The sequence below is a fragment of the Kitasatospora sp. NPDC101801 genome (assembly GCF_044766665.1).
Lineage (GTDB): Bacteria > Actinomycetota > Actinomycetes > Streptomycetales > Streptomycetaceae > Kitasatospora.
The window spans coordinates 1-57,322 of record NZ_JBIWML010000006.1; the positions used below are offsets into that span (position 1 = coordinate 1).

Consider the following 57,322-nt stretch of genomic DNA (forward strand, 5'->3'; position numbering starts at 1 on the left):
GCCCGGTTACATTCCGAACCCGGAAGCTAAGCCTCATAGCGCCGATGGTACTGCAGGGGGGACCCTGTGGGAGAGTAGGACGCCGCCGAACAATCTTTAGTCAGAAAGCCCCTACCCGGGATCGGGTAGGGGCTTTCTGCATTTCAGATACCGGTTTCCCCGTCCAGCGTCTCGCGGATGATGTCCGCATGGCCGGCATGCCGGGCGGTCTCCTCGATCATGTGGAGCATGACCCAGCGCAGGTTGCGACCCGCCATCCTCGGCCAGGCGCACGGGGTCTCCAGGGACATCCCGGCGACGATGTCCCGGTTGAGGGCGACCTGGGTCTCGTAGAAGGAACGCCATGCCGCGACGGTGTCGTCGTCGCCGAGGGCGAAGTCCGCACCTTCCTCCTCGTCCACGGCCGGCCACTCGTCGGGGTGCTGGTGGCCGGCCAGGATGATCTGGAACCAGCGGCGCTCCCAGATGCCGGAGTGCTTCAGCAGACCGAGCAGGGAGAGTGTGCTCGCGGTGGGTACCCGCCGGGCGTCCTCGTCGCTGAGGCCGTCGAGTTTGCGGAGCAGGGAGGCGCGTTGCTTGTCGAGGAAACCGACCAGGGCCTCCCGCTCGGTGTCGGTGCCGACGGCGGCGGGGCGGGGGCTCACCGCAGGTCCAGCTTGAAGCCGACGTGGGAGCCGGTGAAGCCGAGGCGTTCGTAGAAGCGGTGCGCGTCCGTGCGGGTGGCGTCCGAGGTGAGTTGGATGAGTTCGGCGCCGAGGCTCCTGGACTGCTCGACGGCCCACTCGATGAGCACGGTGCCCAGGCCGGTGCCCCGGGCGGAGGCGTCGATCCGGACGGCCTCGATCAGGGTGCGGGTGGCGCCGCGGCGGGAGAGGCCGGGGATCACGGTCAGCTGGAGGGTGCCGACGGTGCGGCCGGCCGACTCGGCGACCACCAGGTGCTGGTGCGGGTCGGCGGCGATCCGGGCGTAGGCCTCCTGGTAGGGGGTCAGGTCGTCGGGGGACTCGCGGGTGGCGCCGAGCGGGTCGTCGGCGAGCATGGCCACGACGGCGGGGAGGTCGGTGGCCTCGGCCGGTCGGATCGTCAGATCGTTCATGATCAGGACGATAAGGCACGACCGTACCCGCACTGTCGGTGCGGGAGGGTACGGTGCGTAGCGCACCGTCACCGACCCGAGGGGGCGCCCTGTGAGTCCGCAGAGCACACAGCCGCCGCAGCGTCAGCTTGCCCAGGTGGAGGGCGTGTTGGAGCGGGTCACGTACGCCAACGAGGAGACCGGTTACACGGTGGCCCGGGTCGACACCGGGCGGGGGGCGAACGACCTGCTGACGGTCGTCGGGGCACTGCTGGGCGCGCAGCCGGGGGAGTCGCTGCGGCTGTTCGGGCGGTGGGGCTCGCACCCGCAGTACGGGCGGCAGTTCATGGTGGAGAACTACACGACGGTGCTGCCGGCCACCGTGCAGGGCATCCAGCGCTACCTGGGCTCGGGGCTGATCAAGGGCATCGGCCCGCGCTTCGCGGAGCGGATCGTCGAGGCGTTCGGGGTGGAGACCCTGGAGGTGATCGAGAACGAGCCGAAGCGCCTGATCGAGGTCCCCGGTCTCGGGCCGAAGCGGACCAAGATGATCGCGGCGGCCTGGGAGGAGCAGAAGTCCATCAAGGAGGTGATGGTCTTCCTGCAGACGGTCGGCGTCTCCACCTCGCTGGCGGTGCGGATCTTCAAGAAGTACGGCGACGCCTCGATCGGCGTGGTGAAGAACGAGCCGTACCGGCTGGCCTCCGACGTGTGGGGCATCGGCTTCCTGACGGCGGACCGGATCGCCCAGGCCGTCGGCATCCCGCACGACAGCCCGGAGCGGGTCAAGGCGGGCCTGCAGTACGCGCTTTCGCAGAGCAGCGACCAGGGGCACTGCTTCCTGCCCGAGGAGCGGCTGATCGCCGACGGGGTGAAGCTGCTCCAGGTCGACGTGGGTCTGGTGATCGACTGCCTGGCCGAGCTGGTGGCGGCTGAGGGCGTGGTGCGCGAGCAGGTGCCGGGTGAGGGCGGGCTGCCGATCACGGCGGTGTACCTGGTGCCGTTCCACCGGGCCGAGGTCTCGCTGTCGAATCAGCTGCTGCGGCTGCTGACCGCCGACGTCGACCGGATGCCCGGCTTCGCGGGGGTGGACTGGGAGGCCGCGCTCGGCTGGCTGGCGACCCGGACGGGAGCCGAACTCGCCCCGGAGCAGCGGGAGTCGGTGAAGCTGGCGCTGACCGAGAAGGTCGCGGTGCTGACCGGCGGCCCGGGCTGCGGCAAGTCGTTCACGGTGAAGTCGATCGTCACGCTGGCGCTGGCGAAGCGGGCCAAGGTGGTGCTGGCGGCACCGACGGGGCGGGCCGCCAAGCGGCTGGCGGAGCTGACGGGGGCTGAGGCGTCCACCGTGCACCGGTTGTTGGAGCTGCGGCCGGGCGGAGAGGCGGCCTACGACCGGGACCGGCCGCTGGACGCCGACCTGGTGGTGGTGGACGAAGCGTCGATGCTCGACCTGATCCTGGCGAACAAGCTGGTGAAGGCGGTCGCACCGGGTGCCCACCTGCTCTTCGTGGGGGACGTCGACCAGTTGCCCTCGGTCGGCGCGGGCGAGGTGCTGAGGGACATGCTGTCGGCCGGCAGCCCGGTCCCGTCGGTGCGGCTGACCAGGATCTTCCGGCAGGCCCAGCAGTCGGGGGTGGTGACCAACGCGCACCGGATCAACGAGGGCCTGCCGCCGATCACCGACGGCCTGCCGGACTTCTTCCTGTTCGCGGAGGAGGACGCGGAGGCGGCCGCCGGTCTGACGGTGGACGTGGTGGCCCGGCGGATCCCGCAGCGGTTCGGCCTGGACGCCCGTCGCGATGTCCAGGTGCTGGCCCCGATGCACCGGGGCCCGGCCGGTGCGGGCGCGCTGAACACGTTGCTCCAGGCGGCGGTGACGCCGGCCAGGGAGGGCCTGCCGGAGCGCCGCTTCGGCGGCCGGACGTTCCGGGTGGGCGACAAGGTCACCCAGATCCGCAACAACTACGAGAAGGGGCAGAACGGGGTCTTCAACGGCACGGTCGGCGTGGTGACCGATCTCAACGTCGACGAGCAGCGGCTCACCGTCCGGACGGACGAGGACGAGGAGGTCCCGTACGACTTCGACGAGCTGGACGAGCTGGCCCACGCCTACGCCGTGACGATCCACCGTTCGCAGGGCAGCGAGTATCCGGCGGTAGTGATTCCGGTCACCACTTCGGCCTGGACGATGCTGCAGCGGAACCTCCTCTACACCGCCGTGACCAGAGCGAAGAAACTGGTGGTGCTGGTCGGCTCACGGAGAGCGATCGCCCAGGCGGTTCGAGCCGTCAGTGCTGGTCGCAGGCACTCCGCACTCGACCACCGACTCGCAATTGGATGATCATCCAAGGGGCTGCCGTACCCAGGGGTTGTCTTGACGTGAAGAGATTTACGGCGGAACCTGGTCTGTGCCGATCTTGTCCGGTTCATACGGGCTGCGGCGAGAGCTTTTGTAGGGCAGGGGCCTTCTCGGCCCACCCCGGGTGCACGGCGGTCCTGCGGATGGGGGATCGTAGAGACAGTCAGGGCACCTTGGAAGAGGATTCATTTCGTCGGTGAGGAAGACGTGAGCGACAACTCGGTAGTACTGCGGTACCAGGACGGCGAGTACGAGTACCCCGTCGTCGAGAGCACTGCGGGCAACGCCGGCTTCGACATCTCGAAGCTGCTCCCGCAGACCGGCCTGGTCACCCTGGACAACGGCTTCGGCAACACCGCCGCCTACAAGTCCGCGATCACTTTCGTGGACGGTGACAACGGCATCCTGCGCTACCGCGGCTACCCGATCGAGCAGCTGGCCGAGAAGGCCAGCTTCATCGAGACCGCGTACCTGCTGATCAACGGCGAGCTTCCGAACGCCGATCAGCTGGCGGTGTTCAGCAACGAGATCACTCAGCACACCCTGCTGCACGAGGACGTCAAGCGCTTCTACCAGGGCTTTCCGCGGGACGCCCACCCGATGGCGATGCTCTCCTCGGTGGTCGGCGCGCTCTCGACGTTCTACCAGGACAGCCACAACCCGTTCGACGCCGGCCAGCGCCACCTGTCGACCGTCCGGCTGCTCGCCAAGCTCCCGACCATCGCCGCGTACGCGTACAAGAAGTCGGTCGGCCAGCCGTTCGTCTACCCGCGCAACGACCTGAGCTACGTCGAGAACTTCCTCCGGATGACCTTCGCCGTCCCCGCCGAGGACTACGAGATCAACCCGGTCATCGTGAACGCGCTGGACAAGCTGCTGATCCTGCACGCGGACCACGAGCAGAACTGCTCGACCTCCACGGTCCGCCTGGTGGGCTCCAGCCACGCCAACCAGTTCGCCTCCATCTCGGCCGGTATCTCGGCGCTCTGGGGCCCGCTGCACGGCGGCGCCAACCAGGCCGTGCTGGAGATGCTGGAGGAGATCCAGAAGTCCGGCGGTGACGTCGACACCTTCATCCGCAAGGTGAAGAACCGCGAGGACGGCGTGAAGCTCATGGGCTTCGGTCACCGCGTCTACAAGGCGTTCGACCCGCGCGCCGCGCAGGTCAAGATCCTCGCGCACGAGGTGCTCGGCCAGCTCGGCAAGTCCGACGAGCTGCTGGAGATCGCGCTCAAGCTGGAGGAGCACGCGCTCAAGGACGACTTCTTCGTCTCGCGCAAGCTCTACCCGAACGTGGACTTCTACACCGGTCTGATCTACCGCGCCATGGGCTTCCCGACCAGCATGTTCACCGTGCTGTTCGCGCTCGGCCGGCTGCCGGGCTGGATCGCCCATTGGCACGAGATGATCAACGACCCGGGCAGCCGCATCGGCCGTCCGCGCCAGATCTACACCGGCGTGGAGATCCGCGACTACGTCGAGCTCGACGCGCGCTGACCCACCCCGTACGCAGCAGGGCCCGACCACCACTGGTGGTCGGGCCCTGCTGCGTCCTGCGCAAGGGTGCGGCGCACGACGCCCGGGGGCGGCCCTGGTTGCCGGGAGCGGCCGCTCAAAGCGCTCCCGGCGGTGTCGCTCCCCGGCGTCGTGCGCGAGACGGCCGAGCGGACTCGGCAGTCGTACCGGGGCCCGCCGGAGCCCCGTCCACGGCGGTCATGGACCGTCGTACTACAAAGGTAAGACGTATTCGGGGGCGCAAAGTTACGTTCGGGGGGTGTGAGTTGGCTCTCTCCACGCTCCGTGCACGAGTGGTGTCAGCGTCATACCACACGATCCCAGCCGGGCGACGTCACCCTCCCCGCAGCCGCCGCAACCCAGCGTGATAGGAATCGTCCCATTCCGGTACGGACCGCCCGCGCACCCTCAGTCGCGGCGGCAAGCCAGGGAGGGAGTGCGCAGATGGCCAGGAACGTCGTAGTCACCGGTGGCGGCACCGGCATCGGGTACGAGGTGGCACGCCGCTTCGCCGAGGCGGGGGAGCGGGTGGTGATCGTCGGCCGTCGGCGGGCGGTCCTGGAGAGAGCCGCCGCCGACCTCGGGCCGAACGTCACCCCACTGGTCTGCGACCTCGCCGACCCCGACGCGGTCGAGGACGCCCTGAGCTCGCTGCCCGCCGAGATCGACGTACTGGTCAACAACGCCGGCAGCCGGGAGACCGTGATCGGGGCCGGACCGCACGCCGTGCTGGCCCGCTGGCGCGGGGACTTCGAGCGCAACGTGCTCACCGTGGTGCTGCTCACCGAGTCGATCCGGGACCGGCTCGCCCAGGGCACCGGCCGGGTGGTGACGGTCAGCTCGATCGCCGCCCTGCGCGGAGCGGGCTCGTACGGGGCCGCCAAGGCCTCGCTGCACGCCTGGAACCACTTCCTGGCCGCCCAGCTCGGCGCCTCCGGCATCACCGCCAACATCGTGGCCCCGGGCACCGTCTCGGGCACCGAGTTCTTCGGGCCCCGGCTGGACGAGGCCGAGGTCTCCCGGCGGGCGGCCCGCACCCTGCTCGGCCGGATCGGCGAGTCGGGCGAGGTGGCGGCGGCGGTCTACTTCCTGGCCTCCGCCGAGGCCGGTTTCATCACCGGCGAGATCCTGCACTGCAACGGCGGCGAACTGCTCGGGCGGTAGCTGGTGGCAGGGTGCTCGGGCATCTACGGTCCAGGGGATCGGGGCTGCACCTTTGGCAGGGTGCTCGGGCATCTACGGTCCAGGGGATCGGGGCTGCACCTTTGGCAGGGTGCTCGGGCATCTACGGTCCAGGGGCTCGGGGCTGCACCTTTGGCAGGGTGCTCGGGCATCTACGGTCCAGGGGCTCGGGGAACTGCGAGGAGATCTGACGTTCGGGTCACTGCGAAAGTGCCTGACCACCTACGCAACGATCACCTTGCAAGGGTCGGCGTCGCAGTTCCCCGAGCCCCTGGACCGTAGCCCCGAAGCACCTGCGAAAAGTTGGCGTCGCCCGCGCGGCGGAGCCGCACAACAGCAGAGCCCCGAGCCGCTCACGCGGCAGCGTTGAAGCGGCGCAGGCGGAGGCTGTTGGTGACCACGAAGACCGAGGAGAAGGCCATCGTGGCCCCCGCGACCACCGGGTTGAGCAGGCCGGCTGCGGCGAGCGGGATCGCGGCGACGTTGTAGGCGAAGGCCCAGAACAGGTTGCCCTTGATGGTGGCGAGGGTGCGGCGGGAGAGCCGGATCGCGTCGGCGGCGGCCCGTAGGTCGCCGCGGACCAGCGTCAGGTCGCTCGCCTCGATCGCGGCGTCGGTGCCGGTCCCCATGGCGAGGCCGAGGTCGGCCTGGGCCAGGGCGGCGGCGTCGTTGACCCCGTCACCGACCATGGCGACCGAGCGGCCCTCGGCCTGCAGCCGCCGGACGGTGGCCACCTTGTCCTCGGGGAGCACCTCGGCGATCACGTCCGCGGCGTCGATGCCGACCTCGGCGGCGACCGCCTCGGCGGCGCTGCGGTTGTCACCGGTGAGCAGCACCGGCCGCAGACCGAGCGCCCGGAGTTCGGCGACGGCCAGGGCCGAGCTGGGCTTGACGGTGTCGGCGACCACCAGGACGGCCCGGGCGGCGCCGTCCCAGCCGACCGAGACGGCGGTGGCGCCGGCGGCCTCGGCCGCGGCCTTCGCCCGGGCCAGGGCGGGCGGCAGGTGCTGGGCCCAGTCGGCGAGCAGCAGCTCGCGTCCGGCGATCACCGCGTGGCCGTCGACCACGCCCTGGACGCCCCGGCCGGGGACGTTCTCGAAGTTCTCGACCGGCGGGAGCTCGCCGAGCCGTTCGGTGGCGGCTGCGGCGACGGCGGCCGCGATCGGGTGCTCGGATGCGTGCTCCAGGGCGCCGGCCAGCCGGAGCACCTCGTTCTCGGTGACCCCGTCGGCGGTGTGTACGGCGGTCAGGGACATCCGACCGGTGGTGACGGTGCCGGTCTTGTCGAGCACGACGGTGTCCACCCTGCGGGTGGTCTCCAGCACCTCGGGGCCCTTGATCAGGATGCCGAGCTGGGCTCCGCGTCCGGTGCCGACCATCAGGGCGGTCGGGGTGGCCAGGCCGAGGGCGCAGGGGCAGGCGATGATCAGCACCGCGACGGCGGCGGTGAACGCCTGGGTCGGGCTGTCACTGACCAGCAGCCAGCTGACCAGGGTGCCGAGCGCGATCAGGATGACCGCGGGGACGAAGACGGCGGAGATCCGGTCGGCCAGCCGCTGGGCGGCGGCCTTGCCGTTCTGCGCCTCCTCGACCAGCTTGGCCATCCGGGCCAGCCGGGTGTCGGCGCCGACCCGGGTGGCCTCGACCACCAGGCGGCCGCCGGCGTTGACGGTGGCCCCGGTGACGGTGTCGCCGACGGTCACCTCGACCGGGACGGCCTCGCCGGTGAGCATCGAGGCGTCCACGGCGGAGCTGCCCTCGACCACGGTGCCGTCGGTGGCGATCTTCTCCCCGGGCCGGACCACGAACCGCATGCCGACCGTGAGCGCGCCGACCGGCAGCCGTACCTCGCGGGCGCCCTGGAGGACGGCGACGTCCTTGGCCCCGAGGTCGAGCAGGGCGTGCAGGGCGGCGCCCGCGCGGCGCTTGGAGCGCGCCTCCAGCCAGCGGCCGAGCAGGATCAGGGTGGTGACGACGGCGGCGGTCTCCAGGTACAGGGTTGACGAGGCGTCACCGCCGCCGACTCCGAGGGTGAAGGCGTGCCGCATGCCGGTCATCCCGGCGTGCCCGAGGAACAGGGCCCAGACGGACCAGCCGAAGGCGGCCAGGGTGCCGAGCGAGACCAGGGTGTCCATGGTGGCCGCGCCGTGCCTGAGGTTGGTCCAGGCGGCGCGGTGGAAGGGCAGGCCGCCGTAGACCACGACCGGGCCGGTGAGCGCGAAGGCGAGCCACTGCCAGTTGTCGAACTGCAGCGCCGGGATCATCGAGAGCAGCACCACGGGCGCCGAGAGCGCGGCGCTGATCAGCAGCCGCTCGCGCAGCGGATCGGGCTGGGCCGGCGGCTCGGCCGAGGTCTCGGCGGTCGCGGGTGGGGCGGGCAGCTCGGCGGTGTAGCCGGTGCGCTCCACGGTGGCGATCAGGTCGGCCACGCTGACCTCGGGCGCGAAGTCGACCTGCGCCTTCTCGGTGGCGTAGTTGACGGTGGCCTCGACGCCGTCCATCCGGTTGAGCTTCTTCTCGATCCGCGCCGCGCAGGAGGCGCAGGTCATGCCGCCGATGGCGAGTTCCACCCGGTCGCGGAGGGCGCCGGGCTCTATGCCTGGGGTGGTGGTGCTCATGGCTCTTCTCTGCTCCTCGGTACGAGCGGGCGGTGCGGGGGCGTACGGGGCCGGGCACGCCTGGGCGGCCCCGTACGGAGTGCTCAGGCCGAGCGGCCGACCAGCTCGTAGCCGGCCTCGTCGACGGCGGCGCGGAGCTGCTCGTCGTTCAGCGGGGTCTGCGAGGAGACGGTCACGGTCCCGGCCTTGGCGTCCGCGGCCACCTCGGTCACGCCGGGCAGGCCGGCCACCTCGGCACTGACCGACTTCTCGCAGTGGCCGCAGCTCATACCGCTGACGGAGTAGGTGACGGTGCTCGACATCGGGGCCTCCGGGGCTTCGTTGCCCCTGGGCAGGGGCTGACTCTGACAACACCATACCCCCCTGGGGTATTCCGTGCGCCAGCGGGTGAGGTGGCGATCGTCACGATCGCCAGCAGAGAGTAACGGTCCGACGACCCAGAGTCCGGCTCGGCGGGCCGGGGCGTGTCACGTCGGGGTGACCGGAAACGCGAGAGCGGGTGGTTCCACGGAATCCCGGGAACCACCCGCTCTCGTCGGACCGTCCGGTCAGCCGGCCGGAGCGGCCGCCCGGCTCCGGCCGATCAGCGACCGGAGCCAGACCAGGCCGCCGAGCGAGACCACGATCAGCCCGAGGGTGTCGTACAGCGTGTAGAGGTGGACCTGCTGGCTGGTCGGGCTCGGCATGTAGCCGAGCTCGAAGACGGCCCGCTGGAAGTCGCTCGCGGTGGTCCGGGCCACCAGCCAGACGGCGATGCCGCCGGTGCTGTCCCAGAGCGCATGCAGCAGCGAGACACCCAGGTAGGTGAGGATCACCGGCGCGTTGAACCGGAAGTGCGTGCCGCGCCGCTCGCGGAACAGCACCCCGCCCATGATCGCGGTCCACAGGATGTGGCCGACCGGGGCCAGGACGCCGCGCAGGATCTCGGTCTCCACCAGGTCCTTGAGCGAGAGGCCGTGGATGCTCAGCACCGCGTTGAAGGCGTAGCCGGCGCTCTCGAACGCCGCGAAGCCCGCGCCGACGGTGGCGCCGAGCACCAGGCCGTGCCGGAGGCCGGCCACCGGGATGCGGCGGGCCACCATGATCAGGGCGGCCAGCTTGACCGCCTCCTCGATCAGGCCGACGCCCACGTACATCCAGACCGAGGGGGAGATCAGGTAGGTCTCCAGCACCGAGGCGCCGAGCACGCCGATGATGCCGCCGATGCCGAAGCAGGCGGCGATCCGCTCGGTGCCCACGTCGACGGCGTAGCGCTCGTACGCCCAGACCACGAAGGTGCCCGGGACCAGGAAGCTGCCGAGCAGCACGATGGTCGGCACCAGGTTGCTGCTGTCGGTGAAGAAGGTGACGACCACGGTCGCCACCCAGAGGGCCAGGCCGATCAGGAACAGCCGGAGCCAGTGGCGGGACTGCTGGGCCGGTGGCGCGGCGGCGGGTGCGGACCGCTGGGGACCGGGCGGAGGGGGAGATGGCGGGGTGTGGCTGCCGTATCCGGACATCGGCGGGGGCCTTCCCTCGATGAGTGGGCGTCACGTTCCCCGTACGGTATGACAAAAGGCGCAATTCGGGTGGCATTCGCCTGGCGGACGCGCGGATGCGAAGACCGATTACTCCGCTATGTTCGGTATGTGTCCCGGTTCACCCGAGCCCAGTCGCCCACGGCCCCCAAGGCCGCGGGGCTCTCGCCCGCCCGGCGGGAGCGCGCGCTGCTCGCCGCCGACCTGCAGGACCTGTCCTGGCGCCGGCGGGCCACCCCGGCCCTGCTGGCCCTGCTGGTGGTGGTGTTCGCGGACCTGGTGACCGGGCGGGAGAGCTACCTGGCCCCGCTGATGGTGGTGGTCCCGTCGATGGCGGCGCTGACCCTGCGGCCGGCGGAACTGCTGGTGGTCTGCACGGTCGGTTTCGGCGCCCTGATCGGGCTGGGGCACTACGACCAGGTGGCCGATCTGAACAACGGTCAGTTCCTGTTCGGCGCGGTGGTCAGCTACCTGATCCTGTCGGTGTTCAGCGCCTGGGTGGCCCGGATCAGGATGCGCAGAGCCGCGGCCTTCGCCGCCGTCTCCTCGGTGGCGGAGGCCGCCCAGCGCGCCCTGCTCCGACCACCCGGCCCGGCGGTCGGGCCGCTCCGGCTGGCCGTCCGGTACGCCTCGGCGGCCGACGCCGCCCGGATCGGCGGCGACCTGTACTCGGTGCTGGAGACCCCGCACGGCACCCGGGTCCTGGTCGGCGACGTCCGGGGCAAGGGGCTCGGTGCGGTGCAGACCGCCGCCGTGGTGCTCGGTGCCTTCCGGGAGGCGGCGTACGACGAGAGCGGGCTGCTCACGGTGGCGGCCCGGGTCGAGGCCAGCGTGGAGCGGCACGTGCCGGACGGTGAGTTCACCACCGCGCTGTTCGCCGAGGTGACCCGCCCCGGCACGGTGGAGCTGCTGCACTTCGGGCACGTCCCGCCGATCATGGTGGCCAGGGACGGGACGGTGCAGGTGCTGGAGGCCAGCGACCCCTGGGTGCCGCTCGGTCTCGGCCGGCTGGCGGCCGGTGAGCCGCAGAGCATGGAGACCGCCTTCGGTCCGGAGGACGTGCTGGTGCTCTGCACCGACGGCGTGATCGAGGCCAGGCACCACCGCAGCGGCGAGTTCTACCCGCTGGCCGAGCGGGTCGGCCCGCTGGTCCGGGAGGCCGCCCGGTCGGCGGCCGAGCTGGAGGTGGCGGTCGGGCGGCTGTACGCCGACCTGCTGGAGCACACCGGCGGCGAGCTGGGGGACGACGCCCTGCTGCTCCTGATCAGCCGGACCGACCTCGAACGGCCCCCGGCCCAGGGTCCCTAGGCCACGTCGGCCAGCGCGCGCAGGATCAGCGCGGCCGAGGTGGCCCCGGGGTCCTGGTGGCCGACGCTGCGCGGGCCCAGGTACGACGCCCGGCCTTTGCGGGCCCGGAGCGGGACGGTGTCCAGCGCGCCCCGTTCGGCGGCGGCCGCCGCGTCGGCGTACGAGCCGGTCAGCCCGAAGGCGGCCAGTGCCGGGGTCCAGGCGTCCACGATGGTCTTGTCGCCCGGGGCGGCGCCGCCCAGCCGCTCGACCGCGGCCAGCCCGGCGGCCAGTGCCGAGCCGAAGTCGCCGCCCTCGGTCAGTGCCGCGCCCATCGCCCGGAATGCCTTCCCGTACAGCGGCCCGGAGGCGCCGCCGACCTTGGAGATCAGCGTGCTGCCCGCCTTGGTCAGCACCGCGCCGGCCGAGTCCAGGCCCTCGATCGCGGGCAGTACGGCGCTGAAGCCCCGGTGCAGGTTCGCGCCGTGGTCGCCGTCGCCGATCGCCGCGTCCAGGTCGGTCAGTTCCTGCTGCCGCCGCTCGACGGCGGCCGCGACGGCCCGCAGCCAGTCCAGGGCGAGGGTGGTGTCCATCCGGGCCTCCGCTCAGGACCAGCGCAGGGCGGGGGTGGCCACCGGGGCGTCCCAGAGCTCGAGCAGTTCCGGGTCGGCCTTGGTGAGGGTCAGTGCGAAGCCGGCCATGTCGAGGCTGGTGACGTAGTTGCCGACCAGGTTGCGGGCGATCCGGATGCCGCGCCCGGCCAGCCGTTCGGCCACCGCGCCGTAGACCACGTACAGCTCGATCAGCGGGGTGCCGCCGAGCCCGGTCAGCAGGGCGATCACCTCGTCCCCGGCGGTGAGGTGGTGGTCGGCCAGGATGGTGTCGACCACCTCGGCGGCCAGTTCGGCGGCCGGGCGCAGCGGCTCGCGGCGGCGGCCCGGTTCGCCGTGGATGCCGACGCCGACCTCGATCTCGTCCGCCGGGAGGTCGAAGCCCGGCTTCCCGGCGGCCGGGACGGTGGCGGCGGTGAGCGCGATGGCGAAGGAGCGGGAGGCGGCGTTGACCCGGTCGCCGAGGGCGGCCACCTCGTCGAGGCCGGCGCCGCGCTCGGCCAGCGCACCGGCGGTCTTCTCGACCAGCACGGTGGCGCCGGTGCCCCGGCGGCCGGCCGTCCAGGTGGAGTCCTCCACCGCGACGTCGTCGTTCACCAGCACGGTGCGGACTTCGATGCCCTCGTCGGCGGCCAGCTCGGCGGCGAGTTCGAAGTTCAGCACGTCACCGGTGTAGTTCTTCACCACGAAGACCACGCCCGCGCCGCTGTGCACCGCCTGCGCGGCGGCCAGCAGCTGGTCCGGTACGGGGGAGGTGAACACCTCGCCCGGGCAGGCCGCGTCGAGCATGCCGGGGCCGACGAAGCCGCCGTGCAGCGGTTCGTGCCCGGAGCCGCCGCCGGAGACCAGCGCGACCTTCGGGACGGCCGGCCGGCCGGACCGGGTGATCACCCGGTTCTCCTGGTCCACGGTCAACTCGGGGTGGGCCGCCGCGAATCCGGCCAGCGCGTCGGCCACCACCGTCTCGGGGGCGTTGATCAGCTTCTTCACGACCGGCTCTCCTCGCGGTGGCGACGGGTGCTGCGGCCGACGTTACGTCAACGGGGGCCGCCCGGCCTCCGGTACGACACGCCAGGACCGAACTGGTCGGGGGTGGACGGCGGATGGCCCTGGGTATGGTCGGGGCATGGGCGCGTACGTGGGCATCGTTCTGGTCTCGCACAGTCCCGGCCTGGCGGCCGGGCTCCGGCACCTGCTGGCCGAACTCGACTCCGGGAACGTCCGGGTGCTGCTCGCGGCGGGCACCGAGGACGGCGCGCTCGGCACCAGCTACGACCTGATCGTGGCGGCCGTCGCGGCGGCCGACTCCGGGGCCGGGGTGGTGGTGCTGGCGGATCTGGGCAGCTCGGTGCTGACCACGCTGGCCGCCCTGGAGGACCACCCGGCGGAGCGGGCCAGGCTGGTGGACGCGCCGTTCGTGGAGGGCGCGGTGGCCGCCCTGGTCACCGCCTCGACCGGGGCCGCGCTGGCCGAGGTGGTGGCGGCGGCCGAGGACGCCAGGGGCTACCGGAAGTTCTGAGCCGGTGTCAGCTCACTTGGCGTCCGCGTAGGAGTCCACCACGGCGGTGCTGAGCGGGAAGCGCACCGGGGTGTCGCCGAACACCAGCCGCCGGGCCTCCTCGCCGGCCTCGGTGACCGCCTCGACCACCTGGTCGGCCAGGTTGACCGGGGTGTGCACCATCACCTCGTCGTGCTGGAAGAAGACCAGGTGCGGCCGGTCCGCCCCGGTGCCCAGGGGCGTCAGCCGGCGGCGCAGCGAGGCCAGCAGGGCGAGCGCCCAGTCCGCTCCGCTGGCCTGGATCACGAAGTTGCGGGTGAACCGGCCGCGCGCCCGGGCCGAACGCCCGCCCGCCTCCCCGGCGGTCTCCGGAGCCTCCGTCAGGTCCAGCCAGTCGGCGGACGGCGGTGGGCAGGTGCGGCCCAGCCGGGAGCGGACGATGCCGCCCTCCTCGCCGGTGCGGGCCGCCGCCTCGACGTAGCCCATCGCGGTCGGGTACCTGCGGCGCAGCGTGGCCAGCAGCGGGCCGATGTCCCCGCTGGTCTGGCCGTACATCGCGCCGAGCAGGCCGAGCTTGGCCTTCTCCCGGTCGCCCTGGAACGCCTGGGCGGCCAGCGCCGCGTACAGGTCGCCCTCGGCCGCCGACCGGGCCAGACCGGTGTCGCCGGAGAGCGCGGCCAGCACCCGGGGCTCCAGCTGGGCCGCGTCCGCCACCACCAGGGCCCAGCCCGGGTCGGCCACCACCGCGCCGCGCAGGATCCGCGGGATCTGCAGCGCCCCGCCGCCCCGGCTGGCCCACCGGCCGGACACCACCCCGCCGACCACGTACTCCGGCCGGAACCGGCCGCCGCGGGCCCAGGCGTCCTGCCACGCCCAGCCGTGCGCGGCGTGGATCCGGGACAGCTCCTTGTAACGGATCATCAGCCGGGCCGCCGGGTGGTCGATCTCGCGCAGCTCCCACACCCGGGTCGAGCCCAGCCGGATGCCCTGGTCGGCGAACGCCTTCAGCACCTGGGCGTGCGAGTCCGGGTTGAACGGGCGGGCACCGAGCGCCTGCTGCAACTCGACGGACAGCTCGGCCAGCAGCTTGGGCTGGGTGCCGGGCACCTGCGGGCGAGGACCGAGCAGGTCGGTCAGCAGCCGGTCGTGCCGGTCCGACCGCCACGGCAGGCCGTCGTACGTGATCTCGGTGGCCAGCAGCGCCCCGGCCGACTCGGCGGCCACCAGCAGCCGGAACAGGCCGGGCTGCTCGACCAGCGCGATCCGGCGCAGCTGCTCGGCGTGCACCGCCACCACCGCCGTCAGCTGGTCGGTGCCGGGAGGCAGTTGCAGCCGGTCCGGCGCGAACAGGCTGTCCTGGTCCTCGCCGCCGGCGGTCTCCGGCAGGTCGGCCGGGACCGGCAGCCCGCGCAGCCGCGCCCACGCGGCGCCGAGCGACCGGGGCTCGCCCCAGGCCCCCTCGTACCCGAGCAGCAACGCCTCCACCAGCCGCAGGTCGTGACACCGGCTCACCCGGAGCGGGAGCAGCGGGGCGTACGCGCTGTCGGCCGCCGCCCAGATCCAGCGGGGCTGCCCGGCCGCCTCCCGCTGCGCCACGGCGGCGGCCAGATCGGCCACCTGCTCCGGCGGCCCGAGCGGCACCCCGTCCTCGCCGAGCGGCTGCAACCGCCCACCCGCCCCGTGCGGAGCGGGCACAACGGCAATCCGTGGCGCCACGGGGCCTCCTCACACAGCGGACACAGGTTCGCCCCGACCGTACCGGCCCCCACCGACACATCCGCGCAGGCACGGGGCTGCACTGTTTGCAGGTGCTCGGGCAGCTACGGTCCAGGGGCTCGGGGCTCTGATGGCCGATGCCCGGAGCGCCCCCTGTCTTCCGGAGTGTGTGCCCGAGTGCCTAGGGTCGGGGTCATGAGCGACAACCCTTTCTTCGAGCCCAGCACCCTGGTGTTCGAGCTCCCGCCCTTCGCCGCCATCCGGGAAGAGCACTACCTGCCCGCCTTCGACCGCGGCATGGCCGACCAGCTCGCCGAGATCGCGGCCATCACCTCCGACCCGGAGCCGCCGACCTTCGACAACACGGTGGTGGCGCTGGAGCGTTCCGGTGCGCTGCTGCGCCGGGTGCGCCTGGTCTTCGACAACCGGAACAGTTCCGACACCACCCCGGGACTGCAGGCGCTGGACGCCGAGCTGAGCCCCCGGCTGGCCGCGCACCAGGACACCATCCTCCTCGACCCGGCGCTGTTCGCCCGGTTCGAGGCGCTGCACCGGGTGCGGGCCGAACTCGGCCTGGACGCCGAGAGCCTGCGGCTGCTGGAGCGGCACCACACCCGTTTCGTCCGGGCCGGGGTCCGGCTGCCGGCCGAGGGGCAGCTGCGGCTGCGGGAGATCAACGGCCGGCTGGCCTCGGCCCAGGCGGCGTTCCGGCAGAACGTGTTCACCGACACCCGGGCCCGGGCCGTGGCGGTGGAGCGTGCCGAGGAGCTGGCCGGCCTGTCGGCCGACGCGGTGGCGGCGGCCGCGGTGAACGGCCGGGCGCTCGGTCGGGACGGCTCGTACGTGCTGAGCCTGAAGAACTTCACCAACCAGTCCGAACTGGCCGAGCTCACCGACCGGGAGCTGCGGGCCCGGCTGTTGGCCGCCTCGGTGGACCGGGCGGTGGAGAGCAACGGTCCGCTGGCGATCGAGCTGGCCGGTCTGCGGGCCGAGCGGGCCGAGTTGCTCGGGTACCCGAGCCACGCGGCGTACGTGGTGGCCGACGAGACGGCCGGGACGGTCGGGGCGGTGGAGGAGCTGTTCGCCCGGCTGATCCCGCCGGCGGTCGCGAACGCGCAGGAGGAGGGCCGGAAGCTGGCGGAGTTCGCCGAACGGGCCGACGGGGTCACCGACTTCGCGGCGCACGACTGGCTGTACTACTCCGAGCGGGTCCGGCAGGCCGAGTACAGCCTGGACGCGGCCGAGCTGCGCCCGTACTTCGAGCTGGAGCGGGTGCTGCACGACGGGGTGTTCTTCGCCGCCGGGCTGGCCTACGGGCTGACCTTCACCGAGCGGGCCGACCTGACGGGGTACCACCCCGACGCCCGGGTCTTCGAGGTGTTCGAGGCGGACGGTTCCTCGCTGGGCCTGTTCCTCGGCGACTTCCACGCCCGGGAGTCGAAGGGCGGCGGGGCCTGGATGAACGAACTCGTCCAGCAGTCCGAGCTGTTGGGGCAGCGGCCGGTGGTGGTGAACAACCTCAACATCGCCCACCCGGCGGCCGGTGAGCCCGCGCTGCTGACCTGGGACGAGGTGCGGACGCTGTTCCACGAGTTCGGGCACGCCCTGCACGGGCTCTTCTCGGCGGTGCGCTACCCGCTGTTCTCGGGCACTGAGGTGCCGCGGGACTTCGTCGAGTTCCCGTCCCAGGTGAACGAGATGTGGATGACCAGGCCCGAGGTGCTGGCCAACTACGCCAAGCACCACCTGACCGGCGAGCCGCTGCCCGCCGAGCTGGTCGAGCGGATGGCTGCGGCCGAGCGGTTCGGGCAGGGCTTCCGGACCGTGGAGTACCTGGCCGCCGCGCTGCTGGACTGGGCCTGGCACACCGTGCCCGCCGGTGAACAGATCGAGGACGCCCGGGAGTTCGAGGTGGCCGCGCTGGCCAAGGCCGGGCTGGGCGACCCGCTGGTGCCGCCGCGCTACCGGACCACCTACTTCAGCCACGTGTTCTCCAACGACTACAGCGCCGGGTACTACGCGTACATCTGGTCCGAGGTGCTGGATGCCGACACGGTGCGCTGGTTCGGGACGAACGGCCGCAGCGTCCGGGAGAGCGGGGAGGTCTTCCGGGCCGAACTGCTCTCCCGGGGCGGCAGCGTGGACGCGCTGGACTGCTTCCGCGCCGTGGTCGGCCGGGACCCGGAGATCGCCCCGCTGCTGACCCGGCGCGGCCTGGCCGGCTGACCGGGCCCGGCCCGACCGGGCCCGGGTTCAGCGGGCGCTGATCCGTACCGTCACGGTGGTGCCGGGGCGGGCCAGCGGCAGCAGGACCCGGGCCACCCCGGCCCGGTCGCCCCGGGGCTGGTCGAGGTCCAGCACCGAGGCCCGGGCGCCGGTCACGGTGACCCGGGCGCCGTGCGGGTAGGCGGTGCCCGGCAGGCTGATCTCGGTCCAGCCGCCGCTGCCCCCGGCGGTGCGGCCGCCGGTGACGAAGGTCAGGGTGTACGTGCCGTCCCGGTGGCTCTCGGTGCCGGGGGTGCCCGCCAGGGCCCGGGCGTACGGGCCGAAGACCGGCTCGTTGCCGGGGGCCGGGCGGCCGTCCGGGCCGAGCGCGCAGTAGCCGCCCGCGCCCTTGCACCAGTACCACATCGCCCAGCCCGAGGCGAAGCCGTTCATCGCCGCGACCTGACGCTTCACCAGCTCGGCGTTGCCCGGCCGCCGGGAGTCGGGCGGCCCCCACTCGCCGACCAGCACCGGCAGGTGGTGGGCCGTGGGGTAGCCGGTGATCGCGGCGAGGTAGTTCTCCACGAAGCCGCCGGACGGGTCCCAGTCCCGGCCCGCCTCGACCGCGGTGTCGTAGAAGTGCGGGGCGTAGCCCAGCCGGTCGGCGCCCGAGCGCGGGTCGCCGAAGGACGGCAGCTGCGTCGGCACGCCCTGGCCGACCAGCACGGTCGGTTCGACGAACAGCCAGGACCGGCTGTCGACCTGCCGGACGGCCGTGATCAGCCGGCGGTACATCCCGGCCAGCCGGCCCTGCTCCAGCTCGGCCGAGGCGGCCACCAGCACGGCCGGGTCGGTCGGGTCACCGGGGATCGGGCCGGACGGCTCGTTGAACAGGTCGTAGCCCAACAGCGATCGGTGGTCCCGGAGTTCGCGGGCCACTCGGGTGTAGAAGTCGGCCTGCCAGCGGCGCAGGTCGGGGTCGTCGTAGAGGTGGGTGAAGGCGGCCTGCACGGCGGGCTGGAAGTAGCCGGCGAACCAGTCGTCCGGGTCCTCCTCGAACGGCAGGCCGTCGTCCCGGGTGGCCCAGAGCGGGATGCCCCGGTCGCCGCCGCCGAACTTCGGTCCGTAGACGTCCTGGTGGAAGTCGACCAGGGCCAGCAGGCCGTATTTCTCGGCCCAGTTGAGCACCCGGTGCAGCCGGGCCAGCTCGGTCCGGTCCAGCTGCCCCCGGGTCGGCTCCAGCCGGTTCCAGGAGATCGCCACCCGGACCAGGGTGAAGCCGTGCTCGGCGGCGGAGCGCAGGTCGGCCTCGGTCGCCTCGGCGTACTTGTCGACATTGAAGCCGCGCAGCTGGAGCACCCGCCCGGACTGGTCGGTCAGATGGGTCCGGCCGTCGGCGGTGGTCACCGTCCCGGTCGGGAAGTCGGCCCGCGGGTGGCGGTCGCCCTGGCGGTCCGCGTCCTGGTGGGCGGCGGCCTCGACCGGCAGCGCGGCGCCGGCCAGGACGGCGGCGGTGGCCAGGGACAGGGCGGCGGCGGTACGGCGGACACGCACGGGGCACCTCGCGGCGGGGCATGGGGGTGGGGTGCGCCGATCCTGCCGCACCCCGGGGGCGGGCACAAGAGGTGAGTACTACTCATGTTCTGCGCCCGCTCGGGCGCTACCCGAGCGCCCCGGGCAGCGGGGCGGCCGCCGCCAGCCGGCCCCAGAGCAGATCGGCCAGTGCCTGCACCATCCGGGCCCGCGGGCAGGGCCGCTGGTCCAGCCACCAGTCCCCGGCCGCCAGCACCATGCCGGTGATCGACCGGCCCCAGGTCTCGGCCAGCAGCGGTGCGTCCGGGCCGAGGTCGACCTGCTCCCGGACCGCCCGGGTGATCTCCTCGGCGATCTGCCGCAGGGCCGGCGCCAGCGCCTGGCCCGCCCCGGTCGGGTCGCCGGACTCCGGATGGGTCAGCAGCCGGTAGACCTGCGGGCGGGACTCGATGCCCGCGAGGTAGACGTCCAGCACGTGCTCGACCCGGTCGCGGCGCTCCAGCGGCTCGTTCAGCGCGGCCCGGACGGCGGCCAGCAGGCCGCTGGTGTGACGCTCGGTCAGGGCCCGGATCAGGCCGGTCCGGTCGCCGAAGTGCCGGTACAGGATCGGCTTGGTGATGCCCGCCTCGGCGGCGATCGCGTTCATGCTCGCGCCGGGGCCATCGCGCTGGACGACCCGGTCGGCCGCGTTCAGCAGTTGCTCGCGGCGGGGCTCGGCGGCGGTCGGCGGCTGCTCGCGGCGGGGCTCTGTGGACACGGTGACGCTCCTCGCTCGGCCGTTGACACGGATTACCAATCAGTAGCAGACTCGCGGCATGTTACCCGGGGTAACACCCCGATGGCGTGGGCCTTTCCGGTCCGCACTCCCGTCCCGGAGGCAACCCGTATGAGCACCTTCTCCCTCGACCCAGGCCCGGACCAGCTCGCCGTCCGGGACTGGCTGCACGGTTTCGCCGCCGATGTGATGCGCCCGGCCGCCGCCGAGTGGGACGAGCGCGAGGAGACCCCCTGGCCGGTCATCCAGGAGGCCGCCAAGATCGGTGTCTACTCGCTGGACTTCTACGCCCAGCAGTACTTCGACCCCTCCGGCGTCGGCATCCCGATCGCGATGGAGGAGCTGTTCTGGGGCGACGCGGGCCTCGGCCTGGCCATCGTCGGCACCACGCTGGCCGCCGTCGCGGTGCTGGCCAACGGCACCGACGAGCAGATCGGCACCTGGGCGCCGCAGATGTTCGGCACGCCGGACGACGTCAAGGTGGCCGCCTTCTGCTCCTCCGAGCCGGACGCCGGCTCGGACGTCTCGGCGCTGCGCACCCGCGCGGTCTACGACGAGGCGAAGGACGAGTGGGTGCTGAACGGCACCAAGACCTGGGCGACCAACGGCGGGATCGCCGCCGTGCACGTGGTGGTCGCCACCGTCGACCCCGCGCTCGGTGCCCGGGGGCAGGCCTCCTTCGTGGTGCCGCCCGGTACACCCGGCCTGAGCCAGGGTCAGAAGTTCAAGAAGCACGGCATCCGCGCCTCGCACACCGCCGAGGTGGTGCTGGACGGGGTCCGGATACCCGGCAGCTGCCTGCTCGGCGGCAAGGAGAAGCTGGACGAGCGGCTGGCCAGGGCCCGCGAGGGCACCAAGCGCTCCGGCGGCAAGAACGCCGCGATGGCCACCTTCGAGGCGTCCCGCCCCGCCGTCGGCGCCCAGGCGATCGGCATCGCCCGGGCCGCGTACGAGGTGGCCCTGGACTACGCGAGGACCCGGGTGCAGTTCGGCCGCCCGATCATCGACAACCAGGGCGTCGCCTTCCAGCTGGCCGACATGAAGACCCGGATCGACGCGGCCCGGCTGCTGGTCTGGCGGGCCTCCTGGATGGCGGCCAACAACCAGCCGTTCACCTCGGCCGAGGGCTCGATGTCCAAGCTGTACGCGGGCGAGACGGCCAAGTTCGTGACGGCGCAGGCGATGCAGATCCTCGGCGGCAACGGCTTCACCCGGGAGTACCCGGTGGAGCGGATGCACCGGGACAGCGCGATCTACACCATCTTCGAGGGCACCAGCGAGATCCAGCGCCTGGTGATCGCCCGGGCCATCTCGGGGATACCGATCCGCTAGAAGTTCGGTCGGCGGCGTTCCAGGAACGCCGCCAACCCCTCGCGGACGTCCGGTGCGTGGCGGGACTTGCGCTCCCACGGGGCCAGCGCCGCCGCCGGGTCGTCCGCGGCCAGCGCGGCCTTGGCGGCGCCGATGGTCTGCGGCGAGCGGGTCGCCAGCAGCTCGGCGAACTCCCGGGCCCGGGCGTCCAGTCGGCCGGCCGGCAGCACCTCGTCGGCCAGACCGAACAGCTCGGCCCGCCGGGCGTCCACCAACTCGCCGGAGAACAACAGGTACTTGGCCCGGGCCGGGCCGACCAGCCGGGCCAGCCGGACGGTCGGCACGGCCGGGTAGACCACCCCGAGCTTGGCCGGGGTGATGCCGAGCAGGGCGTCCTCGGCGACGAACCGCAGGTCGCAGGCGGCCGCCAACTGGCAGCCACCGCCCACGCAGTGGCCGTGCACCACGGCGATGGTCGGGTGCGGGAAGGCGGCCAGCGCCTCCTCGGCCGCGACGTTCTCGGCGTGGTAGGCGTCGGCCAGGTCCGGGTCGGCGTAGATCCGGGTCAGCTCGCCGATGTCCGCCCCGGCGCTGAAGGTGCCACCGGCGCCGGTCAGCAGCAGCACCCGGACCCCGGGCGCGGCCGCCAGCCGGTCCAGCAGGCCGGGCAGGGCCCGCCACATCGCCCCGGTGACGGCGTTCCGGCGCTCCGGCCGGTCCAGCAGCAGGGTGGCGACGGGGCCGTCGACCGAGGCCCGCAGGCCGGTCACGCCGGTTTCGAACTGCTGGGGCACGGTCGCCTCTTCCTCCTGGAGCGTCCCGTCACCCTTCCACAGCGGGCAGGTCCGGGACCACGGCGGTGACTGTGATCTCCACCAACTGGCCGGTGTAGCCGAGCGTGGTGACGCCGAGCAGGGTCGAGCTGTGCGGACCGGCGCTCAGCGCCGAGGCGTTGACCAGGTCCCAGACCTCGGAGAGCGGCTCGGGCCGGTCGGCCACCACGTAGACGGTGCTGGCCACCACCCGGTCCAGCCCGCTGCCGACCGAGGCCAGCGCGGTCTCCAGGTTGCCGAGCACCTGCCGGGTCTGGGCCGGGAGGTCACCCGGGCCGACCAGGTCGCCGTCGGCGTCCAGCGGCACCCCACCGGCCAGGAAGACCAGCCGCTCACCGGCCTCGACCAGGACGGTGTGCGCGTACCCAGGGGGCGGGAACAGGGCGGGGACGGTGCGGTGCTCGGCCATCGGGCGCTCCAAGGGAACTGGCGGGTCGTCAGCCGCTCATCGTCAACCGGCAAGGCCCGGCTGTCACTTGGTTTTCTGCCACTCGTGGGCGAGCATCGACCAGATCTCGTAGTCCAGCCGGACGCCCCGGAACTCGACGTGCTCGCGCAGCGTCCCGTCCAGGTGCATGCCGAGCTTCTGGGCGACCGCCCGGCTCCGGGTGTTGACCGTGCTGTTCCACCACTCGGCCCGGTGCAGGCCGCGCACCGTGAAGGCGTGGTCCAGCAACCGCCGGACGGCGGCCGTGATCAGCCCCCGGCCCTGACCGGCCGGCTCGGACCAGGCGCCGATCTCGCAGGTGCCGGCCTTGGTGTCGAAGGCCACGAACATCACGCCGCCCACCAGCGTCCCGTCCAGCCAGATGCCGAACAGCTGCCCGGTGTCGGTGGCCTGCCGGTCGGCGTAGCGCTGCAGGGTGGCCCGGGCGGACTCCAGGTCGGTGCTGAAGGTGGCCCACGGGATCCACGGGTCGACGTTGGCCCGGGCCCGGTCGATGTGGGTCAGGAACTCGGCGGCCTGCCACGGCTGGAGGGGGCGCAGCTCGGCGTCCTCGGTGAGCGGTACGGCGTACATGGGGCCCTCCCCGGGCGGATGGTCGGACGTACATAACAAACGTTTGGTAGGTACCCTAGCGCCATGACGCCAGCCCGTGGAGACCATGACGCCCGCCGGTCCGAGGTCTCCGCGGCGGTCTGGCGGGTGCTGGCCGAGCGGGGCTTCGGCGGCCTGACGCTGCGCGCGGTGGCGGCCGAACTGAACGCCAGCACCGGGATGCTCACCCACTACTTCCCGAACAAGCGGGCGCTGCTGACGTACGCGCTGGACCTGCTCGACCGGCACACGGCGGAGCGGCCGCGCCCGGCGGCCGAGCGCACCTCGCCGGCCGACGGCGGGCGGGCGCTGCTGCGCGCGGTCCTGCTGGACATCCTGCCGCTCACCCCGGAAGGGGTGGCCGGCAACCGGATCTGGGTCGGCTCCTGGGACGCGGCGCTGTCCGACCCGGAGCTGGCGGCCGACCACGCCGCCCGCTACCGCCGGGCCCGGGAGCGGATCACCGAGCTGGTCGGGCAGGCCAGGGAACAGGGCGAGCTGCTGGGGGAGGCGGGCGTCGAGGAGGTGGCGGCGGGGGCCCAGAGCTTCGTGCTGGGGCTGGTGGTGCAGGCGCTGCTCGCCCCGGCCGACTTCCCGCCGGAGCGGCAGGTCGAGTTGCTGGACCGGTACCTGGACGGGCTCTGAGGCCGAGGCGGGGCTTGTCCACTGCCGGGCCGAGGTCGGGGAGCGGGGCCGATGCTGCGGGGCCGATGCCGGGGAGCGGGGCCGATGCCCGGGGTCCGGCGGCCGGTGGGGTGGTGCTGGTGCCCCCAGCAGGATTCGAACCTGCGACCTACCGCTTAGAAGGCGGGTGCTCTATCCGCTGAGCTATGGGGGCGTGACGACATCGGCCCGGGTGGGCTTCGGTCGGCCTGCGGGGTCCGGGACAGGATAAGGGTGCCCAGATACTCAGCCGGGTCTTCGAGCACCGTGCGTGGTGTGTCGGCACCGGTTGAGCGGTCCGATAATCGCAGGTGGCGGCCGGGCATGCAGCGCCCTGACCGCTTCTGGCGCCGGACGTTGTGCAGTCGTTACGGGGCTGTCTCCCCACCTGTTATGGATTCGGTGCGGAGAATGGACCGGCCGGAGGGGCGGGTGGGGGGAGGTTTTGGCTTCCTTCGGTCGGATGACGTGCGCGGATGCGCCGACCGGCCACCCCTTCGGGGAGCGTCGCCCCGCGGCAGGCCCGGCCAGCACTTGTCATGGCCCCGAAAAACTGACGCCGAGTCAGCTGAAAATCGGAGCCGATTCACTCCGGAGAGTGATCCCGGTTATCCACACGTACGAGTTTTCCCCAGGATTTCGAAACGCTCGGGATCGTTTTCCCCGACCCGGCATCCTCTTCCCCGTCGGCGTGATTTCACCCGGTGATTCCCGATGGACGGAGAGTGTTCCGATGAACGAGACGATGGTGACCATGATCGGAAATGTCGCCACGGTGGTGAGCTACTCGCAAACCGCCGCCGGCGTCCCGGTGGCGAACTTCCGGATGGCCGCCACCGAGCGCCGCTACGACCGGGAGAAGGGCGACTGGGTGGACGGCGAGACGAGCTGGGTGACCGTCACCGCCTGGCGCTGGCTGGCGGCCAACGTGGTGAGTTCGCTCAGCAAGGGCGACCCGGTGGTGGTCAGCGGGCGGCTGCGGGTCCGGGAGTGGGGCGAGGAGGAGAAGCGGCGCTGCGTGGTGGAGATCGACGCCCGGGTGGTCGGCCACGACCTCGGCCGGGGGACGACGGCGTTCCGCTGGGCGGTCCAGGCCAAACCCGATCTGGTGCTGGGTCGTTCGGGCCGGGAGGAGTCCGCCGCCGGGCCCGCGGCCGCCCGCTCAGGTCCACGGTCGGCCGCGCTCGCCGGGGCACTGCCCGGCCAGGCGTCGGCCGGGCAGGCGGTGCCGGAGTGGATCGTCGCCGCGGTCGGGTCCAGGCAGGCGGCGATGGCCGGGGCGACCGCCGGGGCCACTGCGGGAGATGAGTCGGCCACGGCCGGTGCGGAGGAGGCGACCGGGGCCGAAGTGACCGGTGGTGTGCGGGAGGTGGAACCGGGAGGTGTCGAAATTGCAAGCAGTGATCGAGTAGCCGTCGGCTGAGACCGATGCTGATCACTGTTCGGCACTTCGAGCCCGACGGAGTGCCCCGATGGAAAGGCCCCTGATTGGGAGTAAGAATCTGGCGGGTCGTCAGTACACCGCTACGATGAGCTGCTTGATAACAATATAGATACGGAACCGTCCGCGTTTGGCACGGAGGTTTGCCAGCGGCCTCCGGTCAATAGGATGCGTCTGGTTCACACAAGTGCGGCGGTGTCACAGGGTGCGTCGCTTTGCAAGGCGGGCTGCCATCGGCAAGGCCCAGCCCGGAGGGGTCAACTAGATGTTCCACAAGCAGGGGCGGGCTCTCTCCCGCATAGCCGGTGTCATGCTCGCGTCGAGCATGCTGTTGGGCAGCGGGATGATGCTGGCGGGCGCGGCCAGCGCCGCCGGCTCGGAGACGACCGGGGCGAAGGCGAAGCTGAAGCCGGGCGTCCGGTTCAGCGAGACCATCAGCTACGAGCGTGACGGTCACAAGTACGAGGTGCAGGGCGGCATCCTCCAGTTGGAGACCGAGGACGAGAAGATCCTCGACACCTACTGCATCGACCTGCTCAACCCCACCCAGCCCAGCGCGGACTACACCGAGACCGGGTGGGCCTCCAGCTCGCTGGCCGGGAAGCCCGAGGAGGCCGGGAAGATCCTCTGGATCCTCCGCAACTCCTTCCCGCAGCAGAGCATCGAGAAGCTGCGGGAGGCCACCAAGATCGCGGACCTCAGCCAGGACGATGCGGCGGCCGGTACCCAAGCCGCGATCTGGCACTTCTCCGACGGTGTCGACGCGGTCCCGGACGACCCGCAGGCCAAGCAGCTGACCGAGTACCTGCGCCAGAAGGCGGTCAAGCTCGAGGAGCCGAAGCCGACCCTCAGCCTCAGCCCCGCCGCGGTCTCCGGCAAGAGCGGCGACCTGCTCGGCCCGATCACCGTCACCACGAACGGCGCGTCGGTGTCGCTGGCGCTGGACGAGGCGGGCACCAAGGCCAACCTGAGCATCACCGACAAGGCGGGCAAGGCGGTCAAGACCGCCAAGAACGGCGACGAGATCTACGCCAAGTCCCCGGCCGGCGCGAACCCGGGCAACGCGACCATCAAGGCCGGCACCTCCGCCGAGGTCTCGGTCGGCCGCGCCTTCACCGGCGTGAACGCCCAGGGCAAGCACAGCCAGACGCTGATCCTGGCCGGCTCCCAGCCCGTCCCGGTCACCGCCTCGGTGGCCGTCAACTGGGCCCCGACCGGCCCGATCCCGGCCGTCTCCGCCAAGGTCGACTGCGTGCAGGGCGCCGTGGTCGTGACCGCGGCCAACAACGGTGACCAGGACTTCACCTTCACCCTGTCCGGCCAGACCGTCACCGTCCCGCCGGGCGGCACCAAGAGCGTCCCGGTCAAGGTCGCCGAGGACACCGCGTACGACATCGTGGTCAGCGGCCCGAACGGCTTCAAGCAGGAGTTCAAGGGCGTCCTGAACTGCAAGACCGACACCGCGAGCTCCCCGACCCCGAAGGCCCCGTCGGCCAGCCCGAGCGGCCCGGTGCTCGCCAACACCGGTGGCGGCGGTCAGACCCCGCTGCTCGCCGGCATCGCCGGTGCCCTGGTGATCGGCGGCGCCGCCGCGGTCTTCACCCTGCGTCGCCGCGGCCGTCACAGCCGCGCCTGACCGGTCGAGCCGACTCCGCCGACCGGCGGATCCGCAGCCCGGAGCCGATCCGGCCCCGTTCCCTCCGCAGTCGAGGGGGCGGGGCCGGTCCCGTTCCCGAAGATCGCGTTCGGGGGCGTGGGCCGCGTGCGGCACAATGGAAGGCTGTAACCCGAATACTCACCGACGACGCCGGAGCGATCTCACGTGGCGGAATACATCTACACCATGCGCAAGGTGCGCAAGGCCATTGGCGACAAGGTCATCCTTGACGACGTGACGCTGAGCTTCCTCCCTGGGGCGAAGATCGGTGTCGTCGGCCCTAACGGTGCTGGTAAGTCCACGGTGCTGAAGATGATGGCCGGCCTGCAGCAGCCCTCGAACGGCGATGCCTTCCTGTCGCCGGGCTTCACCGTCGGCATGCTCCTGCAGGAGCCTCCGCTCGACGAGTCCAAGACCGTCCTGGAGAACGTCGAGGACGGCGTCAAGGAGATCAAGGGCAAGCTCGACCGCTTCAACGAGATCGCCGAACTGATGGCGACGGACTACTCCGACGCGCTGCTCGACGAGATGGGCAAGCTGCAGGAGGACCTGGACCACGCCGAGGCGTGGGACCTGGACGCTCAGCTGGAGCAGGCCATGGACGCGCTGGGCTGCCCGCCCGGCGACTGGCCGGTCACCAAGCTCTCCGGCGGTGAGCGCCGCCGCGTGGCGCTCTGCAAGCTGCTGCTCGAGGCGCCCGACCTGCTGCTGCTCGACGAGCCCACCAACCACCTCGACGCCGAGTCGGTGAACTGGCTGGAGCAGCACCTGGAGAAGTACAAGGGCACCGTGGTCGCGGTCACCCACGACCGGTACTTCCTGGACAACGTCGCCCAGTGGATCCTGGAGCTCGACCGCGGTCGCGCCTACCCCTACGAGGGCAACTACTCCACCTACCTGGAGACGAAGCAGACCCGTCTCAAGGTCGAGGGCCAGAAGGACGCCAAGCGCGCCAAGCGGCTCAAGGAGGAGTTGGAGTGGGTCCGCTCCAACGCCAAGGGCCGTCAGGTCAAGTCCAAGGCCCGCCTCGCCCGTTACGAGGAGATGGCGGCCGAGGCCGACAAGATGCGGAAGCTGGACTTCGAGGAGATCCAGATCCCGCCGGGCCCGCGCCTGGGCGCCATCGTGATCGAGACCAACAACCTCTCGAAGTCCTTCGGCGAGAAGCTGCTGATCGACGACCTGAGCTTCACCCTGCCGCGCAACGGCATCGTCGGCGTGATCGGCCCGAACGGCGCCGGCAAGACCACGTTGTTCAAGATGCTGCTCGACATGGAGAAGCCGGACTCCGGCAGCGTCAAGGTCGGTGAGACGGTCAAGATCAGCTACGTCGACCAGTCGCGTGCCAACATCGACCCGAAGAAGACGCTCTGGGAGGTCGTCTCCGACGGCCTGGACTGGATCAACGTCGGCAACGTCGAGATGCCGTCCCGGGCCTACGTCTCGGCGTTCGGCTTCAAGGGTCCGGACCAGCAGAAGCCGGCCGGGGTGCTCTCCGGCGGTGAGCGCAACCGCCTCAACCTGGCGCTGACCCTCAAGCAGGGCGGCAACCTGCTGCTCCTCGACGAGCCCACCAACGACCTCGACGTCGAGACCCTCTCCTCGCTGGAGAACGCGCTGCTGGAGTTCCCCGGCTGCGCCGTGGTCATCTCGCACGACCGGTGGTTCCTGGACCGGGTGACCACCCACATCCTCGCGTACGAGGGTGAGAGCAAGTGGTTCTGGTTCGAGGGCAACTTCGAGTCGTACGAGAAGAACAAGATCGAGCGGCTCGGCGCCGACGCCGCCCGCCCGCACCGGGCCACCTACCGGAAGCTGACCCGGGACTGACACCTTGCAGCAACCACGGCCCGGCAGACTGCCCCTGGGGTGGTCTGCCGGGCCGCCGCCCGTGAGCCACCGGCGGACAACCGGTCCTGACGGGCAATCGGATTCTTGAGGAGATCGACCGTGGCACGCCACATCTACGCCTGCCCCCTGCGGTGGTCCGACATGGACGCCTTCGGACACGTGAACAACGTGGTCTTCCTGCGCTACCTGGAGGAGGCCCGGATCGACTTCATGTTCACCCAGGCCAGCGCCGCCGGCGCCGGGGAGTTCGCGGGTGGCTCGGTGGTGGCGCGGCACGAGATCGACTACAAGCTCCCGCTGGTGCACCGGCCCGAGCCGGTCACCATCGAGACCTGGGTGACCAAGATCGGCGGCGCTTCGCTGACCGTCGACTACGAGATCAAGGACACCGCCGAGGACGGCACCGAGACGGTTTACGTCCGGGCCTCCACCGTGGTGGTCCCGTACGACCTGGCGGCCGCCCGACCGCGCCGGATCAGCCCGGTGGAGCGGGAGTTCCTCAGCCGGTTCATGGACGGGGCCGAGCAGACCCCGGCCGCCGCGGCCGCCTGACCCGTCGTGGCCAGACCCGCCGCGGCCGCCCGACCGTCGAGGTCGCCCGGCCCGTCGTGGCCCCCTGATCCCGTCACCGACCCGTACCCGAGTGAGCTGATCCGTTGACCGCCGCCCGCCTTCCGCTCGCCGACGTCACCGAGGCCGCCGACCTGGCGGCGTTCCTGGAGCGGTTGCTGCGCTTCGACCGGGCCGCCGCCGTCCGGCTGCAGATCGTCCGGGCCGAGCCGGGGCCGGTGCTGGCGGTGTTCGGGCGGCTGCCGCTGGGCAGCTCCGGGGTGCTGGCCGTGCGCAGCGCCCGGCTGCTCGGCGAGGACGTCGCGGAGGCCGATCTGACCGTCTCCGCCGGGCAGTTGCTGGAGAGCGTCGACGAGCCGGCGGCCACCCTCGGCCTGCCCGCCCCGGTCACCGGCCCGGCCTGGGCCGGCCTGCTGCCGCCGCGCTCGCGCTGGGAGCGCACCGGTGTCACCACCGCGCCCGTAGTACTGCCGGAACTGCACTCCGCCGTCCGGGAGTTCAAGCAGCGCACGGCCGAGATCCCGGAGCACCACCGGACGCGCGCGCTGCTCGACGGGCTCGCCGACGAGATCTGGTCCCGTCCGCTCGGCGCGATGCCCGAGCTCCCGCTCCGGGCCGCGCACGCCGCCTACGTGGTCGGCTTCCTCACTCCGGACGCCCCGCTCACCGCGCACCGCTCCGGCAGCTGGCTGAGGCTGAGCGCCCCGGCCGGCTCGGTCGCGCTGCGCACCGTCGTCCCGGGCGCCGGCCTCGGGTTCGGCCCGCTGCGCTGAACTCAGCCGCGCCGTACCGGGCCGGGTCGGCCGGGTTCAGCCCGCCGTGTTGACCATCGAGGCGGCTGCGTAGGCGAGGTAGTCCCAGAGCTGGCGCTCCGCGTCGGCGGGCAGCTCCAGGGAGTCGACGGCGGTGCGCATGTGCCGCAGCCAGGCGTCGTGGGCGGCCCGGTCGACCTTGAACGGGACGTGCCGCATCCGCAGCCGGGGGTGGCCGCGCTCGTCGCTGTACGTGCGGGGGCCGCCCCAGTACTGCATCAGGAACAGCGTGAGCCGCTCCTCCGCCGGGCCGAGGTCCTGCTCCGGGTACATCGGGCGCAGCAGTTCGTCCTCGGCGACACCCTGGTAGAAGACGTGCACCAGCCGTCGGAAGGTCGGCTCGCCACCGATTTGTTCGAAGAACGTCGCCTCGTCAGTCACTTGACCATGGTCGCAGACCGCTCCGGCGGTCGTACACCAGGACCATCGGACCAGGGCCGAGGTCCTGGTCCCACCCTCGGGCCCGAGGCGGAGGGCGGCCCGAGGCGGAGGGCGGCCCGGGGCGGGCCGGCCCGGTCGGTGGGGGCCGGGGCCCCCACCGACGGTCGGTCAGGCGCGGTGCAGGGTGATCGTGGTCCAGGCGCCGATGTGCACCCGGTCGCCGTCGTTCAGCGGGATCGCGGTGTGCGGGGGGACCGCCTCCGCCCCGTTGTTCACCGTGGTGCCGTTGGTGGAGTCCTGGTCGACCAGCACCCAGCTGCCGTCGGCCTGTTCGGCCAGCAGCGCGTGCTGGTGCGAGGCACCCGGGTCCTCCGGCGGGACGGAGAGGTCGATCTCCGGCACGGTGCCCCGGTGCTGGCTGCGGCGGCCGATCCGGAGCTGGCCGCGGCCGCTGAGCGGGATCCGGCGCTCGGGGCAGTAGGGCGGGAAGAACAGCCCGGCCGCCTCCGGCCCGCTGCGGGCCATCATGTCGGTGAAGTAGTCGCGGTCGGCCGAGACCACCGCGATCCAGGTCGACCTGGCCGGGGGCGCGCCCGGCGGCTGCAGGTGGAAGGAGGTGCCGAACTCGTCGCCCGGGGCACTACCCGGCTGTGCGTAGGTCGGTCCCGAGTCGAAGCTCTCCAGCCCCTCGGAACCCTGGAAGGACGGGTTCTTCCGGAACGAGGTGCCCGGCTGCTCGAACTGGCCGTGGCCGCCCTGGGCACCCGGCGGCGGGAACGGCGAGGGCTCCGGGGTCGGTGCCGGCGGCGGCACCGGCGGCTGGTAGGGCGCGGGCGTCGGCGGGCTGGGCGGCGGCGGCTGGTACGGCGCGGGCGCGGGCACCGGCCCGGGGCCGGGCGGCGGGAAGCCGCCGTACGCGGCCGGCGGGCGCTGCTGCTGCTGGCTCGCGGGCGAGGAGAGCTCGTAGTCGAAGCCGCACTCCTCGCAGTACCGGCCGGTCTGCGGGGTCCGGCAGATCGGGCAGGTGAGCAGACCGGCCGTGAGGTCGGAGTGGGTGTACGGCCCGGCCTGCTCCGGGTACGGCGCGGGCCGGCCCGGCTGGGCGTACTGACCTGCCCCGGGCGGTCCGCCCTGGACCGGCTGCGCGCCCTGCCCCGGCTGGGCGTACTGCCCAGGCTGGGCGTACTGCGGCGCGGGCGGCGGAGTGTTCGGCGGACCGGTGGGGACGCCCTGCGGCTGGGTGTGCCCGCTGACGAAGGGCGACGATCCCGGCACGGACAGCCCCGGCGGAGGGGTCATCGGGAAGCCGCAGAAGTCGCACCAGTCCTCGGCCTGCGACTCGTGGCCCCTAGGGCAGATCGGCATCAGGTCCCCCACATCTCCAGCGGTCCGGTTCGGCCCCCCGAGCCGGTCACTTCTTCACCCGGACGGTCTTGGTCGAACGGGTGTCCAGCGTCATCGAGTCGGCTTCGCTCACGTTCTTACGGAACCGAACGGTACCCTCCTTCGGATCGACCACGTCGACCACCTTCTGCAGCAGCTTGAAGGTGCTCTCGTTGCCGGTCCGGTGGGCGATCCGAACGGCCGCACCGAGCTTGGCGGTTGCCAGATCGACGTCCCCCGCGCGGTGCGCCTCCAACCCCTCCTGGATCGAGGAGGCCAGCTCGGCCTGCCCGGTGAAGTGGGCGACCTGCGGGCTGATCCGGGTCGAGGAGGCCAGGTCGTCGGTCCAGACCGCGCGCACCAGGCCCTGGGAGAGCACCTCGGTGGTCCCGTCGGGCTGGGGGAGCAGCAGGCTGATCCGGGCCGCCAGCATCTCGTTGCCGACCTCGGCGGCGGGCACCTCGATGCACACGTGGTAGTCGCGGCTCTCGTCCCCCCAGGAGCCGGTCGGGTAGTCGCCGGCCCGGGGCCCGGCCTCGGCCCGACGGTCCGTCAGGTCCTCCAGGTTCGGGGTGACCTGCTTGACGAACTTGACCACAGCGTTGGCCGGGGTCCAGACCCGCAGCGCCACGTCGGCGACCTGCTTGCCCATCGCCTGCACCATCATCTGCTGGAAGTCCTCGGCCAGCCCGGACGGCTCGGCGACGATGTCCACCGTGCCCAGCAGGGCCGAGGAGATCTTGCGCAGCTCGGTCACCTCCCAGTCGGTGCCGACGCCCCGGCAGTCCACCGTGAACAGGCCCGCGGCCTGGCCGAGCACCCGCTCCAGGTCGGCGGCCTTCTCGTGCTCGTTCCGGCCGTCGGTGAGCAGGATGCCGTGCCGGATGGCTATGTCCGAGCGGCTCTCGAAGAGCTGCTTGGCCTTGGTCAGCCAGGTGCCGATCGCGGTGCCGCCGTTGGCGGTCAGCTTGCGCAGCGCCTCCTTGGCCTGCGCCCGGGTGGCCTGGTCGGCGATCGCCAGCCGGCCGCCGCCCGGGTAGACGTCCTTGGCCTCGTGGGTGCCCGCCACCACCGCGAAGGCGACGCCGTCGCGGATGGTGTCGACGGCGACCGCGGTGGCCTCCCGCGCGTTGCGCAGCTTGGCGGCGGGGTAGTCCATCGAGCCCGAGCAGTCGACCATGATCACCACGGCGGCGGCCGCGCCGGCGTCCCGGGCCAGCGGCTGCCCGCCGGAGGTGCCGCCCCCGGTCGCGGTGACGGTCACGATGGCGTTCACCTCGCGGGCGCCTTCGGCCAGGTACTCGTTCTGGAAGATGTCGACGCTGAAACTCGGGTGGGACCGGGACAGAACGGCCATCGCTGCTCCTGTCGGGCAATCGGTGGTTCGGCGGACGGGTGGACGGAGTCGGGTGAGTGGTCGTCAGCTTCCGCTGCCGGACCGGTGGAGCTGGAGGGTCGGGGACGAGTGCAACGGCGCCGCCCCGGTGCTGGCGGCCTGCAGCGGCACGGTCCGCACGGTGGTCTCGGCCGGCGGGCTGATCGGCAGCACCGCCACCGTGATGTTGTCGTGGCCGCCCGCCGTCACCGCGAAGTCGACCAGTTCGCGGGCGGCGGCCAGCGGTTCGGAGCGGGCGTCGGGGCGGACCTGTTCGGCCAGGTCGGCGGCGGCCTCGGCGTAGTTCCACAGACCGTCGGTGCAGACCAGCAGCACGCCGGGCACGTGCGGGGTGAAGCTCACGGTGTGCGGCTCGACCTCCTCGGCGTCCGCGCCCAGCCAGCCGGTGATCGCGTGCGCCCGCGGGTCGGCGTACGCCTCGGCCTCGCTCATCAGCCCGATCGCCACCACCCGGGCCGCCCAGGAGTCGTCCTCGGTCAGCCGGTACGCCACGGCGGACTCCCGGTCGTCCGGGATCCAGTACGCCCTGGTGTCGCCAACCCAGCCGATGGTGACCAGGCCGGCGGCGGAGACCGCGCTGACGTAGGTGCAGGCGGGGGCGTTCTGGCTGCCGCCCGGCGTCGGGACGCCGTCCTTGGCCAGCTCGGCCACCGCCCGGGCCGCCACCCCGATCGCCTCCCGCATCGCCTGGTCGGGGCGCCGCCCGCGCGGCAGGGCGGCCAGCAGGTGGGCGGCGGCGGCCTGGACCGCGGTGGCCGACGCCTCGTCGGGCCGGGCCGAGGAGGAGACCCCGTCGCAGACCACCGCGAGCACGGCCGGCTCGCCGCCGGGCAGGTGGGTGGCGGCCACCGTGAAGGCGTCCTCGTTGCGGTGGTGCCGCAGCCCCCGGTCGGTGACCCCGGCGACGCCGTCCGCCGTCAGTTCCTGGTGGTCGCGCGGCCGGGGCTGGGCGCCGCCGCAGCTCTCGCAGTACCCGTCCGCCGCCAGCTCGGTCGAGTCGCAGTGCACGCAGCGCGGCACCGGGGCACCGGCCGTCGCCGTCCCGGTGGCGGCCGACGGCACGTCACCGGTCACGTTCAGGCCGCAGGCCCCGCAGTAGTCGTCCTCCGGGTCCAGCGGCTCGGCACAGCTCGGGCACCTGGTCTGCTGCTGCGGCATCGGTTCACACCCACGTCCGGGGGCGGGCACGGTTCGCCCGCTCCACCATCTCGATCCTGATCTCGGCCCGGTCGGTCAACCGCGCCAGTACTCGATAGGAGTGTTCCAGGGCGAAGCGCAGTTCCCGCTCAACGGCCCGATGTCCCAGCACGTCGAGCGTGCCGGGGGCACCCTCGGCGGACCCGCCCGCCGCGCCGCCGGCCGAACCGGCCAGCACCCAGTCCAGGGAGGCGTTCAGGACCTCGACCGAGAGCTCCTCGGTCCGCCTGGCGTCCAGCGAGAGCGCCGTCAGCTGGGCCGAGCACCGGGCCAGTTCGGGTCCGAGCGACTCCTCCGGGGCGCGCCCGCGCAGCCGGGCCCGCAGAGTGGCGATCCGGGCGGCGGTGTAGTGCGCGGACGCCTCGGGCACCGCCTCCAGGGCGGCCACCGCGCCGGGCCGGTCGCCGGCCGCCAGCAGCACCCGGGCCAGACCGAACGCGGCGCTGACGTAGGCCCGGTCGGTGCTGCCGACCAGGCGGTAGAACTCGGCGGCGTCCTGGCCGTTGCCGAGCAGCTCGGCGCAGACGGCCAGCGCCAGCTTGGGCGCGGCCTCGCCGGGGAAGGCGTCGTAGAGCGCGTCGAAGGCCGCGGCGGCCTGCTCGGCCCGCCCGGCCGAGAGCTCGGCCAGCCCGCGGTACCAGACCACCCGCCAGTCGTCGCCGTGGTCCTGCTCCAGGGCCGCCAGCTCGGTCTCGGCCTCCTTCCGGGCGCCGAGCTCCAGTTGGGCCCGGAGCGCCCGCAGCCGCAGCTCGACCGAGCCGGCCGGCGCGGTGGCCAGCGCGGCCAGCGCCTCGGCCGGGGCGCTGGCGACCAGGGTGGCCAGGAAGCCGGCGCCGGGGTCGGCGGGGTCGACCCGGGGGACCGGCAGGGCCAGCGCGGCGGCGGCCGGGTCGAGCGGATCGGGCGTCAGCTCGCTGTCCACCACCCGCAGTTCCGGGCCGAACAGGGTGGACAACGCCGGTCGCGGCCGCCCGTCCTGCAGTGCGAGCAGCTCCCGCAGCACGCCGGTGAGCTGGTCGGCCATCTCCTCGGCGGAGCCGAACCGGCGGGCCGGGTCCGGGTCGGTGGCCCGGACCAGCAGGCGGTAGTACGACTCGTACCGGGCGAACAGCGGCACCCGCTCGGGGCCGGGTAGCTCGAACTGGAAGGTGCTGTTGTAGCCCTGGAAGTCGAAGGTCAGCACGGCCAGCGTGCGGGCCACCGTGTACAGGTCGGAGGCGACCGAGGGGCCGTCGGTGGCGATCTCCGGGGCCTGGTAGCCGACGGTGCCGTAGATCGGGCCGTCGTCGCCGGAGCGGGAGACCGCGCCGAGGTCGATGATCTTGAGCGAGTCCTCGCTCTGGATCACGTTGTCGATCTTGAAGTCGCAGTACACCAGCCCCCGCCCGTGCAGGTAGCCGAGCGCGGGCAGCGCCTCCAGCGCGTACGCGATCGCCTGCTCCACCGGCAGCGGCTCGCGCCGGCCGTCCGGCGTGCGGCGCTCGTTGGCGATGTCCTTCAGCGACTTGCCGCCGATGTACTCCATCACGATGTAGCCGTCGGTGGAGCCGGAGCGCAGGTCGGGGTGCTCGACGAAGTTGATGATGCGGACGATGTTCGGGTGGTCCACCTCGGCCAGGAAGCGGCGCTCGGCGATGGCCACCGCCAGGGCGTCCTGGTCACCGGTGTCCAGCAGGCCCTTGAGCACCACCCAGCGGTCGTTCACCCGGCGGTCCACCGCGAGGTAGATCCAGCCGAGCCCGCCGTGCGCCAGGCAGCCCAGCACCTCGTACTGGCCGCCCACCAGGTCGCCCCGGGTCAGCTTGGGCGTGAACGAGTACGGCGTGCCGCACTTGGTGCAGAAGCCGTCCGGGCGGCCCGGGACGCCGTTCTTCTCCCGGCCCACCGGGGCGTCGCACTTGCTGCAGAACCGCTTGCGCTCGGGCACCTGAGGGTCGGTCAGCACCGCCGCGCCCGGGTCCGCCGAGGGGATGCTCGGGACGCTGACCAGGCCGGCGCCCAGGTTGCCGCGCCGGCCGGTGCCGCTGCCGGAGCTGCCGGTGCCGCTGCGGACCGAGACCGAACGGCCGCTGCCGGTCCGGGTGGACCGGTGCGAGCGGGACCGTCCCGACATGGTCCGGGAGGAGACCGAGCCCGAGTGCGCCTCGGTCCTGGCCGAGGGCACGAACGGCAGGGCGCCGCCCTCGGCGGCCAGGCCGCACTCGTCGCAGTAGCCGTCGGCGTCGATCGTGCCGGTGCAGTCCGGCCGGGTGCAGGAGGCCCCGGCCCCCGAGCCGGACACCGGGCCCGCCACCTTGGCGGAGGCCGTGGCCGTGGCCGGCCGGGCCAGGCCGCACTCGTCGCAGTAGCCGTCGCCGTCGATCGTCCCCGAGCCGGAGCACTCCGGTCGGGTGCAGGTCTCACCCATTGCCCTGATCCCCCTGTCCGTCCTGGTACTGGTCCACCCGGTCCGCCGGCGCGGCCGGCCGCAGCGCCTGCTGGAACCGGGCCACCGCCTCGGCCGCCGCCCGCAGGTCGCACGGTGCGCTCCAGAGCAGCCAACGGGCCTTCTCGAAGCGCTCGATCACCACCGGGTCCTCGGCCACCCCGAGCCGGGCGGCCATCGCCTTGTACGCCTCCAGCCGCCCGCGCAGCTCCGCCCGGACGGCCAGCGGCTGGGCCACCTCGGTCAGCGACTGCCGGGCCCGGCCGAGCTCCCTGGCGGCCACCTCCTCCAGGGTGTCCAGCAGCGGGGCCAGCCGGTGCCACTGCCCGGTCTGCTGCAACTCGACCGCGAGGCCGATCCGTTCGCGCAGCGCCGACGCCGGGCCCGGTACGGCGGGCACCTCGGTCGCGGCGATCTTCGCGAGCACCTCGCCGCGGGCCCGGCGGGCCTCCGCCAGCGTGGCGTCGGCCCGTTGCAGCAGGTCGCCGACCTGCTGGAGCCGCTCGTGCGCCTCGTCGCGCAGCCGGAGCAGCCCGTCCAGCTCCATCCGGACGCCGTCCAGCGCCCGCCCGGCCCGGTCGAACCGCTCGGTGTCCACCGCCCCGGCCACCGCCCCGGGGCCCAGGGCGCCGGCGCCCGAGCCGCGCTGCGCGGGGACCCGGCCGGGCCGCCAGAGCGCCAGCGGATCGCTCCGCACCTCGGTCCGCAGCTCGGTCAACTCCCGCTCCAGGCCGTCCAGGTCGTCGGCCAGCGGGTGGACGCCGGGGCGCACCCCGAGCGAGCCGGAGAGCATCCGGACCCGGCCCAGCTCGGCCAGCAGCAGGTCGATCCTGGCGGGCAGCGCGGACCAGACCGCGTCGCTGGCCGCCACCACCTCGTACACCGTGGCGTACCAGGCGTTCATCCGCTCCAGCAGCTCGGCCAGGCTGATCCGTTCGACCAGCCGGACCGGCACCGGGCCGCCGGTGTCCGGGAGTTGGCTGCCCGAGACGGTCACGGCCGGGCCGCCGAGCAGCTCGCTCAGCTCGGCCAGCTCGGCCCCGCCCGGCCGGCTGCGGCGGGCCCGGACGGCCACCGCCGAGGCCAGCGCCTCCGCGTAGCGGTCGAACAGCGCCCAGAGCAGGTTCAGCCCGGGCCCGGCCACCGACCAGCGCTCCAGGGTCCGCCCGCTCAGCGCGGCGCCCTCCAGCAACCGGCGGCCCGGGTGCTCCTGCAGGGCGAGCAGCGCGGCCTCCACCGCGTCGCGCTCCGCCCCCAGCCGCGCCAGCGCGCGGTCCACCTCCTCCCGGCTCATCACCGGGCCGGCAGCTCCTGCGAACGCCACGTCATTCCTTCCAGTCTCGCGGTATCTCGGTGCGCGATCTCACGGTGCCCGTCCTACGGCAGGTAGGGCACGGAGTTGGTGCCCATGCTGGGGGCCAACCAGCGGGTGTAGGCGGCCTGCCAGCCGCCGTTCGCCCGGTAGTCCAGCAGGATCTGGTTCACCAGCGCGGTGAGGTCGGTGTCCTCCTGCTTGAGTCCGATCCCGAGCTTCGCCGGGGTGATGTTCTCATCGACCAGCCGGACGGTCGGGTCCTGGGCGGCCTGGGCCGCGGCCAGCGAGGAGTCGGTCAGGGTCGCGTCGACCTTGCCGAGCTGCATCAGCACCAGGCAGTCGAGCTGGTTCTCCACGATGGTGACCGAGCTGGTGCCGTACCCGGGCTTCTTGAACTCGACCTCGGAGGACGACTGCTGGGCCGCGCAGACCCGCTTGCCCTTCACCCCCTCGGCCACCGTGGCCGACTTGTCCGACTTCGGCACCACCAGGCGCTGCCCGGTGGAGAAGTACGGGGCGGAGAACGCGATGTCCTTGCGGCGGTCGCAGTTGATGGTCATGGTCCGGACCACCATGTCGACCGTCCCGTTGCGGATCGCCTCGATCCGCTTGGCCGTGGTCACCGTCCGGAAGGTGACCTTGTTCGGGTCGCCCAGCACCGTCTTGGCGATCGCCCGGGACAGCTCGATGTCGAAGCCCTCCAGCTGGCCGCTCTGCGGGTTCCGGAAGCCCCAGTTGTAGCTGTTCTGGTCGACGCCGACGATCAGGCTGCCCCTGGCCTGGATCTCCCGCACCTTCCGCCCGGACAGCGACGGACTGGCAGCGGGGGTCTGCTCGGAGCAGTCCCCGGTGGGATCGGCGGCCGGCGCCTGCGGGGCCGCGGCCGGAGCGGCGGCGACCCCCGGCGTGCCGTGGGAGGTTCCGGCCCCCACCAGACCGGCGGCGAGCGCCGCAGCGACGACCAGTGCCCTGGTCCGTACCGTACGCACAGTCAGCTCCCCCATCGCCCGCTACCGGTACTCCGCCAGACGGCGGCCGAGGCCGACCGTCACTCCTGCCGCCGCCAGCAGCGCCAGTACCGCGGCGCCCACCGCCAGCCCGGTCAGCCCGCCGGCCACGCCCTTCGCCGAGCGGTCGAAGACCGCCAGCTCGGCCGCCGCCGCCTTGCCCAACTGCTCGTCCAGCGCGGCGAACACGGCCTCGCTGGTGTCCGTCCCGCCCGGGCCGACCACGGCCTTGACGGCGGCCGCGTAGTCGTCGCCCTGCTCGGCGGCCTGGTGCTTGGCGTCCCAGGCCGGGAACAGCTTCCTGGCCTGCTCCAGCGCCGACCGGGCGTCCTTCGGCGCGTCCAGCAGGGCCACCTCCAGGCTGCCGCCGGCCGTCCGGGTCTTCCCGTCCGCGACCGGGTCGCCGGCCAGCTCGGCGCTGTACCGCCCCCAGTCCTTGTCGTACGAGTCCGAGCCGCCCCGGGCCACCAGGTCCAGGTTCTCCGCCGCCCGGGACTGCAGGGCCTGGATCCGGGCCTGGTTGAGCACCCGGAGCGGTACGGCGCCGTGCGACCGGCTGTCGTCGAGGTCCATCCCGGCGGTGACGGTGCCGACGGTCAGCCAGAGCAGCCCGGCCAGCACCGCCGCCGAGGCGCTCAGCAGCCCGATGTTGAACACCCGGTTGGTCCGGCGCAGCAGCAGCAGCTGGCACCAGCCGAGCATCCCGAGCGTCAGCAGGCCCAGCGCGAGCGACGTCCAGGGGAAGGCCCCGGCGGCCGCGTAGTCCTGGTCCAGCCGCCGGTTCTCCGCGTCCGCCAGCTTCTGCGCGGCGGGCAGCATGGCGCCCTGCATCTGCTTGGAGGCGTACCGCAGGTAGGCGCCGCCGAGCGGCAGCCCCTGCCGGTCGTTGGCCCGGGCGGTCTCCACCAGGCCGGCGTACTGCGGGAGTTGCTGGTTCAGCTCGGCCACCCAGCGCTGGGCCTCCGAGCTGGCGTCGGTCCGCGCGGCGGCCTGGGCCAGCAGCCGGGCCGCGGTGGCCAGGTCGCCCTCGTACCGCTGGCGCAGTGCCGCCGGGGCGTCCCCGGCGAGCAGGAACGCGGAGGCCGCGGTGGTGTCCGCGTCCGCCAGCGAGCGGTAGATCTCGGCCGCGTCCTGGCTGAGCGGCTGACTGTGCGTCACCACCTGGTCGGCGGCCCGCGCCCGGACGCTCACCTGCCAGGCCGTCAGGGCGCCGAACAGCACCACCAGCGCGGTCAGCACCACCGTGGCCGCCCGCAGCCGGGCCGGTGCGGTACCGGTCAGCTCGCGCAGCCGCTGCTGTATCGCCGTCGGCGCTGCCGTCGCCGGCACCGCCGGCGGACGCCCGCCTGTCACCACCGGTGTCGCCACCTGCCCCACCCTCCCCCTGGACCCTCCGCCTTCGGAGTGCGGTCCGTTGCGAGCAGTATGGCCGTCGGGTCCGACCGCCACACTCGAGTTGCGCCGATCTTGAGGTTCCGGCGGCTCCCAGGAGCCCGGCCGGTCGCCGTCGGAGGTGTTCTCCGTCACGGGCGACGCGGGACGCACCCTATGCGGTTCCCGTCGGCCGGGACCAGGGCGGGGTGGGGGCGGAGCCCGCCCCTCCGGGGTAAGGAGGCCCGTCGTCCTACGATGGAGCCCATGCGTCTGCTCGGAACCATCACCCCCGACCGCCCGCTGATCGTGGTCGCCGTCGAGGAGGAGGCCGCCCACCTGGGCGACTCGCTCCCGGTCCTGCTCACCGGCGTCGGCAAGGTCAACGCCTCGGTGGCGCTGGCCACCGTGCTCGCGCGGGGCGAGCGGCCCGCCGAGATCCTCAACCTCGGCACGGCGGGCGCGCTGCGCCCCGGCTGGGAGGGCACCCACGAGATCGGCCGGGTGCTCCAGCACGACCTCGACACCCCGGTGCTGCGCGCGCTCACCGGCCGGACGTACGGCGCCCCGATCGAGCTGGACGTGGCCGGCGGCCCGGTGCTCGCCACCGGCGACCTGTTCGTCTCCGACCCGGTCGCCCGGGGCCGGCTGGCCGGGCAGGCCGACCTGGTCGACATGGAGGGCTACGCGATCGCCACGGTGGCCCGCCGGGCCGAGGTGCCGCTGCGGTTGGTCAAGCACGTGAGCGACCAGGCGGGCACCGGTGCGGACCGCACCTGGCGCGAGTCGGTCGACTCCTGCGCCAAGCACCTCGCTGGCTGGCTCCGCGAACAGGGGCACTGACGGCCCGTCGGGAGCCGGATCAGACCGCCTTCAGCACGGCCTCGGTGCTGACCACCTTGGCGAACCGCATCGCGTGCAGCACCGCGCCGGTGCCCTTGGCCAGCTGCTCGGCCGGGATGCGCTCACCGTCCGGGCCCGCCATCGCGAAGGTGTGCATGGCGTCGATCGGGAAGACCACGTCGTAGCCGAGGTTGCCGCCCATCCGGGCGGTGGTCTCGTTGCACACGTTGGTCATGATGCCGACCGTCACCAGCTGGGTGGCGCCGCGTTCCTGCAGCCAGGCGTGCAGGTCGGGGGTGCCGTAGAACGCGCTGTTCACGGTCTTCGTGATGTGCAGGTCGGCGCGCACCCCGGCCACCACGGGCTTGAGCTCGTAGCCGGGGGTGCCGGGGGCGAGCGGGCTGCGGGCCCCCTGGTGCTGCACCACGACCACCGGACGGTCGGTGCGCTGCCACGCGTCGAGCAGTTCGCCGATCCGCAGCTCGGCCTCCGGGTTGTCCCGGGGGCCCCAGAACGCCTCGTCCTCGAAGCCCTGCTGGACGTCGATCACGATCAGTACGGCGTCGGGGGCGATGGTCAGAGGGGCGTCGAAAGCGCCGGTGTTCGTCATGCCCCCATGCTGTCCGCGGCAGCCATCCCGGGGTGAGCGGGCGGACCGCCGGTGACCGATAGATTCCTGCCATGAAGACGGTGGGGTGTCTGATCCTGGACGGCGTGCGGGCCTTCGACTTCGCGGTGATCGGCGAGGTGTGGTCCGACCGGCGGAGCCGGCTCGGGTACCCGCCGTTCGAGCTGCGGGTCTGCGGCCCGGCCGACAGCCGGGTCCGGTTCGGCGGCGGCCTGGAACGCGTACCGGACGCCGGTCTGGAGGCCCTGCTGGACTGCGACCTGGTGCTGGTGCCGGGCGTGCAGGAACCCACCGTCCGGGCCCCGGACGACGTGCTGGCCGCACTGCGCGCGGTGCACGCCGCCGGGATACCCATCGCCTCGCTCTGCGCGGGCGCCTTCCTGCTCGCCGACGCGGGCCTGCTGGACGGCCGCCGGGCCACCACGCACTGGCACCTGGCCGCCGACCTGGCCCGCCGTCACCCGGCCGTCCGGGTCGACCCCGAGGTGCTGTTCACCGGCGACGGCCTGATCTGGACCTCGGCCGGGGTGGCCGCCGGGATCGACCTCTGCCTGCACCTGGTCCGGGCGGCGCACGGCCAGCAGGCGGCCGCCGCGATCGCCCGGGCGATGGTCACCGCCCCGTTCCGCTCGGGCGGCCAGGCCCAGTTCATCCCCACCCCGGTCCCGGACGCCACCGCCGACGACCCGCTCTCCGGCCTCCGCACCACGATCCTCGGCGCCCTCGAACACCATTGGACCGTACGGGAGTTGGCTCGCCTCGCGACCATGTCCGAACGGTCCTTCGCCCGCCGCTTCACCGAAGCGACGGGCGTCCCCCCACTGCGCTGGCTCTCCGAACAACGCGTCCTGGCCGCCCAACGCCTCCTGGAGGAGACCGACCTCCCGGTCGACGAGATCGCCGTCCGCTGCGGGTTCGCCTCCGCGGTGTCGCTGCGCCCCGCCTTCACCCGCCGCGTCGGCATCGCCCCCCGCGACTACCGCCGCACCTGGCGCTAGCGCTCTTGGCAGGTGTCTCAGCTCTACGGTCAGGGGTTCGGGGCTGTGCTGTTGTGCGGCTCCGCCGCGTGGGCGACGCCGACCCTTTTGGCAGGTGCTTCGGAGGAGTCAGGGGCTCGGGGCTCTGCTGTTGTGCGGCTCCGCCGCGTGGGCGACGCCGACTTTTCGCATGCGGCGCGCCATCTACGGTCAGGGGCTCGGGGAACTGCGACGCCGGCCCTTGCAAGGTGATCGTCGCGTAGGTGGTCAGGCACTTTCGTCCGTGACCCCGGCGCCAGATCTCCTCGCCCACGCGGCGGAGCCGCACAACAACAGAGCCCCGAGCCCCTGGACAGTGCAACTGAACGCCCTGCAAAAAGCCGGGGTTCAGCGGAGCGCTCCCACTGCGGCCGTGGTCGGGTAGGCGTCCCGCAGGCGGCGCTGGGCGACGGGGTCGCCGCCCAGCTGGTCGAGGCCGAGCAGTGCGGCGCCGAGCACCGGCGGCGCCACCACGACCCGGGCCTCCGCCAACGGTGCCGCCAGGGCCAACCGCGCGGTGACGTTGTCGAGCAGCAACGGCTGCCGGGACGCCAGGACGCCACCGCCCAGCACCACCGGTGCGGCCTCGCCGAGCAGGTCGAGCCGGCGGAGCGCGACCACCGCGAGCCGGACGATCTCGTCGGCCTGACGGTCGATCAGCGCCAGCGCCGTCTCGTCCCCGCTGTCGGCGGCGGCGAACAGCACCGGCACCAGCTCGTGCAGCCGGGCGCCCGGCACCCGGCCGAGGTGGATCTCCTCGGCCAGGGCGGTGGCGGACGGCAGGCCGAAGTGGGCGGCGATCGCGGTGGACAGGGCGGTCGGGCCGCCCCGGCCGTCCTCGGCCCGGACGGCGTGCCACATCGCGGCGCCGGCCAGCCCGGCCCCGCCGCCCCAGTCGCCGCTGAGCTTGCCGAGGGCGAGGAAGCGGGCGGTGCGCCCGTCGGGCAGCAGGCCGGCGCAGTTGATCCCGGCGCCGCAGACCACCGCGACGCCGCGCGGGCCGTCGGTACCGGCCCGCAGCAGGCCGAAGGTGTCGTTGGCGACGGCGTTGCCGACGCCCCAGCCGCGGGCGGTGAGGGCGGCCAGCAGGGCGTCCTCCTCGACCGGCAGGTCGGCGTTGGCGAGGCAGGCGCTGACGAACGAGACCAGCACGCCGGCCGTCGGGTCCAGCCCGGCCTGGGCGGCCACCGAGTCCACCAGCGGTGCCAGTCCGGCGATCGCCGCCTCGGCGCCGACGGTCTGCGGCTGGAAGCCGCCGCCCCGGGCGTGACCGAGCACGCTGCCGTCCGCGCCGACCAGCGCGACGTCGGTCTTGCTGTTACCGGCGTCGATGGCGAGGACGCCGGGGAGTTGCTCAAGCTGCTGCATCAGGACCCCGCTCATAAACACCCCGACCGTCCCGGCCGGGAAAGGAGAAGTTGCTCACGCCCACGGCAGGTGGGCTCCGTTGTGCGCGAGCAGACGGTCCGTCAGCTGGTCGGCGAGCTCGATCTGCCCGACCAGCGGGTGGGCCAGCAGGGCGTCGAAGACCCGGTCCCGGCCACCCTTGAGGGCCGCCTCCAGGGCGAGCTGCTCGTACGCGGTGACCGAGGCGATCAGGCCGGCGTACAGCGGCTCGACCGGGCGCTGCGGCAGCGGCCGGACGCCGTTCGCGTCCACCTCGGCGGGCACCTCGATGACCGCGTCGTCCGGCAGGAAGGGGAGCACGCCGTCGTTGCGGGTGTTGACCACCTGCACGCTGGTGCCGCCGTCGGTGCCGAGCAGCGAGGCGATCAGCTGGACGGCGGCCTCGGAGTAGAAGGCGCCGCCGCGCTGGCCGAGCAGCTCCGGCTTGGTGTCCAGGGTCGGGTCGGCGTACATGGTGAGCAGTTCCTGCTCGATCGCCGCGACCTTGGCCGCCCGGGAGCCCTGGACCTTCAGCTCCTCGACCACCTGGTCGTGCTGGTAGAAGTAGCGCAGGTAGTAGGAGGGCACCACGCCGAGCCGCCGGATCACCGGCAGCGGCAGGTGCAGGTCCTCGGAGATCTGCTGGCCGAAGCCGGCCAGCAGATCCGGCAGCACCTCGCGTCCGGTCGCGGCGTCCGGCGTCTCCAGCAGGGTGACCCCGCGCTCCCAGGTCAGGTGGTTCAGCCCGACGTGGTCCAGCCGGACCAGCTCCGGTGCGACACCCAGGTGGGCGGCGAACTTGCGCTGGAAGCCGATCGCCACGTTGCACAGGCCGACCGCCTTGTGCCCGGCGGTCTGCAGGGCCCGGGTGACGATGCCGACCGGGTTGGTGAAGTCGACGATCCAGGCGTCCGGGTTGGCCCGGCGGACCTGCTCGGCGATCTCCAACACCACCGGGACGGTGCGCAGCGCCTTGGCCAACCCGCCCGCGCCGGTGGTCTCCTGGCCGACGCAGCCGCACTCCAGCGGCCAGGTCTCGTCCTGGTTGCGGGCGGCCTGGCCGCCGACCCTGAGCTGGAGCAGCACGGCGTCGGCGCCCTGCACCCCGGCGCTCACGTCGGTCGTGGTGGTGACCACCGCGCCGTGGCCCTGCTTGGCGAAGATCCGCCGGGCCAGCCCGCCGATCAGCTCCAGCCGCTCGGCGGCCGGGTCGATCAGCACCAGCTCGCCGATCGGCAGGGTGTCGCGGAGCCGGGCGAAACCGTCGATCAGCTCGGGTGTGTAGGTGGAACCGCCGCCGACGATTGCCAACTTCAGTGCGGACATCAGCCCTTGACCCCTGTCAGTGTCACGCCTTCGATGAAGGCCTTCTGTGCGAAGAAGAAGAGAATGATCACCGGCGCCATCACCAGCAGCGTGGCCGCCATGGTGAGGTTCCAGTTGGTGTGGTGCGCGGCCTTGAACGAGGCCAGGCCGTAACTCAGCGTCCAGGCTTCCTGGTTGTTGCTGGCGTAGATCTGCGGGCCGAAGTAGTCGTTCCAGCAGTAGAAGAACTGGAACAGCGCGACGGCGGCGATGGCGGGCTTCGCCATCGGGACGACGACCTTGAGCAGGGTGCGGAACTCGCCGCAGCCGTCGATCCGGGCCGCCTCGATGTACTCCTTGGGCACCGTCAGCAGGAACTGCCGGAGCAGGAAGATCGAGAACGCGTCGCCGAAGGCCATCGGGATGATCAACGGCCAGAGCGTGCCGGTCAGGTGCAGCTGCTTGGCCCAGAACAGGTACATCGGGATGATGACCACCTGGGGCGGCAGCATCATCATCGAGATCACCGCCATCAGCGCCAGATTCCGGCCGCGGAAGCGGAACTTGGCCATCGCGTAGGCCACCGGCAGGCTGGAGACCACGGTCAGCACGGTGCCCAGGCCCGCGTACAGCAGGGTGTTGCGCCACCAGGTGAGGAAGCCCTCGGTCTGCCACACCTTGACGAAGTTGTCCCACTGCCAGGTGTGCGGCCACAGGTCGGCGGTGATCGCCTGACGGTCCGTCATCACCGAGGTGAGGAAGACGAAGACGAACGGCAGCACGAAGAACAGCGCGGCGGCGATGGCCAGCGAGTGCACGGCCACCCAGTGCAGCGCGGCCCGGCGGCGGGCCACCTTGGCGGCCGCGTCCCTGCGGGTCAGCGGAAGGGAGATGGTTGCGGTCATGGGATCAGTCCTCACTCGCCAGCAGACCCGACCTACGGCGCAGCAGCAGCGACGTGAAGGCCATCGAGATCACGAACAGGATCAGCGCGACCACGCAGGCGGAGCCGTAGTTGGACTGCTGGAAGCCCAGGTTGTAGACCATCTGGGGCAGGGTCCAGGTGGAGCCGTTCGGGTAGCCGGGCTCGAACTGCTGGCCGGAGCCGCCGATCACGCCGCTGGCCACCTTCCCGGCCACGATCGCCTGGGTGTAGTACTGCATGGTCTGGATCACGCCGGTGACCACGGCGAACAGCACGATCGGCGCGATGTTCGGCATGGTGACGAAGCGGAACTTCTGGAGCGGGCCCGCCCCGTCCAGCTCGGCCGCCTCGTACTGCTCCCTGGGGACGTCCAGCAGGGCGGCCATGAAGATCACCATCAGGTCGCCGATGCCCCACATCGCCAGCATGGTGAGGGCCGGCTTGGACCAGTCCGGGTCGGTGAACCAGCCCGGGGTCGGCAGCCCGAGGTCGCCGAGCAGGGCGTTGACCGGGCCGGTGCCGGGGTTGAGCAGGAACGCGAAGGCGATCGTCGCGGCCACCGGCGGAGCCAGGTAGGGCAGGTAGAACAGGGTGCGGAGGAGGCCCGCGCCGGTCTTCACCTTGGTGATCAGCAGACCGATGCCGAGCCCGAACGCGACCCGCAGGGTGACCATCACGACCACCAGCCAGAGGGTGTTCCCCAGGCCCTGCCAGAACGACGGGTAGTCGTTGAGGACGTAGCTCCAGTTCTGCAGACCCCGGAAGGTCGGTGCGTTGAAGCCGTCGTACCGCATGAAGGAGAAGTAGGCCGTGGAGAGCAGCGGGTAGGCGAAGAAGACCGCGAAGCCGATCAGCCAGGGGGAGAGGAAGGCGAGCGTCCGAAGCGCCTCCCGGCGGCGCTTGCGCTTCAGCGCCGCCGGGATCGAGGTACCGACAAGTGCCATGGCCGGGTCACTTGGCCTGGGTGACGGCCGCGTCGATCTCCTTGGCCGTGGCGGCGAGCCCGGCCTTGAGGTCGGTCTGCTTGCCGGACTCGTAGTCGAAGCCGAGGTTCTGCAGGCTCACCTGGTAGGCACCGCCGTTCAGGCTGGCCGGGGTGGTGCCGGAGTTCGGGTTCTTGGCGATGTCGATGAAGGTCCGGAAGTTCGGGTCGGTGGTCAGCTTCGGCGAGTCGAGCGCCTCGAAGGTGCTCGGCACGTTGTGGATCGCGTTGGCGAAGCTCACCACGGCGTCCGTGTTGGTGGTCAGGTACTTCACCAGCTCCCAGGCGGCGGTCTGCTTCTGGCTGCCCCGGGCGATGCCGATGATGGTGCCGGTCTGGTAACCCCGGCCGTACGTGGCGGCCTGGTCGTCCGGCACCGGGAACGGCGCGGTGGCCCACTCGAACGGCAGCTTCTCCTCGGCCAGGGCGGCGGTCCGCCACTCGCCGTCCATCGACATCGCGACCTGGCCGGTGTGGAAGGGGTTCTTGGCGCTGAACTCGTCGCCGAAGCCGGTCCGGTACTTCTCCAGCTTCTCGAAGCCGCCGAGCTTGCCGACCAGGCTCTTCTGCCACTCCATCATCGCGCTCACCTTGGGGTCGGTGGCGAGGGTGGACTTGCCCGCGGCGTCGAAGTACGTCGGGCCGTACTGACCCAGCAGGTGCGCGATGCTGCTCTCGTAGCCGTGGTAGTTCGGCATGAAGCCGAGCTGCTTGAAGCCGTCGCCCTCGGCGACGGTCAGCTTGGCCGCGGCCGCCTCGAACTCGCTGAAGGTCTTCGGCGGCGCGGTGATCCCGGCGGCCGCGAAGGCGGTCTTGTTGTAGTACAGGCCGTAGGCGTCGCCGAGCAGCGGCAGCGAGCACTGGTTGCCCTCGAACTGGGTGTACTTGAGCATCGCGCCCGGGAAGGTCTTGGCCGGGTCGATGCCGTCCTTCTTGAGGAACGGGTTGAGGTCGGCCCAGACCTTGGCCGAACAGAACTTGCCGACGTTGTCGGTGGTGAACGAGGAGACCACGTCCGGTGCGTCCGGGCCGCCGGCCCGCAGCGCCTGCTCGCTCTTGTCGTCCTCGATCCGCGACACGATCTTGACGTGGATGTTCGGGTGCGCCTTCTCGAAGGCGGCCACGTTGTCCTCGATCGCCTTGGTCTCGCTGTCCTGGCTCCAGCCGTGCCAGAACGTGATGGTCACGTCCTTGCCGGCGGCCGAGTCGTCCTGGCCGCCTTCGGCGTTGGTGCCGGTGCAGGCGGTGGCGAGCAGTGCCAGGACGGCGCCGCCGGTGGCGGCGGCGAGCAGGCGGGACGGTCTGCGGGCGGAAAGCATAGGAGGGTCCTCCTGGGACTGTGGGGGCAGGCGGAATCGCACGGGCGGTGGACGGGCGAGAAGGTGACGGTGGGTCATGGCGGCGGTCGCGGTCAGTGGGTGGAGAACACCGACTCACGGGCCGAGGTGAGGGCGCGTTGCAGGGCGCCGTGCAGGACGGGAGAGCCGGGGACGGAGCTGCTGCGGACCTCGGGCCGGGGGATCGAGATCCGGGCCAGCGCGTCCTGGACCGACCCGCGCAGCCGGTCGCCGCCGGCGGTGGCGGTGCCACCGGAGAGCACCACCAGCTCGGGGTCGACCACGGCGACGATCGAGGCGAGCCCGATCGCCAGCCGTTCGGCCAGTTCGTCGAGGAACTCGTCACCGGCGCCCGGGGTCTCCAGCGCACCGGCCACGGCCGCCTCGGTGGTACTGCCGCCGAGGCCGTACCGTCGGGCCAGCGACAGCACCGCCTCGGCACCGGCCAGCTCCTGGAAGCCGCCGGAGTTCTTGCGCCGGACGTTGTGCACCACCGGGGCGCCGGGCACCGGCATGTAGCCGACCTCGCCCGCGCCGCCGGTGAAGCCCCGGTGCAGCCGCCCGGCCAGCACGATCGCGGCGCCGAGGCCCTCCTCGGCCCAGAGCAGCACGAAGTCCTCGCTGCCCTGCGCGGAGCCGAAGGCCTGCTCCGCGACGGCGGCCAGGTTCACGTCGTTCTCGATGGTGACCGGGGCGCCGAAGGCGGTCTCCAGGTCGGTCAGCAGCCTGGGCGAGTGCCACCCGGGCAGGTGCGCGGCGTACCGCAGCTTGCCGCTCACCGGGTCGAGCGCACCGGGCACCCCGACCACGATCCCGCGCAGGTCGCCCGGCGTCAGACCGGCCTCCCGGACGGTCGCGGCCAGCGCCTCGGCGGTCCGCTGCACGGTCTCGGCGGCGGGCCAGCCCTTGGTGGGGGTGATCGCCTCGGCCAGCGTGCTGCCGGTGATGTCGGCGACGGCGGTACGGACGTGGGTGGTCGTCACGTCCAGCCCGGCGACGTAGCCGGCGGCCGGATTGACCTGGTACAGCTGGGCGTTCGGGCCGGGGCCGCCGGCCGTGGTGCCGACCGGCAGGACCAGCCCGGCGCTCTCCAGCCGGCCGAGCAGCTGGGATGCGGTGGGCTTGGAGAGCCCGGTCAGGCTGCCGATCTGGGTCCGCGAGAGCGGACCGTGCGCGAGCAGCAGCTCGAGCGCCGCCCGGTCGTTGATCGCCCGGAGCAGGCTGGGGGTACCGGCGATGGGGGTACGGGTGTTGTCGGTCACAGCCCAGATCCTCCCCTCTCACCACCCGGACGTGCTGGTCGGGGTGGCGCTCCGTGAATAGTTAGGAAACTTTCCAATCGCTGAGAAGGACGGTATGGCGCAGGGTGCGAGAGTGTCAATGGGCCCCCCTCGGGAGGATGCCGAAGCGTTACGTGCGGACAGCGCGGAACCCCGCCCCCGAGGCCGGGGGCGGGGTTCAGGGGCGGCCGCTACTCGCCGGGCTGGGCCGGGATCGGCTTGCCGGTCTGGGTGGCGACGGGGATCGGGTCGGCCGGTGCCGCGGCCACGCCGGCGGACGCCTCGACGGTCGACGCCGCCACCGTGACGGCGGCCGGCGCGTCCTCCTTGAGCTTCACGCCCGCCTCGTCGAAGGCGGCCTTCAAGCGCTGCCGCAGGGTGCGCGCCACCAGCAGCGCCTTGCCCGGCGAGGTGCGCGCCTCGACCCGCAGCACCACCGAGTCGAAGGCCACCGACTCCACCCCGAGCACCTTGACCTGACCCCAGATCAGCTCGTCGTACGGGGTCTCCTTGGCCAGCTGCTCCGCGGTCTCCTTGATCAGCTCCTCGACCCGGACCAGGTCCTCCTTGTAGCCGACCTGGACGTCCACCGAGGCGGTCGCCCACCCCTGGCTCATGTTGGCGATCCGCTTCACCTCGCCGTTGCGGATGTACCAGATCTCGCCGTTCGCCCCGCGCAGCTTGGTCACCCGCAGGCCGACCTCCAGCACCGTGCCGGTGGCCACGCCGGTGTCGATCTCGTCGCCGACGCCGTACTGGTCCTCCATGATCATGAAGACCCCGGACAGGAAGTCGGTCACCAGGTTCCGCGCGCCGAAGCCGATCGCCACACCGGCCACACCGGCACTGGCCAGCAGCGGGGCCAGATTCACCCCGAGGGCGGAGAGCACCATCAGCCCGGCGGTACCCAGAATGGTGAACGAGGTGACGCTGCGCAGCACCGAGCCGATCGCCGCCGACCGCTGCTGCCGCCGCTCGGTGTTCACCACCCCGCTGTTCGCCAGCAGCCCGCCGAACCGGCCGAGCTCGGCCTCGCTCTCCGAGGGCCGCACCATCCGGGCTATGAACTTGCTGATCAGCTTCTGCAGCACGGCCCGCAGCACCAGGGCCAGCACCATGATCAGCAGGATCCGCAGACCGTTCTCCAGCCAGCCCTGCCAACTGCTGCTCAACCAGCCCGCGGCCTGTCTGGTCGCCTCGGCCGCCTCGGAAGGGGAGGTCGGCAGCCTGGACAGCGGATCGTCGGACGGCCCCGACGAAGGGGAGGGCGTGGACGAGGCGTCGGCGAGGAGGCCGAAAGCGCCGGAGCTGGACACGAGCGGAGTCCTTCCTGCTGGGGACCACTGACCGCCTGCGGGTCACTGATCAGGACGAACTGCCACCCTAGCGTCGCGCACCACCCGGACGGACGACCCGTCAGGCTCCCGGAATGGGCCGAAGGGGCCGGTTACCAGCGACGAATGGTGCATCGCGGCCACCTGCTGGGCATATCGGATATGACGGAACCCACATCGGCTCCGTTTCGCAGGATTGGTGGCGCCCTACAACGGCGTAAGGCGACACTGGTGGAGATCGCGTCGGGCGGACAACCCCGCGCGGTCACCCGCTCGTCCCGGCGCGAGCCACGCGCCGCAGGCGTCCAAGGAGGCCTCCGTGCCGCATGTCCTGGTCCTCAACGCGTCGTACGAACCACTCGGTGTCGTCTCGATGCGCCGCGCTCTCATCCTGGTCCTCAACCACAAGGCGGTCAGCCTGGAGGATTCCGGAATCACTCTGCACAGCGCCACCAGCGCCGTCTCGGCGCCGTCCGTCGTCCGACTGACCCGCTTCGTCCGGGTCCCCTTCTGCGGGCCGGTCCCGCTCACCCGCCGCGCCCTGTTCGCCCGCGATCAGGGCCGTTGCGTCTACTGCGGGGCCGCCGCAACCAGCGTCGACCACGTCATCCCGCGCAGCAGGGGTGGCCAGCACCGGTGGGACAACGTGGTGGCGGCCTGCCGCCGCTGCAACCACACCAAGGCCGACCGCCATCTCGCCGACCTCGGCTGGCGGATGAAACGTCCCCCCGCCCCGCCCAGCGGCCTGGCCTGGCGTATCATCGGCACCGGCATCAAGGACCCGCGCTGGCGGCCCTACCTGGAGCCGTACGGCGCGACCGAACAGTTCCGCGAGTACGAACACCACGACCATCCCGACCACGGCGCCACCTTCCCGGCCCCGCACGGACGGACCCACCGCGGCGAGCACGAACCGCTCTCCGCCTGACAGACAGGGCCTGCCAGCCAATCCTCGGTACGCCTCATGGGCCGCCGCCACCCCCTCCGGGAGTGCCGGCGGCCCGCCGCGTTTTCGCTGGCGCTCAGGCAGCTACGGTCCAGGGGCTCGGGGCTCGGGGCTCTGCGTTCCGGGCTCAGCCACCAGGGGCTCGGGGAACTGCGACGCCGGCCTCGTTCAAGGTGATCGCCGCGTAGGTGGTCAGGCACTTTCGCAGTGACCCGCACGCCAGACCTCCTCGCAGTTCCCCGAGCCCCTGACCGTAGATGCCCGGTCGCCTGCCTAGAGCGCAGCCCCGAGCCCCGGACCGTAGATGCCCGAGCGCCCGCCTAGCCCGCGGCGTAGAGCTCGAGGGCGGTGAGGGAGTAGCCGTACGGTGTGGCCCGGGTGAGGCCCTGGAGGCGGAGGTACTGGGTGTCGGGGGCGTCGAAGCGGAGGGTCTCGGTGCCGCCCCGCCCGTCCTCGACGGTGGCCGCGGTGGTCCAGTGCACGCCGTCGGGGGAGGTCTCCAGCCGGTAGGCGGAGGCGTAGGCGGGCTGCCAGGTGAGCACCGCCGAGCCCAGCCGGGTGGCGGCCGGCAGCCGGAGCTGGACCCAGGCGTCGTCCTTGGCGGGGGCGGTCCACCGGGTCTTCGGGTCGCGGTCGTTCACGGCGGAGGCGGGCGTCTTGGCGGAGTCGTCCCCGGAGGACGAGGCGACCGCGCCGGGCGCCAGGTCGGGCCCGGTGGTCGGCGGGACCACCCGGACCTGGAGCACCTGGCGGACCGTCAGCCCGCCGGCGGTGAAGGCGACCGGGACCAGGTACGTGCCGGTGGGCGTCCCGGCCGCCGCGGTGACCTGGAGCGGGGCGGCCACCCGGCCGCCGCGCGGGACGGCGAGGGCGGGTACCGGAGCGACCGTCAGACCCTTGGCCACCAGCGGGACCTCGGCCTTCAGTTCGCCGGTGATCACGTCGGGGCGGCCGGACTCGACCACCGCCCTGGTCTGCGCGGGCACGGTGGCGCCGACGATCACGTCCAGCACCGGGGAGGCCAGGCCGAGCCGCGCGGCGGGGGTGTCGGCGTACCAGGGGATGATCTGGTTCACCACCGGCGGCTCGCCGCCGGGGGCCCAGCTCAGCCGGATCGCGCCGACCGGGCGGCCCTGGGCGGGCAGCTCGTTCCAGCCGGGGCGGACGGCGCCGATCGTCGCCCAACTGCCGTCGACCTGCTGGACCTCCACCGTGCCGGTGGCCCGGACGGTGGGGTCGGTGAGCACGGTGACCCGGTCCAGCGGCCGGGGTGCGCCGAGTTCGACGGTGAGCGGGGCGTCGTTGCTGCCGGGGGCGCTGGCGGCCCGGTAGGCGGTGTCGGGGTTGCCGTCCAGGACGGCGGCGGCCGAGGAGCCGGGGGCGGCGACCGGGCCGCCGGACACGGTGGCCGGGGTCTCGCCGGGGGCCGCGATGCTGAACTCGCGGACCGCGACGGCCGTCTTCTGACCGCTGGTGGCCCGCAGCCGGACCGCCTTGGCCACCACCCCGGCGGGCGCCGTCGCGGTGATGTCCTGGCGGCCGCGGACCTTGGTCAGCTCCTTCCAGCCGCCCTCGCCGGTGGTGTACTCCAGCACGCCCTCGTGCAGGAAGTCGCCCGACGCGCTGCGGGCGTCCGGACCGTCGCCCCAACTGCCCATCAGCACCGTGACGGTGCCCAGCGGCCGGCCGGAGCCGAGGTCGAGGCCGATCGCGTCGCCGGGCTGCGGCGGGGCGGAGGTCCAGTAGAAGGTGTCGGCGGAGTCGTCGGTCATCAGGGCGGGCCGGTGGTCGTGCGCGGTGCCCAGCGTGGTGGTCGCGCCGATCGCCCCGGCCCGGACCCCGGACCAGCTGTCGGCGGCCTTCGCGGCCCGGTCCAGGAACGGGTCCAGCACACCGGTGCCGACCACCGCGCCGCCCTGGGCCAGCTGGTCGCGCTCGCTGCGCAGGGTGACCCGGTGCTGCCAGGCCGCCGTGCCGTCGCCGCCGCGCTGGGCCAGCAGCATGTCGACCGCCGCCACCCCGGCCCGGCCGTATCCGGCGAGCTGGGTGAGCCAGGGGTCGGCCTCCGCGCCCAGTGCCTCGGCGGCCAGCGCCTGCCGGGCACCCGCCATGGTGGCGAAGGCGTCCCGCAGCGGGGCGGCGGCCTCGGCCAGCCGGGCCGGGTCGGGCGTGCTGCCGCCGGTGGGCTCCACGGCCGCCCAGAACCGTTCGGCCAGCGGGGTCAGGTAGCCGGACTCGGCCCGGGCCAGCGGGGAGGAGGTGCTGTTGCCCGCCAGCGCGGTGACCGCGGCCAGGCCGGCGTCGGTGCCGGCCAGCGGCCGGAGCGCGGCCCGCCAGGACTCGGCGGGGCGGTAGCCGGCCGGGTTCCAGGCGAAGTCGGCGGCGGTGGCCAGCGGGATCCGGGACAGCACCGGCTGGGTCATCGCGGCGGTGACCAGCGCGGCCGAACCGGTGGCCAGCTCGGGGTCGCGCCCCTGGTAGGCGCCGAGGAAGAGCCGGTCCGGGGCGGAGTCGTTGACGGGGTAGCCGTCCAGCGTGACCAGCGGGTGCCCGGCGCCCTTGGCGGCCTCGGCGAACTGACCGCCGGTGATCTTCGCCGGGATCACCGACCCACCGCTCCAGGCCAGCTGGACGTCCTTCGGCAGCCCGGCGGCCAGTGCGGTCCGGTACGGCGAGGCGGCCGCCTTCTGGTAGTCGGTCGGGACCACCGTGAGCGGGAGCTTCCCCTTGGTCAGCCGCTCCCTGACCTTGCCGACCAGGGCGGCCTGCGCCCTGCCGGCCGCCTCCGGGCCGGTGCCGAAGCTGCGGCGGTCGGTGGAGCAGTGCCACTCGTCGTAGCTGACGTCCAGGAACTCCAGCTGGAACGCCTCGAAGCCCAGCTTCCGCAGCCCGTCCAGCTTGCCCAGCAGGGCGTCCAGGTCCTTGGCGGAGCTGTAGCAGAACGACTGGCCGGGGTCGATCGAGTAGCCGAGGGTGACGTGGTTCTGCCGGGCCCGGCCGGCCAGTTCGCGCAGCTCGGCGGCCTGCGGCTCGGGGTAGGCGTCGCGCCAGCGGGACAGCCGGTACGGGTCGCCGCCGGGCGCGTAGAGGTAGAAGTTCTGCTTGGTCCGGCCGAGGAAGTCGAGCTGGGCCAGCCGCTGTTCGGCGCTCCAGGGGGTGCCCTGGAAGGACTCGGCGATGCCCCGGACGGTCGCGCCGCTCGGCCAGTCCCGGACCGCCACGCCCGGGAAGCCGAGCGCGCCCGCGCCCTGCCCCTGGCCGGGCTGGACGGGCGCCAGCAGCTGCCGCAGGCTCTGCGCGGCGTTGAACGTCCCGGCGGCGTCCACGCCGGCCAGCACCACCGCGCCGTACGTGCCGCCGGTGGTCGGCAGCTGGCCGGCCGCCAGCAGGTAGCCCCCGGTGGGCAGTCCGTCGAACGAGAGCTGCTGCCCGGTGGCCGTCGCGAGGCTGCGCAGGGCCCGGTCGACCGCCCCGCCCGCCGCCTCGGTCGGGCCGCCGACGTACACCGTCAGGCTGCCCGGGGCCGGCTCGGCCGGCAGGTCGGGCAGCGAGGTGACCACGGTCGCCCCGGCCGTCCCGAGCACCTCCCGGACCGCGTCCAGGGCGGGCCCGTCGGCCTGGTCCGCGCTCACCACGTTGACCGCGGGCGGCACGCTGACCGGGCGCCCGACGGTGGTCAGCTGCTGCGGCCTGGGGTACACCTGCGGGTCGGCCAGCGTGCCGAGCGGCGTCCGGGGCGCGCTGCTGACGGCCCGTCCGACCGCCGGCTCGGCGTAGGCGGTGCCCGGGATCCCGACCATCAGACCGCCGACCACGGCGGCCGCCGAGAGCGTCGCGGCCAGCTGCAGCGCGGCCCGTCGCGGGCCCCGCCGGCGCTCGGCCCGGACCGACGCGAGCAGCGGCTCGGTGCCCTTGAGATCCGCGATCAGCCGGTCCGCCACCTTGGGCGCCAACTGCCGCGCCGTCCGCGCGGTGGCCCGCCGGGCCGCCAACGCGGCCGGGTGCCAGAGCACCTCACGGAGGGCCGCGCTCTGCTCGATCTGCTGCCTCAGCCGCCGTCCGGCAGCCACTGACACCCGAGCCTGCACAGGACCCTCCTCAACCTGAAAAACGTCCGGTCCAAGCCCCCGCGCCACAGCCCATCAGCAAGCCGTGCGGGTGTCAACGCCCATGCACGGATTGCCCGTTATGCCGGAAAATCCCCTATGTGTGGATTCGGTGCGCGTACCGCCGCGCGGGGCGGCGACACCTCCGTTCGGGTGACTCCGCCGCGCGGGCGCCGGGGTCGGGCGGGGTGGGCGCGGGTAGGACTGGGGAGTCCCGTACGGCTTCACTGACCCGCAGGAGCCCAAGAGTGGCCGCATACCTCGATCGTGCAACCGGCAGTCCGCAGGCCCCCGCCGAGGATCCGCCGCCGTCTCCCGAGCTGGTGGCGCTGGCCCACGCGCACGGGGTGGACAGTACGTACGACCCGGGTTCGGGACCGGTGCCGGTGGCGCCGCACACCTTGGTGGCGGTGCTGGCCACGCTGGGGGTGGACGCGGGGAGTCCGGCGGCGGTGCGGGACGCGATCGAGCGGCACCGGGCGGAGCAGGCGGCCCGGTTGCTGCCGCCCTGCCTGGTGGTCCGGGCCGGGCGGCGGACGGCGTTGGACGTGCCGGCCGAGGCGCGGCTGGCCGTGGAGTTGGAGGACGGCGGGACCTGGAGCCTGCCGGCCGGGCGTTCGCACTGGCTGCCGGCCGACCTCCCGCTCGGCAGGCACCGGCTGACGGCCCGGATCGGCGACCGGGACGAGTC

47 protein-coding genes, 1 tRNA gene and 1 rRNA gene (1 of these 49 cut by a window edge) are annotated in these 57,322 nt (G+C 72.8%); 18 read left to right on the plus strand and 31 right to left on the minus strand.

Annotated elements, in window-relative coordinates:
* Positions 1–91: ribosomal RNA gene (gene rrf, locus ACIRPK_RS10500) — 5S ribosomal RNA — on the plus strand; the annotation flags it as partial.
* 52 nt (positions 92–143) lie between these two features.
* Here rrf and ACIRPK_RS10505 read toward each other — a convergent pair.
* Together ACIRPK_RS10505 and ACIRPK_RS10510 are read right to left on the minus strand one after the other, a co-directional pair.
* Entirely contained in the window at positions 144–644 is a 501-nt protein-coding gene (locus ACIRPK_RS10505; RefSeq protein ID WP_403035847.1) for a DinB family protein, read from the minus strand.
* Complete coding sequence (locus ACIRPK_RS10510; RefSeq protein ID WP_403035850.1) at positions 641–1,096, minus strand: GNAT family N-acetyltransferase; 456 nt, start codon at positions 1,094–1,096, stop codon at positions 641–643. The genes ACIRPK_RS10505 and ACIRPK_RS10510 overlap by 4 nt, the downstream gene beginning before the upstream one ends.
* 91 nt (positions 1,097–1,187) lie before the next feature.
* Between ACIRPK_RS10510 and ACIRPK_RS10515 the strand changes: the two genes are divergently transcribed.
* The 3 genes from ACIRPK_RS10515 to ACIRPK_RS10525 all read left to right on the plus strand — a co-directional run bounded on the left by ACIRPK_RS10515 (position 1,188) and on the right by ACIRPK_RS10525 (position 6,113).
* Positions 1,188–3,416 (plus strand): ATP-dependent RecD-like DNA helicase, encoded by a 2,229-nt coding sequence (locus tag ACIRPK_RS10515; RefSeq protein ID WP_403035853.1) that lies wholly within the window; start codon positions 1,188–1,190, stop codon positions 3,414–3,416.
* 225 nt (positions 3,417–3,641) lie between these two features.
* Positions 3,642–4,931, plus strand: a complete 1,290-nt coding sequence (locus tag ACIRPK_RS10520) for a citrate synthase (protein WP_350669777.1) — start codon at positions 3,642–3,644, stop codon at positions 4,929–4,931.
* A 462-nt stretch (positions 4,932–5,393) separates the two neighbouring features.
* On the plus strand, positions 5,394–6,113 hold the full coding sequence (locus tag ACIRPK_RS10525) for an SDR family NAD(P)-dependent oxidoreductase (RefSeq protein ID WP_403035856.1): 720 nt from the start codon (positions 5,394–5,396) through the stop codon (positions 6,111–6,113).
* A 371-nt stretch (positions 6,114–6,484) separates the two neighbouring features.
* Here the strand turns inward: ACIRPK_RS10525 and ACIRPK_RS10530 are convergent, their stop codons facing one another.
* The 3 genes from ACIRPK_RS10530 to ACIRPK_RS10540 form a co-directional block, all read right to left on the minus strand.
* Positions 6,485–8,749 (minus strand): heavy metal translocating P-type ATPase, encoded by a 2,265-nt coding sequence (locus tag ACIRPK_RS10530; protein ID WP_403035858.1) that lies wholly within the window; start codon positions 8,747–8,749, stop codon positions 6,485–6,487.
* An 83-nt stretch (positions 8,750–8,832) separates the two neighbouring features.
* Positions 8,833–9,051 (minus strand): heavy-metal-associated domain-containing protein, encoded by a 219-nt coding sequence (locus ACIRPK_RS10535; RefSeq protein ID WP_403035861.1) that lies wholly within the window; start codon positions 9,049–9,051, stop codon positions 8,833–8,835.
* Positions 9,052–9,297: 246 nt separating this feature from the next.
* On the minus strand, positions 9,298–10,248 hold the full coding sequence (locus ACIRPK_RS10540) for a PrsW family intramembrane metalloprotease (RefSeq protein WP_403035863.1): 951 nt from the start codon (positions 10,246–10,248) through the stop codon (positions 9,298–9,300).
* A gap of 129 nt (positions 10,249–10,377) precedes the next feature.
* Between ACIRPK_RS10540 and ACIRPK_RS10545 the strand changes: the two genes are divergently transcribed.
* Entirely contained in the window at positions 10,378–11,574 is a 1,197-nt protein-coding gene (locus tag ACIRPK_RS10545) for a PP2C family protein-serine/threonine phosphatase (RefSeq protein WP_403035866.1), read from the plus strand.
* Here ACIRPK_RS10545 and dhaL read toward each other — a convergent pair.
* Positions 11,571–12,146: a dihydroxyacetone kinase subunit DhaL gene (dhaL, locus tag ACIRPK_RS10550; protein ID WP_403035868.1), complete on the minus strand. Its 576-nt coding sequence runs from the start codon at positions 12,144–12,146 to the stop codon at positions 11,571–11,573. The genes ACIRPK_RS10545 and dhaL overlap by 4 nt on opposite strands.
* 12 nt (positions 12,147–12,158) lie before the next feature.
* Positions 12,159–13,154 (minus strand): dihydroxyacetone kinase subunit DhaK, encoded by a 996-nt coding sequence (gene dhaK / locus ACIRPK_RS10555; RefSeq protein WP_403035871.1) that lies wholly within the window; start codon positions 13,152–13,154, stop codon positions 12,159–12,161.
* Between the two features lie 136 nt (positions 13,155–13,290).
* Between dhaK and dhaM the strand changes: the two genes are divergently transcribed.
* On the plus strand, positions 13,291–13,683 hold the full coding sequence (gene dhaM / locus ACIRPK_RS10560; protein WP_403035874.1) for a dihydroxyacetone kinase phosphoryl donor subunit DhaM: 393 nt from the start codon (positions 13,291–13,293) through the stop codon (positions 13,681–13,683).
* A 12-nt stretch (positions 13,684–13,695) separates the two neighbouring features.
* On the opposite strand, the gene ACIRPK_RS10565 is transcribed toward dhaM, so the two are convergent.
* Complete coding sequence (locus ACIRPK_RS10565; protein WP_403035876.1) at positions 13,696–15,378, minus strand: bifunctional 3'-5' exonuclease/DNA polymerase; 1,683 nt, start codon at positions 15,376–15,378, stop codon at positions 13,696–13,698.
* Between the two features lie 195 nt (positions 15,379–15,573).
* Between ACIRPK_RS10565 and ACIRPK_RS10570 the strand changes: the two genes are divergently transcribed.
* Positions 15,574–17,604, plus strand: coding sequence for a M3 family metallopeptidase (locus ACIRPK_RS10570; protein WP_403035877.1), 2,031 nt, complete (start codon positions 15,574–15,576; stop codon positions 17,602–17,604).
* Between the two features lie 27 nt (positions 17,605–17,631).
* On the opposite strand, the gene ACIRPK_RS10575 is transcribed toward ACIRPK_RS10570, so the two are convergent.
* Complete coding sequence (locus ACIRPK_RS10575; protein ID WP_403035879.1) at positions 17,632–19,137, minus strand: cellulase family glycosylhydrolase; 1,506 nt, start codon at positions 19,135–19,137, stop codon at positions 17,632–17,634.
* A gap of 106 nt (positions 19,138–19,243) precedes the next feature.
* On the minus strand, positions 19,244–19,873 hold the full coding sequence (locus tag ACIRPK_RS10580) for a TetR family transcriptional regulator (RefSeq protein WP_403035881.1): 630 nt from the start codon (positions 19,871–19,873) through the stop codon (positions 19,244–19,246).
* 129 nt (positions 19,874–20,002) lie between these two features.
* Here ACIRPK_RS10580 and ACIRPK_RS10585 point away from each other — a divergent pair, with 129 nt between their 5' ends.
* On the plus strand, positions 20,003–21,223 hold the full coding sequence (locus ACIRPK_RS10585) for an acyl-CoA dehydrogenase family protein (RefSeq protein ID WP_403035884.1): 1,221 nt from the start codon (positions 20,003–20,005) through the stop codon (positions 21,221–21,223).
* Here the strand turns inward: ACIRPK_RS10585 and ACIRPK_RS10590 are convergent.
* From ACIRPK_RS10590 to ACIRPK_RS10600, 3 genes are all read right to left on the minus strand, one after another.
* Entirely contained in the window at positions 21,220–21,996 is a 777-nt protein-coding gene (locus tag ACIRPK_RS10590) for an enoyl-CoA hydratase/isomerase family protein (RefSeq protein ID WP_403035887.1), read from the minus strand. The two genes, ACIRPK_RS10585 and ACIRPK_RS10590, sit on opposite strands and share 4 nt — an antisense overlap.
* A gap of 28 nt (positions 21,997–22,024) precedes the next feature.
* Entirely contained in the window at positions 22,025–22,444 is a 420-nt protein-coding gene (locus ACIRPK_RS10595) for a RidA family protein (protein ID WP_403035890.1), read from the minus strand.
* A 63-nt stretch (positions 22,445–22,507) separates the two neighbouring features.
* Positions 22,508–23,056, minus strand: coding sequence for a GNAT family N-acetyltransferase (locus ACIRPK_RS10600; protein ID WP_403035893.1), 549 nt, complete (start codon positions 23,054–23,056; stop codon positions 22,508–22,510).
* Positions 23,057–23,119: 63 nt separating this feature from the next.
* Here ACIRPK_RS10600 and ACIRPK_RS10605 point away from each other — a divergent pair, with 63 nt between their 5' ends.
* On the plus strand, positions 23,120–23,719 hold the full coding sequence (locus ACIRPK_RS10605; protein ID WP_403035896.1) for a TetR/AcrR family transcriptional regulator: 600 nt from the start codon (positions 23,120–23,122) through the stop codon (positions 23,717–23,719).
* Positions 23,720–23,836: 117 nt separating this feature from the next.
* Here the strand turns inward: ACIRPK_RS10605 and ACIRPK_RS10610 are convergent.
* Positions 23,837–23,912 (minus strand) — tRNA-Arg (locus tag ACIRPK_RS10610).
* A gap of 558 nt (positions 23,913–24,470) precedes the next feature.
* Between ACIRPK_RS10610 and ACIRPK_RS10615 the strand changes: the two genes are divergently transcribed.
* From ACIRPK_RS10615 to ACIRPK_RS10635, 5 genes are all read left to right on the plus strand, one after another.
* Complete coding sequence (locus ACIRPK_RS10615) at positions 24,471–25,160, plus strand: single-stranded DNA-binding protein (RefSeq protein ID WP_403035899.1); 690 nt, start codon at positions 24,471–24,473, stop codon at positions 25,158–25,160.
* Between the two features lie 328 nt (positions 25,161–25,488).
* Positions 25,489–26,814, plus strand: a complete 1,326-nt coding sequence (locus tag ACIRPK_RS10620; protein WP_403035902.1) for a Cys-Gln thioester bond-forming surface protein — start codon at positions 25,489–25,491, stop codon at positions 26,812–26,814.
* 186 nt (positions 26,815–27,000) lie between these two features.
* Entirely contained in the window at positions 27,001–28,665 is a 1,665-nt protein-coding gene (gene ettA, locus ACIRPK_RS10625) for an energy-dependent translational throttle protein EttA (RefSeq protein WP_403035905.1), read from the plus strand.
* A gap of 120 nt (positions 28,666–28,785) precedes the next feature.
* Positions 28,786–29,238, plus strand: coding sequence for an acyl-CoA thioesterase (locus ACIRPK_RS10630; RefSeq protein WP_403035908.1), 453 nt, complete (start codon positions 28,786–28,788; stop codon positions 29,236–29,238).
* A 104-nt stretch (positions 29,239–29,342) separates the two neighbouring features.
* Positions 29,343–30,029: a hypothetical protein gene (locus ACIRPK_RS10635; RefSeq protein ID WP_403035911.1), complete on the plus strand. Its 687-nt coding sequence runs from the start codon at positions 29,343–29,345 to the stop codon at positions 30,027–30,029.
* 36 nt (positions 30,030–30,065) lie between these two features.
* Here the strand turns inward: ACIRPK_RS10635 and ACIRPK_RS10640 are convergent, their stop codons facing one another.
* The 8 genes from ACIRPK_RS10640 to ACIRPK_RS10675 form a co-directional block, all read right to left on the minus strand.
* Positions 30,066–30,449, minus strand: coding sequence for a globin (locus ACIRPK_RS10640; protein WP_403035914.1), 384 nt, complete (start codon positions 30,447–30,449; stop codon positions 30,066–30,068).
* Between the two features lie 168 nt (positions 30,450–30,617).
* Complete coding sequence (locus ACIRPK_RS10645) at positions 30,618–31,814, minus strand: FHA domain-containing protein (protein ID WP_403035917.1); 1,197 nt, start codon at positions 31,812–31,814, stop codon at positions 30,618–30,620.
* A 46-nt stretch (positions 31,815–31,860) separates the two neighbouring features.
* Positions 31,861–33,189, minus strand: a complete 1,329-nt coding sequence (locus tag ACIRPK_RS10650) for a VWA domain-containing protein (protein WP_403035919.1) — start codon at positions 33,187–33,189, stop codon at positions 31,861–31,863.
* Between the two features lie 63 nt (positions 33,190–33,252).
* Positions 33,253–34,386, minus strand: coding sequence for a protein phosphatase 2C domain-containing protein (locus tag ACIRPK_RS10655; protein WP_403035922.1), 1,134 nt, complete (start codon positions 34,384–34,386; stop codon positions 33,253–33,255).
* A 4-nt stretch (positions 34,387–34,390) separates the two neighbouring features.
* Complete coding sequence (locus ACIRPK_RS10660) at positions 34,391–36,832, minus strand: tetratricopeptide repeat protein (protein ID WP_403035925.1); 2,442 nt, start codon at positions 36,830–36,832, stop codon at positions 34,391–34,393.
* Entirely contained in the window at positions 36,825–38,144 is a 1,320-nt protein-coding gene (locus tag ACIRPK_RS10665) for a hypothetical protein (protein WP_403036347.1), read from the minus strand. The genes ACIRPK_RS10660 and ACIRPK_RS10665 overlap by 8 nt, the downstream gene beginning before the upstream one ends.
* Before the next feature lie 83 nt (positions 38,145–38,227).
* Entirely contained in the window at positions 38,228–39,154 is a 927-nt protein-coding gene (locus ACIRPK_RS10670; RefSeq protein ID WP_403035928.1) for a glutamate ABC transporter substrate-binding protein, read from the minus strand.
* A gap of 21 nt (positions 39,155–39,175) precedes the next feature.
* Positions 39,176–40,540 (minus strand): hypothetical protein, encoded by a 1,365-nt coding sequence (locus tag ACIRPK_RS10675; protein ID WP_403035931.1) that lies wholly within the window; start codon positions 40,538–40,540, stop codon positions 39,176–39,178.
* Positions 40,541–40,810: 270 nt separating this feature from the next.
* On the opposite strand from ACIRPK_RS10675, the gene ACIRPK_RS10680 reads away from it, so the two are divergent.
* The gene (locus ACIRPK_RS10680) at positions 40,811–41,386 is read left to right on the plus strand and encodes a nucleosidase (protein WP_403035933.1); all 576 of its coding nucleotides are present in this window, start codon (positions 40,811–40,813) and stop codon (positions 41,384–41,386) included.
* Between the two features lie 19 nt (positions 41,387–41,405).
* Here ACIRPK_RS10680 and ACIRPK_RS10685 read toward each other — a convergent pair whose 3' ends face one another.
* Positions 41,406–41,996, minus strand: a complete 591-nt coding sequence (locus ACIRPK_RS10685) for a cysteine hydrolase family protein (protein WP_403035936.1) — start codon at positions 41,994–41,996, stop codon at positions 41,406–41,408.
* Between the two features lie 71 nt (positions 41,997–42,067).
* Between ACIRPK_RS10685 and ACIRPK_RS10690 the strand changes: the two genes are divergently transcribed.
* Positions 42,068–43,012: a GlxA family transcriptional regulator gene (locus ACIRPK_RS10690; RefSeq protein WP_403035939.1), complete on the plus strand. Its 945-nt coding sequence runs from the start codon at positions 42,068–42,070 to the stop codon at positions 43,010–43,012.
* 366 nt (positions 43,013–43,378) lie between these two features.
* Here the strand turns inward: ACIRPK_RS10690 and ACIRPK_RS10695 are convergent, their stop codons facing one another.
* The 7 genes from ACIRPK_RS10695 to ACIRPK_RS10725 form a co-directional block, all read right to left on the minus strand.
* A complete protein-coding gene (locus ACIRPK_RS10695) occupies positions 43,379–44,398 on the minus strand; it encodes an N-acetylglucosamine kinase (RefSeq protein ID WP_403035942.1) in 1,020 nt (339 codons plus the stop codon).
* 54 nt (positions 44,399–44,452) lie between these two features.
* Positions 44,453–45,733 carry a 6-phospho-beta-glucosidase gene (locus ACIRPK_RS10700; protein ID WP_403036350.1) on the minus strand — a complete coding sequence of 427 codons (1,281 nt, stop codon included), beginning with the start codon at positions 45,731–45,733 and terminating at the stop codon, positions 44,453–44,455.
* Between the two features lie 8 nt (positions 45,734–45,741).
* A complete protein-coding gene (locus ACIRPK_RS10705; RefSeq protein WP_403035945.1) occupies positions 45,742–46,626 on the minus strand; it encodes a carbohydrate ABC transporter permease in 885 nt (294 codons plus the stop codon).
* A gap of 4 nt (positions 46,627–46,630) precedes the next feature.
* A complete protein-coding gene (locus ACIRPK_RS10710; RefSeq protein WP_403035947.1) occupies positions 46,631–47,590 on the minus strand; it encodes a carbohydrate ABC transporter permease in 960 nt (319 codons plus the stop codon).
* 7 nt (positions 47,591–47,597) lie between these two features.
* Positions 47,598–48,947, minus strand: a complete 1,350-nt coding sequence (locus ACIRPK_RS10715) for an ABC transporter substrate-binding protein (RefSeq protein ID WP_403035949.1) — start codon at positions 48,945–48,947, stop codon at positions 47,598–47,600.
* 92 nt (positions 48,948–49,039) lie between these two features.
* The gene (locus tag ACIRPK_RS10720; protein ID WP_403035952.1) at positions 49,040–50,227 is read right to left on the minus strand and encodes an ROK family transcriptional regulator; all 1,188 of its coding nucleotides are present in this window, start codon (positions 50,225–50,227) and stop codon (positions 49,040–49,042) included.
* 209 nt (positions 50,228–50,436) lie between these two features.
* Entirely contained in the window at positions 50,437–51,561 is a 1,125-nt protein-coding gene (locus tag ACIRPK_RS10725; RefSeq protein ID WP_403035955.1) for a mechanosensitive ion channel family protein, read from the minus strand.
* A gap of 337 nt (positions 51,562–51,898) precedes the next feature.
* Between ACIRPK_RS10725 and ACIRPK_RS10730 the strand changes: the two genes are divergently transcribed.
* On the plus strand, positions 51,899–52,507 hold the full coding sequence (locus ACIRPK_RS10730; RefSeq protein ID WP_403035957.1) for an HNH endonuclease: 609 nt from the start codon (positions 51,899–51,901) through the stop codon (positions 52,505–52,507).
* Positions 52,508–52,845: 338 nt separating this feature from the next.
* On the opposite strand, the gene ACIRPK_RS10735 is transcribed toward ACIRPK_RS10730, so the two are convergent.
* Positions 52,846–56,595, minus strand: coding sequence for a beta-N-acetylglucosaminidase domain-containing protein (locus ACIRPK_RS10735; RefSeq protein WP_403035960.1), 3,750 nt, complete (start codon positions 56,593–56,595; stop codon positions 52,846–52,848).
* Between the two features lie 284 nt (positions 56,596–56,879).
* Here ACIRPK_RS10735 and malQ point away from each other — a divergent pair, with 284 nt between their 5' ends.
* Positions 56,880–57,322: the 5' portion of a 4-alpha-glucanotransferase gene (gene malQ, locus ACIRPK_RS10740; protein ID WP_403035963.1), read on the plus strand. It continues 1,666 nt past the right edge of the window; only the first 443 of its 2,109 coding nucleotides appear in the window; it begins with the start codon at positions 56,880–56,882; its stop codon lies beyond the right edge, outside the window.

Bases quoted from the DNA above. Each gene is read 5' to 3' on its own strand.
- ACIRPK_RS10510 (WP_403035850.1), bottom strand. From the start codon at position 1,096: ATGAACGATCTGACGATCCGACCGGCCGAGGCCACCGACCTCCCCGCC.
- ACIRPK_RS10525 (WP_403035856.1), top strand. From the start codon at position 5,394: ATGGCCAGGAACGTCGTAGTCACCGGTGGCGGCACCGGCATCGGGTAC.
- ACIRPK_RS10530 (WP_403035858.1), bottom strand. From the start codon at position 8,749: ATGAGCACCACCACCCCAGGCATAGAGCCCGGCGCCCTCCGCGACCGG.
- ACIRPK_RS10535 (WP_403035861.1), bottom strand. From the start codon at position 9,051: ATGTCGAGCACCGTCACCTACTCCGTCAGCGGTATGAGCTGCGGCCAC.
- ACIRPK_RS10540 (WP_403035863.1), bottom strand. From the start codon at position 10,248: ATGTCCGGATACGGCAGCCACACCCCGCCATCTCCCCCTCCGCCCGGT.
- dhaL (WP_403035868.1), bottom strand. From the start codon at position 12,146: ATGGACACCACCCTCGCCCTGGACTGGCTGCGGGCCGTCGCGGCCGCC.
- dhaM (WP_403035874.1), top strand. From the start codon at position 13,291: ATGGGCGCGTACGTGGGCATCGTTCTGGTCTCGCACAGTCCCGGCCTG.
- ACIRPK_RS10570 (WP_403035877.1), top strand. From the start codon at position 15,574: ATGAGCGACAACCCTTTCTTCGAGCCCAGCACCCTGGTGTTCGAGCTC.
- ACIRPK_RS10585 (WP_403035884.1), top strand. From the start codon at position 20,003: ATGAGCACCTTCTCCCTCGACCCAGGCCCGGACCAGCTCGCCGTCCGG.
- ACIRPK_RS10595 (WP_403035890.1), bottom strand. From the start codon at position 22,444: ATGGCCGAGCACCGCACCGTCCCCGCCCTGTTCCCGCCCCCTGGGTAC.
- ACIRPK_RS10600 (WP_403035893.1), bottom strand. From the start codon at position 23,056: ATGTACGCCGTACCGCTCACCGAGGACGCCGAGCTGCGCCCCCTCCAG.
- ACIRPK_RS10605 (WP_403035896.1), top strand. From the start codon at position 23,120: ATGACGCCAGCCCGTGGAGACCATGACGCCCGCCGGTCCGAGGTCTCC.
- ACIRPK_RS10615 (WP_403035899.1), top strand. From the start codon at position 24,471: ATGAACGAGACGATGGTGACCATGATCGGAAATGTCGCCACGGTGGTG.
- ACIRPK_RS10620 (WP_403035902.1), top strand. From the start codon at position 25,489: ATGCTCGCGTCGAGCATGCTGTTGGGCAGCGGGATGATGCTGGCGGGC.
- ACIRPK_RS10645 (WP_403035917.1), bottom strand. From the start codon at position 31,814: ATGCCGATCTGCCCTAGGGGCCACGAGTCGCAGGCCGAGGACTGGTGC.
- ACIRPK_RS10650 (WP_403035919.1), bottom strand. From the start codon at position 33,189: ATGGCCGTTCTGTCCCGGTCCCACCCGAGTTTCAGCGTCGACATCTTC.
- ACIRPK_RS10655 (WP_403035922.1), bottom strand. From the start codon at position 34,386: ATGCCGCAGCAGCAGACCAGGTGCCCGAGCTGTGCCGAGCCGCTGGAC.
- ACIRPK_RS10660 (WP_403035925.1), bottom strand. From the start codon at position 36,832: ATGGGTGAGACCTGCACCCGACCGGAGTGCTCCGGCTCGGGGACGATC.
- ACIRPK_RS10665 (WP_403036347.1), bottom strand. From the start codon at position 38,144: ATGAGCCGGGAGGAGGTGGACCGCGCGCTGGCGCGGCTGGGGGCGGAG.
- ACIRPK_RS10680 (WP_403035933.1), top strand. From the start codon at position 40,811: ATGCGTCTGCTCGGAACCATCACCCCCGACCGCCCGCTGATCGTGGTC.
- ACIRPK_RS10685 (WP_403035936.1), bottom strand. From the start codon at position 41,996: ATGACGAACACCGGCGCTTTCGACGCCCCTCTGACCATCGCCCCCGAC.
- ACIRPK_RS10690 (WP_403035939.1), top strand. From the start codon at position 42,068: ATGAAGACGGTGGGGTGTCTGATCCTGGACGGCGTGCGGGCCTTCGAC.
- ACIRPK_RS10695 (WP_403035942.1), bottom strand. From the start codon at position 44,398: ATGCAGCAGCTTGAGCAACTCCCCGGCGTCCTCGCCATCGACGCCGGT.
- ACIRPK_RS10705 (WP_403035945.1), bottom strand. From the start codon at position 46,626: ATGACCGCAACCATCTCCCTTCCGCTGACCCGCAGGGACGCGGCCGCC.
- ACIRPK_RS10710 (WP_403035947.1), bottom strand. From the start codon at position 47,590: ATGGCACTTGTCGGTACCTCGATCCCGGCGGCGCTGAAGCGCAAGCGC.
- ACIRPK_RS10715 (WP_403035949.1), bottom strand. From the start codon at position 48,947: ATGCTTTCCGCCCGCAGACCGTCCCGCCTGCTCGCCGCCGCCACCGGC.